A 53,913-nucleotide genomic window follows, 5' to 3' on the forward strand; every position below is an offset into this window, starting at 1 on the left:
GGCGGGGAGGGATGCCCTCCTGCGGCTTGCCCGGATCGAGCTCCAGGCGTGCGATGCCGAAGAGTGCCGCCAGCTGATCCAGATCGCTGCCCACCGCGTAGGCGAGCATGACACCGCGCGCGGCATCGTTGACGCGCTGTCGATCGAGCAGACGCAGGTAGGTGCAGACTTCGAGAATCTTGAAGGCGGGGTCCGACGGCAGCAGCGCGTCGAACGTGGGGTCCAGGGCCTGCAATGCCGTGAGCGACTCATCGAACATGGCTTCGAAATCGAGCACTTCGATGACCGCCGGGGCCGGCAGCTGGGAGAGATTGACACTGGTGAACGAGCCGGATGCCACGGTTAGCGAACCTCGATTCCTTCGATGGTGATGGCCTCGCCGTCCGGCAGGTGGATCCCGGTTACTGCCAGGATCATCACACCGGGGGCGGGGAGGGAGACGTCGACGTTCTCGACGTGAAGCCGCGGTTCCCATCGCGCGAGTGCGTCGACGGTGGCCGCGATCAGGTCCATGCGCAGCGAGCGGTTGGTCGGCGCATCGATCAGTTCGAAGATGCGCGAGCCGTACTCGCGACGCAGGACGCGGGAGCCAAGGGGCGTGGTGAGAACGTCACGCACGGACTGGTGCAGATGGGCCAGCCCATCCAGGGATTTGCCGGTGTTGGCGTCGATTCCTCGCATGGTCTCTATCGTCGTGGAGTACGGGTTTTCAGGGCATTGCAGCGATGGCCCATCACGGCTGTGCAGGCGTGGTGGGTGCGGTCGCGCCCTGGGCGGTGTGTTTGTGTGACTTCAGGCTGATGGCGCCGGCCTTGACGTCGGCCGATGTGCTGATGTCCTTGCCCGCTGTGATCGCACCGGTGACGTCCAGATCGCCGGTGGCCTTGAGCGCCGGCGTGTCGAGCAACACCGATTCGCTGGCATGCACTTCCGCGTTTGCGCAGTTGACGATGACCTTGCCGCTGCCGACGGTGAGGGTCAGCGTGGTGGTCTGGCGGTCGTACTCGACGAGGCTGCCGTCGGCGTACTGCGTGCGCTGCAGCTGGCGTGTATCCGCCGGTGCGGGAAAGCGGTCCTGGTACAGGCTGCCGAGCACCAGGGCCTGGCCGGGGTCGCCATACGGGCATGCCAGCACCACCTGTTCACCCGGCTCCGGCGCGCACCAGCTGCGCACGCCGGGTCCCGCACGGCGTTCCAGCCAGGGAATCCAATCGGTGAGCATGCCGTCGGCATCAACGCGCACGCGGCCGCCGGCTTCATCGAGTTCGCGCACGACGCCGATCATCAACAGATTGCCGATCAGCCGGGCGTGTTCGGCGCTCATGGCGTGTCCTCCGCGAGTGGCTGGTAGCGCCGCTCATGGGCGCGGCCGATCTCCGGTGCGAAGCTGTAGGACGCGTGCGGTACCACGCCATCGCCGTCCTCCCAGGCATTGCCGCCCAGCGCGATGGGCACTGACCATTCCACGATCCACGTGCGCAGGTCGGGCTGCGCCGCTGCGGCATCCTCTGGAAGCGCTGCGATCACCTCGATCGCGCCACTGGGCGCACCCGGGAAGCGGCCGAGCTGATGCAGCCAGGTGGCGAGGTTTACAGCGATCCGGCGCAGCTGCAGGGCAGAATCGGCTGCCGCGGACTGCACGCAGATGCGTGCTTCAAAGCGCAGCACGGCCTGCAGTTGGCCGCTGCCATCATCGCTGTCCTTGCCACGATCACAGCGGGTCATCGCCAGCAGGCAGGCGGGCGTGGGCAGCGCACCATTGTTGGCATCGCGATAGAACTCGACGGTCGCCAAGTCCGCAAAGCGCGCTCGGATCGCCGCTTCGATGGCGGCGTGCAGCGCGTCGAGGGTGGAGGAAGGGGTATCGGTTGCCATGTCAGCTCATGCGATGAATGGAAGGAAGAACGCGACTGGCCGCAGCACGCGCTTTCTGCAGGCAGTGTTGCCATTGCCCGGGGCGCGGGACATTGCATGCGTGGCCGTGACGGGCCCGCTCAGTGCGGGTGTGGGTCGTGTCGGCTGGTGTTGCGCTCGGGGATGCAGCCGGCAGGCGTCAGCGGTGCTGCACCATTGATGGTGAAGCCGTGCTGGCTGCCGAGGCTGCACAGCAGGGCGCGCATCTGGTCGGCCAGTTCGTGGTACTGGCGCGCCACGGCGACGTGGTTGCGCAGCAACGCGTCGTCGTCGGCAGCCTGCAGATCGGGCAGTTCCTGCGGCGCGCGCAGCTGTGCCGGTGCGATGCTGAGGTCAGGGAGGAAGAGGGCGGCCGGCATTGGCTTCGCGCCAGATGCGCACGAACTCAGCATCAGCATCGCCGCGGTCGCGGCCAGGAGTCTTGGCATGGGTATCGATGTCCTGTTGCAGGATGGTGAACTGCTGGGTGCGCCCGGACTGCATGGCCAGGCGCTGCGATTCAGCCTGTACACCGGCCTGTGCGTTGGCGTGGTCCTGCTGGCGCGCGGCGAGTGCGGTGTCGGCACGGCCGGTCTCCTGCGCGGCCTGTACGCGGACGGCAGCGAGATCCGCGCTGCCGTCGCGCAGCTCCCAGCCCAGCCAGGCACAGCACGCGTGGCTGGCAACCAGGCCCAGCAGGGCGATGCGCAGTCTCAGCGGCATCGGCATCACTGCAGAAGTCCTCCAGCGGCGCGATAGGCGGCGCGCAGCGTTTCCAGTGCATGCTCCTTCTGCCCGTAGCCGGCGCCCGGCAGCGACGCCCAGATGCGCCGGGCGGCGGCGACCGCAGCGTCAAAGCGGCCCAGGCGGATCAGGTCGTAGGCGCCGCACTGCTTGAGCAGCGCCACGGCCGCGCGGTCCTGCGAGACCGGGCCGAAGTCCGGCAGGTCCAGGCGTGCACGCAGGTCGTCCCAGGTGCTGCGCAGGAACTGGTAGCGGCCGGCGGCGCTGGATTTGATGCCGTAGCGCGGCAGCGACACCAGTACGCGTGGGTGGTCGCTATGGTCATTGAACAGCTGGCCGCCGACGATCACGTCGTAACCGCGATCGCGGGAGCGCTGGCCGGGAATGTCGGTGCCTTCGGATACGGCCAGCATGTCCAGGAACGCGGCCACGTTGGCGCCGCCGAGGGCGCTTGCTGTTGCGGCGGTCATGCGGCTGCTCCCGACCGTTTGCGCACCAGGTCCAGCAGCGCATCGATCTGCACGCTCTGCTGGGCGATCTGTGCGCGCAGGGCGCTGACTTCACCACGCAGCTGGCCGATCTCCTGGGCCATGGCCTCGCGTTCGTGCATCAGCCCATCGGCGCGTGTGCGCTCGGCAGCCAGCTGTTCCTGCAGGGTGCGCAGGGTATTGCTGGTGGCTTCATCGGCGGTGCGGTCGACCTTGGCCGATGACAGCCATTGCCGCAGCCACAACGAAACTGCGATCAATACCCCGGAGGTGCCGCCGAGGTACTTGGCCCAGTCCGGCACGCCGGCCAGCAGGTCGGTCTCGTTCATGCGCGCGCGTATCCCTTCAGCAGGGCCGGATGGACGGCCGGGACCGGCGCGGAGCGGGCACCGCGCACGGCGCGCTTGATGGTGGTCTGCGATACACCGAACTCCTGCGCGACGTGCTCACGGGGCATGCCGCTGGCCACCGCCTGGGCGATCTGCTCGCGGCGCTCATGCGCACTGGCGGCGTAGCAGGACGCCAGGAACAGCAGCTCACCGCCGAAGTGCGCGACCAGACGCTGTGCCACCTCCAGGCCAAGAATGTCGATCAGTCGATGCTGATCGGGCAGGGTGGAGGGTACGTAGACGATGACGCGGTGGCGTCCGGTGGTGCTGGAGGTGGTCGGCGGCCATGCACGCACCAGCGTGAGGGCTGCGGATTCGCCGATGACCTCGGCAAGGGTCTGGATGCTGTCGGGCAAGGCGTTCATGGAAAGGTTGGTCAGTGGCATTGGTATCCACTGTTGCCATCCCGTCGATCACGTCAACACCTTTCATCTACTTTCGGATCTTGCGACTGAAGGCATTCAGATGCGTGCGTGAGGACCGGCGAGTACCTGCATGCGCAGGTTTGCAATGCGGCCCTGCCATGCCATCCGGACTTGCCTGTGGTTTCGCTGGTTCTCCCGTACTCCTTGTCCTCACCTGCTGGAAACGGAGACAGGGCAATAGGGCACGGCAGGTACAGGGTGAGGACGGCCACGCTGTTGATGCTCGTGCCGGAAGCTTGCGTGCCTTAAACGAAAAAGCCCCGGACGATGCCGGGGCTTCAGGACTGCAGGTGGTGCTGGGTCAAAGGTCGAACACCAGGTTGCCGCCGGTCTTGCGCGGGATGTAGCCGGCATCACGCAGCCAGCGGGCTGCATTGACCTGGTCCATGCGCTTGACCGGGAAACGGTTGGCGAACATCAGGAAGCGTGCCACGGTGATCGACTCGCCCTTGCCCTTGAGCGCGGCCAGCGTCTCGATGAACCACGGAGCGGGGGGCTGCTGGCTGCCGGGGCGGGCATTGGTACGTGCCTGCCTGGCGGCAGTTGCCTCGGGCTGGGCGCTGGCCAGCGAGCACAGCGAAATGAAGATCGCATCCAGACTCACGATGTCCTTGCCACCCTTGGGCTGCGACTTGAACAACGCGATGGCCTTCTGGCGTGTCGACGTGAACTGTTCGACCTCCATGACATTTCCTCTTTGCGAAAGCGGTTGGGGATGCAGGGTGACGGCAGGTGCCGTCATTGTTGGGGGACGACCTTACATCATTTTCGCCGGTGATGGGCCGGAACCTGCGTTATGGATGAGGAAGCAACGGTCCAGCCCGCCGCACGGTGGCGGCTCCGGCAGGCCGTTCAGATCACGCCACGGCACATCAACTGGTCCAGTGCCATGCGCACCAGATCGGCCACGCTGCGGTCGTTGTGCAGCTCGAAATCGATCAGCGCGGCGGGCAGCGGCTGGCCGCGGGCATGCAGGTCCACGCTGTCGTGGCCGGGGCGGGTGATGCGGATCACAACGCCGCCCTGGCGTCGGATGGCGCGCGCCTCGTCAGCGGAATGGACATCGGGAACCAGGCCACCTTCGGGCAGGCGCGAGAACAACGAGCGTACCCAGAGCTCCGGATGGACATGCTCGCGACGACATCCGGCGCTGGCACGTGGCCGTACCGGGGCCGCGAAGGTGTCGCAGCGCAGGGCCAGCGCGGAGGCCAGGCCGTTGGCGAGGGTGTCTTTGCCTACGCCCCTGCCACCGGCGATGCCGATGTACAGCGGTGGCCGCGTCAGAGGGGCGGGGCGCAGCGGCACGCTGCCAAAGGCGGAACCGCAGCGGAATGCGGCCAGTGTGTCGGCAATCATGCGCTGGCTGCTGTCGAGCGAGGCGGGGATCATGCGGTAAGTACTCCTGGGGGAAGACGCAGGCGCGTCGGCAGTCAGCACTCGCTGCCGGTGGTATTGCGGGCGCGCAGGATGCGCTGGGTGATGCGGCCACCGCGTGCTGCGGCGGCGATCGGGTCGAAGCACAGCATGGCCGTGGACGTGCGGCGCCCGGCGGCGAGGTGGGCGCGGATGGTCCGTTGCGATAGAACCGGTACGCGTTGATGGATCTGCTGCACGGTCAGCTGTTCGCCTTCGAAGGCGTGCAGGCGGGCGCGAGGCATGGCTGGGCTCCTGGAAGGTGGCGTGGCCGTTGCCGGTATCTTGCCTTTGCCGTATTTCTTAGTCAACACCTTTCATCTACTGTCGCCCCTCGCCGGCGCTGCGGCTGCGCGGTGGCATCAGCCACACTTTCGCCCGTTCCTTGCCGATCAGCCTGGTGCGTACGTCATGGCGCTTGACCACGTAGGCTGCTGCCTCGTTGACGTCACGGCGGTTGGGTTTGTCGATGCCCACGGCAATGGCGATCTCGGTGGCGCGATAGGGCACGTTCCGCTGCTCGGCAGGCAGCGACCAGTCGAAGTGACGGTCGATCAGTTCGGCAATCGGCGAGATCGGCTCGTGTTCGCTGTTGGTGGCGTTCAGCGCGTCCAGCTCATCACTCGCCAGATGCCAGGTTTCGCCGTTGCAATAGAGCGCGTGCGCTTCGGCCCAGACCTGTTGCATGTCGATCCGGGCGGGCTCGCCCAGCGCCACTGCATGCACGGTCCACCAGCGCGTATTGCCGGTGGCATCGCGCAGGAAGCGTTCGTCGTTGACACTGGCAAACAGGATCGTACGCCGCGCATAGCGCGACTCGGTACGCGCGTAGGGCCGCCGGATTTCATCATGGCTGCGGGAGATGAATGATTTCAATGCCGCGATATCGGTACGGCGGAACGTGGCATCGACCTCGCCCAGCTCGACGATCCACTTGGAAATGACCTGCTTGACGCTGTCCTTGTTGGCGGGGTCGAGCACCACGCCATCGGCGATCAGCTGCAGCTCGGCCGGTGCCAGCTGCCGCGCCCAGCGCGTCTTGCCCAGGTTCTGCTTCGACACGAAGGTCAGTACGCCGCGGGCAACCACGCCATCGGGCTCGAATGCGGCGGCAACGCCGGAGATCAACCAGCGTCGCATCAGGATCTCCTTCAGTACGCGGCCGTCGGCCATGCGTTTGGGCTGGGCTTCCTGCACTGTGTCGAAGAACGCCTGCAGGCGTGATTGCCCATCCCATGGCCGTGAGGTGACCCAGCTGGCGACCGGATTGTACGGATTGGCCTCGGCCACCTGGCACAGGTTGGTCTCGAAGCTGGCGACGGCCATGCCGGCGCGGTGCATGCAGTCCATCACTTCGCCGGCGGCGACCTCCTTGGCGTTGTCCACGGTGGTCTGCAGGCCGGGAACGAGGATTTCCAGATCCTTGCGGATGACGTTGTAGCGCACGATCACGCCGGTTCGCCGGCACAGTTCGGCCAGGTTGCGCGCGGTCGGCAACGGCCGGCCACGTGCGCTGCAGTCGGGGAACGGGGTGAAGGTGTCGAAGGCGGAGAGGTTGCCAGGCACCAGATAGCGCGCGGAAGCCGCTGCCGGAGCATCATCCTCCGTGGCCGCTTCATCCCCGGTGGCGGGAGGGGCGGGCATCAGCTGCGCACGCAGTGCCTCCAGGCCTTCGCGCAGATGCAGGTCGTTGAAGTCGGTGGGGCGGTCATCCTCGCCATGCAGAACGGCGAACTCCGGCCATACCACGCGTGCGTCGATGTCCGCAGCGGCATGCGTTGCCTGGGTGACGCCGGGGTTGTCCAGCGGTTGCCGGGTCCATTGGTCGTTGTCGGCGCAGATCACCAGGTCTGCGTCCGGCATGGCGGTGCGCCATGCGCGTGCAACCGCGGCCAGGTTGCCGGCGTCCCAGGCGACCACCACGCACCAACCGGTCGCCTGATGGATGGATTCCGCCGTGGCGTAGCCCTCAGCGATGGCGATGGGCTGGCCGGACAGCGGCTTGCCGATGACATGGAAGCAGCCTTGTTTGCGGCCGCCCGCCAGGAAGTCCTTGTCGCGACCGAGCGCCAGGTCCATGCGTGGAAAGATCGCCTGCAGCGAGACGATTCGGCCCGCGGTATTGGTCACCGGGACCAGCAGTGCGTTGTCGACGTGCCGGAAGACCAGACCATCGCTGTTGCGCACCGGCCACGCCGCTACGCGCAGCCCGTGCGCCTGGATGCCCTTGCGCACAAGATACGGGTGGCTGGCATCGGCAGGCACTGCACGGTTCCACAGGACATTGGCCGCCTTGGCCGCCGCGTCCTCGCGTTCGCGCTGCTGTCTTTCCCGCTCCGCGCGGGCGGCATCCTGGCGCTGCCGGATCGCGCGTTGTTCGGCGGCGGTCAGGGAGGTCGGCGACTTCGCGCACCAGCCCTGGCGCAGGCCGGTACGCCAGCTGCCGAACTCGCCGGCAGGCACGTTGTCGCCGAACAGCACGGCCCAGCCATTACGGGTGCCGCGGCGATCCCCTTCGACATGGAAGCGTACCAGCGTGCCATCCGCATTGAGTGCATCTCGGCCACGCGCATCAGGCACGATGCCGTGTGCGTGCATGGCCTGCAGGAATGCGGGAACGATGTCCTGCACTGGGTGCGGTGTATGCATTCGGCGGGGTCCCCTTGAAGCGTGGTTCGGTTCACAGCGGCCGGTTGTGGCCAACGTGCTGTGTGCTGCCCGCTGTACGCGGGACATGCGGCGGCTGCCCGGCGCGACGTGGCCAGTGGGTGATGGAAGGTGGTGACGTCATCATGGTGTCGGAGCGGGCTTGTTTTTGCAACACCTTTTGACACCTTGCATCCCTGGCTTCGCATGGCGTCCTTGTCCGCGAGGGATCTGGAATGACAGTCGCAGATCGTTCTCATCGCAACGATGCGTCGCAGCCAGCGAGAACGCATTTTCCGATGATGCCGGTGCCGTTCGATACGGCCCTCCGCCCTCTCTCAACGCCCGGCCCGGGCCCCATGCACAAGGAGTCCGCATGTCTGAAAACGAACCCTATGAAGTACGCCGGTCCAATGCCGTGCTGATGCCGCGCACGACGGTCGCGACGTTCTCAATCGGTGCGACCACCCCCCGATAAAATACGACTGGCATGACGGACACCATCGACGAAGCGCAGGAACTGGAAGCGCGCCACCTGCAACGCGCCTTGGCCCAGCACGCAGTGCGGGCCGGCAACGTTGTTTCTCTCATACCTACTGGGGAGTGCCAAAACCCGGACTGCAGCGAAGACTTCGAAAACGATCCGGCCAGACTGTTCTGTGGGCCTGCCTGTGCCGAGCGTTTTGAAGCCATCCATCAACACCGCAACGCATAGGAACAGGGGACATGTCTCTGAACAGCAACGACGCTGGCTTCACCGAACGCATCGCCGGGGTATCGGCCGAGCTCGCTGTATTGATGAGCCTGGTGGAGCACCATATCCATCTGCAGTTGGCCGACCTGGCTGACTCCGGGGATGTGGATGCACAGGAGCGGTTCGCGGTAGCCGATCCGGAGCGCTGGTTGGAGAACGCCCGCAACAGCCTGCAGGCGGGCGTCATGTTCCTGGAACGCGCTGTGCAGCAACCGGCGCGGTTCTAGCGTTGCCGCCAGGGGACGGAAGGGGGCGGTCACACCAGGCGTCCTTCCGTCCCTCTCCGGCGATATCGGTACAGGGCAAGGATCAGCATGCAGTCGCCTGCGACACGATGTCGCAGGACGGGGGTGGCAACCCTGAACGTGGTCCAAGGTTGGCCCCGGGCTCGTAGAATGGCCGGGTGCGCCGTTCCGTTCTCCACCGCCGGTTCCAGACCCTGGCATGGCTTGCCATGCTGTTGGTGCTGTTTGCGCCTCTGGTGAGCCGCTGGCTGGTACATGGGCACATGGTTGCGTCTGCCGCACCGGTGGCGGCCATGGACCACGCCGCACACACCCAGCACGCGATGGAAGGGCATCACGACCACCACGCGATGGCAATGCAGCATGGCGAAGCGAGACCGAAGCCGCCGGCCGATCCACACGCCGACCACGAGATGGGCGTGGACTGCGATTACTGCCTGATTGCCGCACGACTGATCACCCTGCTGGTGGCGGCGCTGCTGTTGATGATTCCGCTGGCACCAGTGTGCCGTGCGCTGCGCGGTGCGGTGCAGACGTTGCCGCAGCGGATCTGCGGCACGTTGGGAGCGCGCGGGCCACCGCTGCTGCTGGCCGTCTGAGCGCTCTGCGCACGCGCTGATTGATTTTCCCGGGTTGCCAGGCGTGGCCTGGCACTACCGCGTGCGCCCTTCTTTCTGCTGCCTCGCAGTGCGGGGCGGCCCAGCATGCCGTGAACAAATGAAAACAATCCCCAACCCTGCGCGTCTGCGCAGGGCCGCGCTGCCTGCGTTGTGTATGTCCCTGCTGTACACCGTGCCCGCCCTTGCCGACGATGCGGTACCTCCAACGACCCTGGATACCGTCCGCGTGGTCGATACCCGCAGCGGCTCGCTGTCCTCCGCCGCCAGTACCGGTTCGGTGCTCGGGCTGAGCGTGCTGCAGACGCCGGCCAGCCTGACGGTGATTTCACGCGAGCAGCTGGAACAGCGCGGCGATTCCAATCTCAACGACGCGATCATCCGCGCCGGCGCGATCAGTGCCATGCCCCATCCCGGCAACGGCCTGAGTGCGCTGTCCAGCCGTGGCTTCACCGATGGCGCCTCGGTGATGCGCCTGTACGACGGCCTGCGCCAGTACGGTGGTGTGGGCATCACCTTTCCGTTCGATACCTGGTCGGTCGAGCGCATCGAGGTGCTGCGCGGGCCGGCCTCGGTCATCCGCGGCGATGGCGCCATCGGCGGCGTGGTCAACATCGTGCCGAAGAAGCCTTCGCGCGGCGCCATCGAGAATGAGGTCAGCGTGACCGTGGGCAGCGAAGATACTGCGCGGCTTGGATTCGGAAGTGGCGGTGCGCTCACGCCGGCGCTGGCCTACCGCGTGGATGTCAGCGGCAACTACAGCAGCGGGTGGGTCGATCGCGGCCAGAACGGCGATGCCACGTTCTCTGCTGCGCTGCTATGGCAGCCACGAACGGATCTGCAGTTCACGCTGACCCATGCGCAGGGCTACCAGAAGCCGATGCGCTACTTCGGTACGCCATTGATCGATGGGCGGCAGCTGGGAGCGCTGCGCCACGAGAACTACAACGTGGCCGACAGCGTGATCCGCTTCCGCGACCGCTGGACCCAGCTCGATGCGGCCTGGACGCCGAACGACAACGTGGAGTGGCGCACACGCGTCTACCAGATCGACAGCCAGCGCGACTGGCGCAATGCCGAGGCCTATGTCCACAACGGGCGCACCGGCCTGATCGACCGCTCTGGCAACACCCAGATCACCCACAACCAGGACCAGACCGGACTGACCTCCACGCTGCGCTTGCTGGGCAATGCAGGTGGTCTGCCGAACAGTTTCGCCGTCGGCTTCGATGCCAACCGTGCGCATTTCAAGCACACCAACAACACCTATGCGGGCAGCTCGGGGCCGGTGGATCCTTTCAACCCGGTGCCCGGTGGGTTCAGCAGCGATGCCCCCAACCTTCCGCGCTACCGCAACAGCGCCAAACAGGTCGCGTTGTTCGTGGAAGACCGGCTGGAACTGGGCGAGCGCTGGTCGGTGCTCGCTGGCCTGCGTCACGACCGCACCACGATCGACCGCAATGACCTGGTCAGTGGCCAGCGTGCGTTCTCCAGGACCTACAACAGCACCGGCTGGCGTGCGGGCACGGTCTTCGCGCTGCAACCATCATTGACCCTCTATGCGCAGTACTCGCAGGCGGCCGACCCGGTCAGTGGCCTGTTGATGATTAGCCCGGCCAATGGCGTGTTTGATCTGGCCACGGGCAAGCAGGTCGAGGTTGGCATGAAGCAGGCCTTTGACGGAGGCGAGTGGACGCTGGCGGCCTATCGCATCCGCAAGACCGGCCTGCTCAGCCGTGACCCGTTGCAGCCCGACCGGCGGGTGCAGGTGGGGGCACAGACCTCAAAGGGAATCGAAGCTTCGTTGAACTGGAACTTCGCTCCACAGTGGTCGCTGGATGCCAACGCGACCGTGCTCAATGCCGGGTTCGAGGATTTCCTGGAAGCCACCGGCACGCCGGCGGTGATCGTCTCGCGCGATGGCAACGTGCCGCCGAACGTGGCCGAGCGCCTGGCCAACGTCTGGTTGAGCTGGCAGTTCCAGCCCGACTGGAGCGTGGCCAGTGGCGTGCGTTACGTGGGCAAGCGCTATGCCGACAACGCCAACACGCTGCAGCTTCCGGGTTACGCCACCACCGACCTGGCCCTGACCTGGCAGGCCGCGCCGCGCACACGGCTGACCGCGCGCGTGTTCAACATGTTCGACAAGGCGTACTACGCCACGGCGTACTACACCAGCACGCAGTGGTTGCTGGGCGCGGACCGGCGCGTCGAGTTCAGCCTCGACCATCGCTTCTGAGGACGCAGGCCATGTCGTTGCGATCCACCGCCAAACGCTGGACCTACCTGACGCATCGCTGGCTGGGCATCGGCGGGTGCCTGCTGATGCTGCTGTGGTTCGTCAGCGGCATGGTGATGCTGTTCGTCGGCTACCCGAAGCTGACGCCAGCGGAGCGGTTGGCCGCGCTGCCCGCATTGGCCGACGCGCGCGGTTGGCAGGCACTTTCCGTGTTGCCGGAAGCCGTTCGACAGGCGCCCGAGCGGGTCGTGTTGACGACGCTGCGTGGCGAGCCCGCCTACGTGGTGCGCTCCGGCGCGAACATGGGCGCGTGGTCGGCGCTTACCGGACAGGCATTGCCGCCGGTATCGGCGCAGTTGGCCGAGGTTTCCGCCGCGCAATTCGCCGGCGGCCCTGCCTTCGTTGGCGCCATGCCGCTGGACGAAGACCGCTGGACGCATTCGCGCGCGCTGGATCCGCATCGACCGCTGTACCGCGTCGGCGTCGGTGGTGCGCAGCCCGATGATGTCTACGTATCCTCGCGGACCGGCGAAGTCGTGCTGGATGCACCGCGCCTGCAGCAGCGCTGGAACTATGTGGGTGCGTGGTTGCACTGGCTGTACTTCCTGCGCATGCAGTCGGTGGACCCGGTTTGGACCTGGACGGTGATCGTGCTGTCGGCGCTGTGCACGGTGGCCGCGATCAGCGGGGTCGTGGTCGGCATCTGGCGCTGGCGGTTTCGCGGACAGTACCGGTCAGGGTCGAAGACGCCGTACCAGGAGCCGTGGATGCGCTGGCATCACCTGATCGGCTTGATGGCGAGCGCATTCGTGTTCACCTGGATCTTCAGTGGATTGATGTCGATGAATCCGCTGGGGGTGTTCAGCAGCTCTCGCGCCTCGCTTGACGTGGGGCGCTATCAGGGTGAGGTGCCGATGGATACAGGTGCCATTGCCCAGCCGGCTGCAGTATTGGCCGCAGTGCACACGCCGCGGTTCGTGCCGGTCGAGATCCAGTGGCGACGCATTGGTGGCGAATTGTTCGCGGTGGTGCTGGATGGCAATGCCGGTTCGCGCATGGTCAGAGAGCGGGGCGGCGCACTGCTGGTGTCCACTGCGTTCGGTGCAGAATGGTTGCGGGGCAGGGTCGCGGCGATGTCCGACGCGGGGCTGCGCGGATTCACCATTCTGCAGGCGCCCGATGCCTACTTCTACCCACGCGCTGCAGAGGCGATGAACGGCGCCGCGGTACGCCGCTTTCCGGTGGCGATGGCTGATTTCGATGACGCTGAGGCAACCCGCGTCTATGTCGACCTGGCCACCGGCGATCCGCTGTTGACGCTGGGCAAGCGCGAGCGCGCAGGTCGCTGGCTGTTCTCCTTCCTGCACAGCTGGGACTTGCCGGCAATGCTGCAGCAGCACAGTGCGCGGCTGGTCGTGCTGCTCCTGCTCAGCCTGGCAGGCACCGCGTTATGTGCAACGGCAACCGTCATCGGTTACCGGCGGTTGCGCATGACATTCCGGCGCAAGCGCCGCCATGCGCATCACGCCCGCAGCCAGCGCGTCGACACTGCCACCAGCAACAGCGCCATCGCCACGCCTACAAAGGCGGCAATGAGGCCGAAATGATTGGCGGCGAAACCGATCAGCGCCGGGCCGGCAAGAATGCCGGCAAAGCCGAGGGTGGACACGGCGGTGATGGCGATCGCCCGCGGCATCCGGTTCTGGCTGCCAGCCAGCGAGAACAGCGCCGGTGCGATGGTGGCGCAGCCCGGGCCGACCAGCACGTAGCCGACCAACGACGCCTGCCATGGCGTGACCAGGGTGAGCACCAGCACGCCGGCGCAGGCGAGCAGCGCACCGACCACGATCGCCTTCTGCCGGCCGATGCGCTCCACCAGGTTGTCTGTGCATTGATGTGCAGGAGCGGGAGTTGGTGGCGACTCGTAGGGACGCCTGTACACACTGCGGCTGCAGCGCTGGTGAATCGCGCGCGAGTTGGTGCTGTCCATCGCCTTTCCAGCGCGGCATCATGGCAAGGCACCCGGCACGGAACCCTGCATGCCCTCCACTGTTCACCATAAGCTGCGCATCGGCGCCGATCAGTTCACCGGCCAGAAGGTGGTCGACCAGCAGTTCCTCGAATGCGATTTCTCCGGCGCTGACCTCACCGCCACCGAGTTCGTGAACTGCGTTTTCTACGATGCCGACACGCGCACCGGGTGCCGTTTCAGTGGTGCCACGTTGAAGGAAGCCAGCTTCCGCCAGTGCGACCTCAGCATGTGCAACTTCAACTTCATCAAGGCGCTGGGGCTGGAAATCAGCGAATGCCGCGCACAGGGTGCCGATTTCAGCAACGCCAGTTTCATGAACCAGATCACCACGCGCAGCTGGTTCTGCAGTGCCTTCATCAAGAAGAGCAACCTGCGCTATGCCAACTTTTCGCGGGTGACGCTGGAGAAGTGCGAGCTGTGGGAGAACCGCTGGGACGGTGCCAACGTGAGCGGCGCCAGTTTTGCAGGGTCGGACCTGTCCGGCGGCCAGTTCGATGGCGTCGACTGGAATTCCGCCAACTTCACCGATTGCGACCTGACCAACTCCGAACTGGGCGAACTGGACCTGCGCAGCACCAACCTGCGTGGCGCCACGCTGGATGTGCAGCAGGTGGCGCTGCTGATGCAGCGGATCGGCATCACCGTGGTGCCATGAGCGTGCGTCGCGGCGCTATGCCGGTGTGGCCGGCGCATGTGCCACCCAGCCCCTGAAGCTGAAGCCGGCGTAGAACAGTTCCACGTTCTCGAAGCCGGCCTCCTGCAGCAGCGCCACTTCCTGTTCGGCTGAGAGCAGCGGCAGGCGTTCGGCGATCGCCTCGGCCGCGCGCTGTGTATCGGCACGTGGAATGCCGGAAGCCTCGGCGAACGCGGCGTAGCGCTGCAGCCAGCGATGCTTGCCGGCCGCGTCCTGCGGCACGCTGTGGTGCGCTACCACCAAAGGCGCACCTGCACGCAGCCGTTGCCGCAGTTCGCGCAGGGTGCGCAGGCGCTGTTCAATGGTGAGGAAGTGCAGGGTCAGCAGGCAGGTGGCGCCGTCGAAGACGCTCTGCGGGGCATCGTCGATGTAGCCTTCCAGCAGCGTCACCTGGGCCATCAACGGCCCCAGGGTCTGTTCGGCCAGCGCCAGCATTGGCGCGGCAGGATCGACGCCGAGCATCCGCCATTGCGGGTGCGCTTCTGCGAAGGCCTTGAGTTCCAGGCCGCCGCCTGCGCCGAGCACCAGCACCTGGCCATCATCGGGTACGTGTTCGGCCAGCAGCAGGTGGCTCATCTGCTGCAGTCCGAGGAAACCGGGTACCTGCCGTAGCGGGCCCTCCGCGTAGCGGGCCACGGCGTGGGGATCGGAGAAGGACATCGGAAGGACTCCTGCGGCAATGGCGAACATCCACTTTACCGTGCCCGGCAAGTGTCGATTGCACAGTGGCCCGCCTTTGCTTGAGGTCTGCGCCTGCATGCATTGAAGAGATCGGGAATGGACCCTCGCAGCCCTTCGATGCCATCGGCGGAAGTCTTCGAACTGGCGCTGACAATGCTGGGACGGGAGGGCGTGGATGAGGAGCAGGCCGAGCGGGCGCTGCTCGCGCTCGGCAGCGAACACTGGCAGATGCGACGCCTGCTGGTGTGGTTGCCTGAAGCCTTTGCCATGGCCCTGATCGGTCATATGGAGCTGGGCGTGCAGCTGCCCGGTACCTTCACCGCCTCCGACGCACAAGGCGAGCTGCATGAACTACCGCTCGACCGTGAGCCTGTATTCGCTGCCGGTCTCCAGCGCGCCCTGGCCATGTGCCACGAAGGGCCACGCGCCGCGTTCCGGGCGATCTGCCAGCGCAGTTCGTCGCTCAATGCGATCGACAACGCCTTGAATACCGGCGCCGATCTGCAGGGCGCCGCGCTTTCGGGTCCGGAGCTTCTGGACATCCCGGCAGAGACCTACCTCGCCCATTGAGCCCGGGGTTTTCAGAGCGCGGGCTTCATCCCGTCTGCTTCCAGGCGATACAGGCCGGTCAATCGCCAGTCATCGTGTACGCGTCTGCAACGCCTTCCCAAGCACCTGCCAGATCTTCGGGTCCTGGCACTGCGATACATTGAAACGCACGTAGTCGGCAGCCCGCTGCGACTGGCTGAAGGCATTGCCCGGCGCCACCACGACGCCTTCGCGCAGGCACTGCCTGGCCACCGCCGATGCATCACGACCATCGGGCAGCTGGCACCACAGGAACAGCCCTGCATCGGGTTGCAGCCATGGCGTGATGCCCAGCTTCTGCACCTGCCGCAGCGTGTGCTTGCGCGCATCGGCCAGGCGCGTGCGCACCGCCTGCATGTGGCGGCGGTAGCCACTGTCGGTCAGTGCAATCTGCATCAGGTGCGCCGCCAGGTGCCCACCGCCGAAGCTGGTGGCCAGCTTCAGATCGGTCAGTGCCTCGATCCAGTCCGGGCGCGCGGCGATGTAGCCGCAGCGCGATGCCGCGGAAATGGTCTTGGAGAAGCTGCCGACATGGATCACCCGCGACAATCCATCCAGCGCCGCCAGCCGCGGCGCCGGGCGCAGCTCGAAGTCGGCGAAGATGTCATCTTCGATGATGATCAGTTCGCTGTGTTCGGCCAGGCCCAGCAGGCGGTGTGCCGTGGTCGCCGACAGCACCGCGCCGGTCGGGTTGTGCAGCCCGGCGTTGGTGATGTACAGGCGTGGCGCGTGTTCCTGCAGCGCGCTGGCAAACACCTGCAGGTCCGGCCCGGTGTGCGTGTACGGTATGCCGATGGCCTGCACCTGATGGGCCTTCAACATCGCGTGGTAATTGAAATAGCTCGGGTCGTCGACCAGCACGCAGTCACCGGGCTTCAGCAGGAAGCGGCAGATCAGGTCGACCGCGTGCGTCCCCGATTCGGCCAGCAGCAACTGCTCCATCGACGCGTCGATGCCCAGCGTGGCCGCGCGTCGCTGCAGCGTCTGCCGCAATGCCGGCAGGCCCAGCGGTCCTGCATAGTCCACCAGCTGCGCGGAGTCGGCGCGGGCCATGCGGCGCAGGCCACGGCGCAGGCCATCGTGGTACAGCCAGTCGCTGGGCATCCAGCCACAGCCGGGCTTGAGGTGTCCCGGCGGGGTTTCCAGCGATTGCCGTGATACCCACAGCGGGTCCACCGCGCGATCCAGCCGCGGTTCCATTTCGGCCAGCGCCAGTGGTGCCGCCGGGCCAGCCACGTAGAAGCCGGAGCCGGCGCGCGCGGTGATCACGCCTTCGGCGGCCAAACGTTCGTAGGCCTCGACCACGGTGGACACCGAAACGCCCATCGCCGTGGCCTGCGCGCGCACCGAGGGCAGGCGGCTGCCCGGGCCATCCAGGCGCGAACTGATGCGGGAGCGGACGGCGTGGATGACGCTGTCGATGCGGCTGGGCGGTCGGGACATGCGCGTGACTGTAGGGGGATTGTGGGCAATACAGTTACTTGTGACTGTACTGGATTGTAGCTGTGTATCGCCCGTGCCCGGTGGCCCAATGACGGGCACGGCCGGCCATTGCCCGGCATTTCTGGAGCAGGGTGTGGAACGGTCGGCAAGCGGGTGGATCAATGGCTTCATCGGTGTGGTGATCTTCGCCGGCTCGTTGCCGGCCACCCGCCTGGCAGTGATGGAGCTGGACGCCAGCTTCGTCACCGCCGCACGCGCCAGCATCGCCGCGTTGCTGGGGCTGGTGCTGCTGCTGGCATTGCGCCAGCCGCGCCCGGTCAGAAGCGATCTGCCCGGTCTGGTGCTGGTCAGCCTGGGCGTGGTGGTGGGCTTCCCGTTGCTGACCGCGCTTGCCCTGCGCCACGCCTCCTCGGCACACACCATCGTGTTCCTGGGCCTGTTGCCGCTGAGCACGGCGGTATTCGGCGTCCTGCGCGGCGGTGACCGGCCACGTCCGGCGTTCTGGGTGTTCTCGCTGTTGGGCAGTGCCTGTGTGGTCGGCTACGCCGCGCGCAACGGCATCGAAGCCTCTCTGCAGGCCGACCTGTTGATGCTGGCAGCGATCGTGGTGTGCGGACTCGGCTATGCCGAGGGCGGCCGCCTGGCCCGGCATCTGGGTGGCTGGCAGGTAATCAGTTGGGCACTGCTGCTGGCATTGCCGGTGATGCTGCCGCTGATGGTGGCGATGCGCCCGTCCTCGTTCACGGCGGTCGCCGCGTCGGCCTGGTGGGCGCTGGGGTACGTGGCGGTGTTCAGCATGCTGGTCGGTTTCCTGTTCTGGTATCGCGGCCTGGCCCAGGGCGGTATCGCTGCGGTCGGCCAGCTGCAGCTGCTGCAGCCGTTCTTCGGCCTGGCGCTGGCGGCGCTGCTGCTGCACGAGACCGTCAGCGCCGGCATGTTGCTGGTGACCGTGGCAGCGGTGATCTGCGTGGCCGGCGCCCGCCGCTTCAGCCGATGACGCGCGATAGCGCCGGCGTATCGTGGCGTGCCGCCAACAGTATTGGCCGGGGCCGGCGCGCTTGGTTGAAGCTGTGCCGATGAAACCCGATTCCAGTATCTCGTTCGAAGGCCAGGTGGGCTTGGTGACCGGTGCCGCCGGCGGCCTCGGCCTGGCCTACAGCCGCCTGCTGGCCCAGCGTGGCGCGCACGTGGTGATGCATGACGTGGGCGCCGCGACGGACGGCACGGGTACCGATCCGCAGCGCATCGCCCAGGCGGTGGCAGCACTGCATGCCCAGGGCCTGCCGGTCGAAGCCGCCAGCGGCCCCATCAACCAGCGCAGCGCTTGCCACGCGCTCGTGCAGGACATCCTGCAGCGGCATGGTCGCCTGGACTTCATCGTCCACAACGCCGGCTGGGTGGCCTACGCCGGCATTGAAGTGGTGGAAGACGATGCGCTGGAGCAGATGCTGTGCCTGGCGGCGAAGACACCGCTGTGGCTGGCACAGGCGGCATGGCCTGCGATGCGTGCTGCCGGCGGCGGCCGCATCGTGCTGACCACCTCCGATCGCGCGCTGTACCCGCAGTATGCGCAGCGCGGCCTGTGCGGCTACGCGATGGCCAAGCTGGCTGCGCAGGGGCTGGTCAATGTGCTGGCCCTGGAAGGCGCCGAGCATGGCATCGTGGTCAACGCGGTGTCGCCGGTGGCCAAGACCCGCATGTGGGGCATCGACGGGGAGCCGGATGAACTGCATCCAGAGGCGGTGGCACCCGGGGTCGCCTTCCTTGCCTCTACGCGGTGCCGGCAGGGGGGCTGGACCCTGCGGGCCAGCAACGGCCAGTTCCATGCATTGCGATTGCAGGAAGCCGAACACGTGGCCTATCCGCGCGACCTGCGTGCGGTGGCAGCGGACAGCATCGAATCGGTGGCCCTGCAGTGGCCGGTCATTGCACGGCCGAGTGTCGACGCGCGCGGTTGAACGCGTACCCTAGGCAGGTCTCCCCCTGCCTGCGATGAAATGATCGATCTGCGCCTGCTCCGCCAGTTCGTGGCGGTGGCCGAAGAACTGCACTTCCATCGCGCTGCTGCACGCCTGCACATGTCGCAGCCACCATTGACGGCGGCGATGCGGCGCCTGGAAGACGAGGTGGGTACCGGGCTGATCGTACGCGGCAACCGCACGCTGGGCCTGACCGCAGCGGGGCAGACGCTGCTGGTGGAGGCGCGTGCAACCCTGCAGCACGCCGAACAGGCGCTGCAGCGCACGCGGGAAGCGGCGGCAGGGCAGACCGGCAGCCTGCGTGTCGGCTACGTCGGCAGCGCACTCTATGGGCGACTGCCGGCACTGATCCGCCAGTTCCGCCATGCGTTTGCGCAGGTGCAGCTGCATCTGCACGAAGCCACCTCGCGGCAGCAGCAACAGTGGCTGCGCGAGGGCCGCATCGACCTGGGCATCCTGATTCCGCCGATCATTTGCGCAGAGCTGCATCTGCAGGCGTTCGACCATGATCGACTGGCCATTGCCCTGCCGCGCGCGCATCGGTTGGCCGCACGGCCACGGCTGGATGTCGCCGCGCTGGTGGACGAGCCGTTCGTTTCATGGCCGTCGGCCGAAGGCATCGGCTTCCACGCGCAGGTGCTGGGCCTGTGTACTGCTGCCGGCTTCACGCCACGGGTCGTGCAGGAAGCGCAGGGCATGCACGCAGTGCTGTCGCTGGTGGCCGTGGAAGCGGGCGTGGCGATCGTGCCGGCCAGCATGGCCGGGTTCCGTCCCGAAGAAATCGTCTATCGACCACTGGATGGCGGCAACGCTGCGTTCGAGTTGCAGTTCTGCATGCGCCCGGAATCGCCTGCGCCGGTGCTGCAGAATTTCCTGGCGATGGCAGCGCAACCGGTAGTGTCGTGATTGCCAGCTGAGCATCTGTGCTGCGTGCAGTGGTGCGACGCTGATCGGCGTCGTGCATGCCTGCGGAGTGTGACTCGTCCTGCAGTTCTGCCCTTGGAAATCGCACCTGCGGCAAGCCTGAGGCGCGGGCGCGGACAACCCCTACATACCGCCTCGGCGACAGCACTCAGCATGTCCCCGTCGGCCATCATCGGCCGACTGGGATTGGCGTCCCACAATCAACTCTGGCACGTGATCGGCAGGCGCACGGATGGCGCCTGCGGATCTCGTGACCCGCTGTCCGTGGTGGGCGATGTGTGGGGATCACAATGATCCGCCGGTCAGTCCCAGAGTTGTCCGGTACGCCAACCCGCATCGCCCGCCGCCTGTTCGTGGTCAGCCACGAATGCGCTGATGGCGCTTGCCTCGGGGGTGGCAATGCGCGTCGTGCATGGGGAGTGGCGGCGGGCGGTGCATCTATCTGCTCAACGGGGACGGGTGAACGGATGTTCGGCCATGCAATCGATGATGCCCCCGGGCCACGCCCATGGCACCGATCGCAACAACCAGCAGCGCTTCCATGTTGTTGCAGGTCATTGCCGTAGCCAGGGCGGCACCGGCGTCGCGATCCACGCCGGGAAGGCTCCAGGGCTGCGCCGTGCCGGTGGTCGGAACGCGCAAATGCAGCGCCTGCAGTGAACGCAGTTCCACTAGCGACCGGCGCCAGCGGTGTGTTTGCAGGTGGCCGGCGCTGCGCACAGCTCGAAGTGGAAACTGCCGAGGCGACGCGACATCAGGCTGGAATCGGCCAGTTCACTGCTGTGTATCACCGCAGACAACCCTTTGCTGACTACATCCACGAGGCGGTCATTGAAATCAAGTTCCAACTGCACCTGAGGGTAGCGCTGCTGGAGGCCTGGCAGCACCGGCGGCAGAAAACGGTAGCCGATGGTGTGCAGGCCAATCGGCAGCAGGCCGCGGCGTCGCCAGCTCGGCCTGCGGATGCTGGCGCTGTCCGCGCCGACGCAGGTGCTGCCACTGCTCGCCGCGCGCTGTGCCGGCCGGATGGCAAGCACCCGCTGTGTGTGGAGGGGGTGCTGCTCCGTGCGCTGGGGCTGTCAGCACTGACCGCAGGCGGTGCTCTGCTGCATATGCTGCTGCGGCGGTCGTCGGCCGTTGCCGTGCTCGGAACCGGCAGCTGATGGTACCGGGGCTCCGCTCAGGGCAGACCATCTGCGGCGCCGCGGATGCTCATCCAGGCGCCGCCGCCGGGCGCGCTGCCGGCGCGGACACGGAAACCGTGCAGCCCGGCAATGGCGGCCACGATCGACAGCCCCAGGCCAAAGCCGGGCCCTTGCCCGGCACTGCTGCTGCCGCGGAAGAAGCGCTGGTAGATCAAGGTGCGGTCCTGCGGCGGGATGCCCGGCCCGTTGTCGATCACATCGATCCGGGGCGCGCCGTGGTCGTCCATCGCGCGCAGCAGGATGCGTCCGTGCGCAGGCGTGAACTGCAGGGCGTTGGACAGCAGGTTGGCCACCGCTTCGAACAGCAGTTCGCGGTCGCCGCGCAGCATGCCGATCTGCGGCGCCACCTGCAGCTGCAGATCCTGTTGCTTCTCTTCGGCCAACGGCAGGTAGAACTGGTGCAGCTCCTGCAGCAGGTCGGCGATGTCGACCTCGTCGAAGGCCGAACGGCGCTGGTGGCTTTCCAGCTCGGACACGCGCAGCAGGGCGGCGAAGCGCGCCATCAGCATGTCGGTCTCCGCCAGCGCCTTGTCCAGCGTGTCCGCATGCGGGTCGTGTTCGTCCAGACCCACGCGCATGCGGTAGAGGTGTGCACGCAGGCGCGTGAGCGGTGTACGCAGGTCATGCGCGATGCTGTCGCACACGCCTTTGACCTCGGTCATCAGCTGTTCGATGCGTTCCAGCATGGCATTGACGATGCTCGACAGCCGATCGATCTCATCGCGTCGGTTGGATACCGGCAGGCGTTGCCCGAGGTCGCCGGCAATGATGCGGTTGGTAGCCGCTTCGATCTGCTGGATCCGCTTCAATGGGCGCCGACGCAGCAGATGCCAGCCCACCAGCCCGGGGATGACGGTCAGTGACACGCCCCACAGCAGTGCATCGAGGATGATGCTGTTGACCGCCATCAGCTTGCCGTTCTGGCGCACGAACACCAGTGTCCGGCCATCCCGGGTCACCACGCCGAGCGCGCTGCCACCGCTCTCGTGGCGGCCATCGACCAGCGTCCAACCCGCTACCTGATGCGAGTTGCCATCCAGCGGCAGTCCTTCGGGGATGGCCGTCAGCGGGCCCGCCATCGCCACGCCGGCCTTGTCGAACAGCCCGTACGTATACACCTGGTGCAGGTCGAAGCGCTGGCTGTCGCGCAGCGCGTCATCCAGCGCCGGGCCATCGAAACTCATGAACAGATGGGCGCGCTGCTGCAGGCCCGATTCGGTCAGATCGTTCAGGTAGTCCGAGATGCGCCAGTACATCACGCCCAGCAGCAGGCTGGACCAGGCCACGAACAGGATGCAGTACAGGCCCAGCAGGCGGCTGCTGGATGAGCGCCAATGGTCAGGATTGCGCGTCGAAGACATAACCGGTTCCACGTACGGTCAAGATCGGCTGCGGCCGGCCGGGTTGTTCGATGCGTTTGCGCACCCGGCCGATATGCACGTCGATCAGGTTGGTGCCCGGGTCGAAGTGGTAGCCCCAGACTTCCTGGAACAACATGGTGCGGGTGACCACCTGGCCGGCATTGCGGACCAGGAATTCCAGCAGCTTGAACTCGGTCGGCAGCAGGTTGATCTCCTGGCCGCCACGGCGCACCGACCGGCTCATCAGGTCCAGTTCCAGGTCGCCGGCGCGCAGCACCTTGTCGCTGGCAGCAGCCTGGCCCTGGCGCCGGATCAGCACTTCCACGCGCGCGGCCATTTCATCGGAGGCGAACGGCTTGGTCAGGTAGTCGTCGCCACCTGCACGCAGGCCACGCACACGTTCATCCACGTCCGACAGCGCACTGATCATCAACACCGGCGTGGCGATGCCTTCATTGCGCAGCGTGGTGACCAGGGCAAGCCCGTCGATGCCGGGCAGCATGCGGTCCAGGGTGATCACCGCGTAGCCGCCTGAACGTGCCAGCGCCAGGCCACTGCTGCCGTCGCTGGCCAGGTCCACCTCGAAGCCGTGGCTGCGCAGTTCGGTGGCGATTTCCTCCGCGGTGACAAGGTCGTCCTCGATGGTGAGTACGCGCGGCATGGGCCACTTTGCAGATTGGGACCTGCGCATCCTCGCAACCACGGGCGTGCACTGCAAATGAAAAATGTTTCATGCGTTTTTCGCTGGATCGCAGCGCGCTGTCTTCTATATTCGGCGCCGAACGCTCCCCCCGCGCGTGGAACCTGCTGCCGATGACCCTTCCGTACTTCTCCGTGCCTGCCGCCAACTGGTGCCGGTCGCTGCTGGTGCTTGCCCTGGCCAGCCTGCTGGCCGGCTGCGGCAGGGACGCACCCAAACCAGGCAAGACGACGCCGGAAGTGACCGTGCTGACGCTGCAGAACCAGACGCTGGCGCTGGAGCAGGAACTGCCGGGACGCACCATTGCCTCGCAGGAATCGGATGTGCGCCCGCAGGTGGACGGGGTGCTGGTGAAGCGCCTGTTCGAGCAGGGGCAGCTGGTGAAGGCCGGGCAGCCCCTGTTCCAGATCGAGCCGGCGCTGTACCAGGCCGCCTTGAACGAGGCGCAGGCCAACCTGAAGACCGCCGAAGCGGCCGCCGTGACCGCTCGCCTGCGGGCGCAGCGGATGCAGGCGCTGGGCAAGGACCAGCTGGCCGCGCGCCAGGACGTGGACGATGCCATCGCCAGTGGCCAGCAGGCGGCTGCGGCCGTGCAGGCTGCGCAGGCAGCGCGCGATACCGCCAGCACGCGGCTGGGTTTTGCCACGGTCACCGCACCGATTGCCGGTCGCATCGGGCGCGCGCTGTTCACCCCGGGGGCACTGGTGACATCCGCCCAGGCCGACCCGCTGGCGCGGATCCAGCAGGTCGACCCGATGAACGTGGACATCACCCAGTCCAGCAACGAGTACCTGGCGCTGCGTCGCGCCATTGCCGAGGGGGGCGTGCAGGCCAACAGCGCGCCGGTGCGGCTGCGCCTGTCCGATGGCACCGACTACCCGCTGCCGGGCACGCTGGAATTTGCCGACATCGATGTGCAGCAGGAGACCGGCAGCATCACCCTGCGCGCGCAGTTCCCCAACCCCGAGGGACAGCTGTTGCCGGGCATGTACGTGCGTGCGCAGGTGGGCCAGGGCACGCAGCAGCAGGCGCTGCTGGTACCGCAGTCGGCGGTGGACCGCAGTGCCAAGGGCGAGGCGCAGGCGTGGCTGGTCGACAAGGAGGGCAAGGCGCGGCTGCGTACATTCCGCACCGCCCGCGCGGTGGGCAACCAGTGGCTGGTGCTTGATGGCATCAGCGCAGGCGAGCAGGTGGTGGTGGCGGGGGCGCAGGGCCTTGCCGACGGCATGCCGGTGCGGATGAAGCCCGCATCCGTGGCTGCGCCGGCCGGAAAGGACTGAGCGCATGCTGCCGCGCTTCTTCATCCACCGCCCTGTATTCGCCTGGGTACTGGCGATCTGCATCATGGCGTTCGGCACGATTGCGGTGACCCAGCTGCCGGTCGAGCAGTACCCGGACATCGCACCGCCGCAGGTCAACATCACCGCCAACTACACCGGCGCGTCTGCACAGACGGTGGAAGACAGCGTCACCCAGGTGATCGAACAGCAGATCAAGGGCATCGACCACCTGCTGTATTTTTCCTCCACCAGTTCGTCTTCGGGGCAGGCGCGGATCACGGTCACCTTCGACCAGAGCGCCAACCCCGATATCGCCCAGGTACAGGTGCAGAACAGCGTCAACCAGGCCATCAACCGCCTGCCGCAGGAAGTGCAGCAGCAGGGCGTGACCGTGGCCAAGTCGCAGGGCGACTCGCTGATGGTGGTTTCGCTGTACGACACCAGCCGGCGCATGGAGCGGGTGGACGTTTCCGATTTCCTGGTCAGCAACGTGCAGGATCCGATCAGCCGCATTGCCGGCGTCGGCGAGATCAATGTGTTCGGCTCGGCCTATGCGATGCGGGTGTGGCTGGATCCGCACAAGCTGCGTGCCTACGACCTGATGCCGTCGGATGTGCGCAGCGCGATCCAGGCACAGAACACCCAGGTCACTGCCGGCGAGCTGGGGGCGTTGCCGTCCAGTGCGACGCAGAGCCTCAATGCCACCGTCACCGCGCAGTCGCGCCTGCAGACTCCGGAACAGTTCCGCGCGATCATCCTGCGCACGCTGCCCAGCGGCGCGGCGGTGCACCTGGGCGACGTGGCGCGGGTCGAGATCGGCGCGGAGAATTACCAGACCAGCAGCTTCCTCAACGGCTATCCGGCTGCGGGTTTCTCGGTGACCCTGGCCTCCGGCGCCAACGCGCTGGCCACTGCCGATGCAGTACGCGCGGAGCTTGAACGGCTGCGGCCTACGTTCCCGCCCGGGCTGCAGGTGGCCTATCCACGCGACAGCACGCCGTTCGTACGGGTCTCCATCGAAGGGGTCATCCACACCCTGATCGAGGCGATCGTACTGGTCGTGGTGGTGATGTTCCTGTTCCTGCAGAACCTGCGCGCCACCCTGATACCTGCGATCACGGTGCCGGTGGTGCTGCTGGGTACCTTCGGCGTCCTCGCGGTGGCCGGTTTCACCATCAACACCCTGACGCTGTTTGCGATGGTGCTGGCCATCGGCTTGCTGGTCGATGACGCGATCGTGGTGGTGGAGAACGTGGAACGCATCATCCACGAAGAGCATCTGCCGCCACGCGAGGCAACCGAGAAGTCGATGGGCGAGATCACCGGTGCGCTGATCGGCATCACCGTGGTGCTCGGTGCGGTGTTCCTGCCGATGGCGCTGTTCGGTGGCTCCACCGGCATCATCTACCGGCAGTTCTCGATCACGATTGCATCGGCCATGGCGTTGTCGGCGCTGGTCGCGCTGACCCTGACTCCAGCGCTGTGCGCGACCCTGCTCAAGCCCTCGTCGGCGCAGAAGCCGCCGGGGCGCTTCTTCGCCGCGTTCAACCGCGGCGTCGAACGCAGCCAGTCGGCCTACCAGGGCAAGCTCGGTGGCGTGGTGTCACGTCCGCGGCGCTGGATGGCGTTCTACCTGTTGCTGGTGATCGCCATGATTGCCTTGTACGCGCGCATGCCCACCGGCTTCCTGCCGGTGGAGGACCAGGGCCAGGTGACCTTCCAGTTCTCCACGCCGGAAGGCACGCCGATGGCGCGCACCGAGGCGCTGGGCGAGCAGATCAGCCGTTACTTCATGGAGCACGAGAAGCAGAACCTGGACGTGGTGTTCGTGGTGGTCGGTCGCAACAACGCCGGTACCGGCCAGAATGCGGGGCAGGGCTTCCTGGCACTCAAGCCCTGGGACGAGCGCAAGGGCGACAACACCGCAGCGGCGATCATCGCGCGCGCCAATGCCTATTTCCGCAAGCTGCCCGATGCCAAGGTCAACGTGCTGGCGCCGCCGGCAGTGCGCGGCCTCGGGCAGTCAAGCGGTTTCGAACTGTGGCTGCAGGACACCAGCGCGGCCGGACGCGTAGCGTTGCAGGCCGCGCAGGAGCAGGTGGTACGCGCGGCCGGCGAAGACGACGGGCTGACCTCCGTGCGCTTGAACGGGCTGGGCGACAAGGCCGAGCTGCGGCTGGACATCGACCACGCCCAGGCCAGCGCGCTGGGCCTGGCACAGGCCGACATCAATTCCACGCTGTCTGCCGCCTGGGGTGGCAGTTACATCAATGATTTCCTGGATCGCGGCCGGGTCAAGCGTGTCTACATGCAGGGCGACCAGCCCTACCGCAGCGTGCCCGACGACATCGGCCAGTGGTACGTGCGTGGCGGCAATGGTCAGATGGCCTCGTTCGCCAGCTTTGCCAGCAGCCATTGGGCACGTGGGCCGCAGCTGCAGCAGCGTTTCAACGGCCTGCCGGCGATGCAGATCCAGGGCAGCGCGGCCGAGGGGCGCAGCTCGGGTGAAGCGATGCAGCGCATGCAGGCGCTGGTGGCTGATCAACCCGGGTTCGACCTGCAATGGAGCGGGCTGTCCTATCAGGAACAACTGGCCAGCAACCAGACGCTGTACCTGTACGCCGCTTCGATTGCCTTCATCTTCCTGTGCCTGGCCGCGCTCTACGAGAGCTGGACGGTCCCGGTGGCGGTGGTGCTGGTGATTCCGCTGGGCGTGATCGGTACGGTGCTGGCGACCACGGCTGCGGGCTTCGTCAATGACATCTACTTCCAGGTGGGGTTGCTGACCACGATTGGATTGTCGGCAAAGAACGCGATCCTGATCGTGGAGTTCGCCGAAGCACGCTACCGCGCCGGCAGTTCAGCGGTGGAAGCGGCACTGCAGGGCGCGCGCCTGCGCCTGCGGCCGATCGTGATGACCTCGCTGGCCTTCGTGGCAGGCGTCATCCCGCTGGCGTTGGCCACCGGCGCCGGCGCGGTCAGCCGGCGTGAAATCGGCATGAGCGTGATCGGCGGCATGCTCTCCGGAACGGTGCTGGCGGTGGTGCTGGTGCCGCTGTTCTTCGTGCTGGTACGGCGGGTGGGCAGGGCGCGGCCGGTGCACTGAGGGCAGGGGCGTCGGCTGTCACCTTCCTGCCGCAGCGCCATCACCCGGTCTTGGCCCGGGCATCGGTAGGGTTGATCGTCCCCGTCCCCCCACGGAGACCTGCCATGTGGTTGCTTGACCGACTCTGGCCCTCGCGCCCTGCGCTGCCCGCCGCGACGCTGCCGCCTGCAGCGGACCTGCCCGCGCGTCGAACGCCGTTGAAGCGTCCGTTGCGCGTCGGCCGGGCCAGCATGGCCCCCTGGCAGAAGATCGCGCCGCCACCCCGGCGCAGCCGCCACTAACCGGTGCGATCAGAGGGGTGGTTGACCCCGTCGCTGACCGGAACGGTTCCCAGCGCGAACGGATCGATGCCTTCCAGGCAGGCTACGTTGTAGCCGTACTGGTCCGGGTTGGAGCGGCGGCGGTGGTGCGTGTAGATGCCACAGACGTCGCAGAAGTAGTGCTCGGCCACGTGCGTGTTGAACTGGTACAGGCGTAGATGGGCCTGGCCACGCACGATATGCAGCCCGTCTTCGGCCACGCTGGCGGCGATGGCGCCGCGGCGCCGGCACATCGAACAGTCGCAGCGGCGCGGGTCGACGATGCCCTCGGGCAGGTCCAGCAGCAGCTCGACGGTGCCGCAATGACAGCTGGCCCGGTGCTGCGCTTGTACGGCGACGCCGGCCACGGTGGTAATGCCCATCCTCGCTCCCTGTATACCCTTGGTGGACGCCAGTATGCGCCCGCCGGCGCCAGCCTGAACCGTCGTGGATGTCGCCGTGAGGCGGCTTGTGGCTAACTATGCCGCCCCGGGACCCCGACAGGATGCCAGTGAAAGCCGCAGGACGATGGATGACAGGATGTGTGATGGTGCTGCTGGCGCTGTGGGTGGCCGGTCTGCTGACCTACCAGATGCCCGGGCCGGGCTGGCTGGGCGTGACCGCAGCGACGCTGTGGCTGCTGGCCGCCGCCTGGGCGGCGTGGCAGGTGGCGCGCGGCCGTGGCACACGCCGGCTATGGGCGGCTTTTGCCGGCGCTCTGGCGCTGGCGGGGTTGTGGTGGCTGCTGCTGACCCCACGCCAGGACCGCGACTGGGCCGATGACGTGGCGCAGCGCCTGCACGTGGAATCCTTCGATGGCCGCCACGTGGTGCTGGACAACGTGCGCGATTTCACCTGGCGCAGCGAGACCGACTACGACGCGCGCTGGGTGCGCCGCAGCTACGACCTGGACCAGCTGCGTTCGGCCGACCTGGTGCTGTCGTACTGGATGGGCCCGGCGATCGCCCACACCCTGGTCTCGTTCGGATTCGAGGACGGGCGCCACCTGGTGTTCTCGCTGGAAATCCGCAAGGAGCGCGGTGAATCGTTCTCGGCACTGGGCGGCTTCTTCCGCAAGTTCGAGATGACGCTGGTCGCGTCCGAAGAAACCGACATCATCCGCACCCGCACCAACGCGCGCGGCGAGGATGTCTACCTGTACCGCCTGCACGGCCTGGACCGCAACCAGCTCAAGACCCTGTTTGCTGCCTACATCGACCAGGCACGCCAGCTTGATGCCACCCCCGGCTTCTACAACACGCTGACCAGCAACTGCACCACGATCGTCTTCGACCTGGCGCGGCATATCGCCCCGCGCCTGCCACTGGACTACCGGTTGCTGGCCTCGGGCTACCTGGCCGAGTACGCGCAGGAGGTGGGCGCGCTCACGCCTGGCGTGCCGTACGCCGAACTGCATGCCAAGGGCCGCATCACCGAGCGCGCGCTGAAGATGGCACCCGACGATGATTTCTCCACCGTGATCCGCCAGGGCATTCCCGGCACCGAGCAGGACCCGCAGCAATGACCCCGATGATCCTGTTCCGCTGGCAGCGCGTGCTGCCGGCGTTGTTGGCTGCTTTCCTGCTGCTGGGCGGCAGCGGCTGCGCGATGGTCACCGTCAAGCAGGTGGCGTCCAGCGATTACCTGGTCAACAAGCGTGCCGATGTGCTCAACACCGGCAAGCTCAGCCCCGCCTCGCGCGAGACGCTGAGTGCGGCCGGGCTGGACGAATCGCAGTGCGAGAAGGACTTCCTGGTCTGCCGCAGCACGCTGTTGATGACCGATGACCTCAACGTCGAGCAACGGTTGTCGACGCTGTCCGAGCTGTGGGTGAAGGCCGCTCTGGCATTGACGCCGAAGAAGCAGGCGGCCAACGAACCGCCGATGAGCGATGCAGCGCTGGATGCGTGGCTGGAGGCGGCGCGCTATGGCTACGCCTATCTGTTCTACAGCGGGCGCTCGCCCTCCGATCGCGCGTTCGAAGACCGGCAGACGCAGGTGCGCGATTACTACAACTATGCTGCCGAGAAGGCCGCCGTGGTGTTGTTCGCGCGCGCCCGTGCCGCAGCGCTGGCCGGCGAGGACTACACCAGGCCGGTATCGGCGGGCAGCTGGACGCTGGCTTCCGATTTCCAGCGCCTTTCATTGAAGAGCATCCCCAAGCAGCTGGTGCCGGCCGGTACCGTCAGCTTCGTCGGCATGCGCAGCACCTATCGCCGCGATGGTTTCGGCGCCGAGCTGGTGATGGTGATGGACCCGCCGAAGCTGGTGGTGCCGGCCGTCGCCGCCGAAGGGGCCAAGGCCGAAACGGCGCAGGCGCAGGCCAGCAAGGACGAGCAGGAGGAGGGCGTCCGCCGCGGACGACGCCACCAGCACGATGATTCGGTGCCCGAGTACAGCGAGATGTCCTCGATCAACGTCACGGCATTGCTGCGTTTTGAAGGCAACACGCTGGAAGACGTGATGCGCACCCGCCAGGTGCTGCTGGATGGCTATTCGCCCGAGGCCACCGAGCGCATCACCCTGCATGGCGAAGAGGTGCCGCTGGCGGGCAACTTCACCGCCGCCTACGGCCTGTGGCTGGCGCAGAGCGGGTTCGCCACGCAGTCGCTGCGTACCCTGTTCGGCATGAGCGAGGGCATCGGCGAGCCGCACATCTACCTGATGCAGCCGTGGGACCCGAACCGCCGCATCATCTTCATGCTGCATGGCCTGGGCAGCAGCCCGGAAGCGTGGGTGAACCTGGCCAACGAGATCATGGGTGACCCCGAGCTGCGCCAGCAGTTCCAGGTGTGGCAGGTGTACTATCCGACCAATGCGCCGATCGCGCTGAACCGCTATGAGATCGCCAACGCATTCAACGACACGTTGAAGCACTTCGACCCCAACGGCAGCACGCGCGCCTCGAAGGACATGGTCTACATCGGCCACAGCATGGGTGGCGTGCTGGCGCGCCTGCTGGTCAGCGACTCGGGCGACGTGCTGTGGAACGATCTGCTGGCCAACTACAACCTGAAGGGCGAACGCCTGAAGCGGGTGCAGTCCAAGCTGGGTCCGCTGCTGCACTTCAGGGCCGAACCGAACGTGGAGCGTGCGATCTTCATCGCCGCCCCGCACCAGGGCACGGACATCGCCGGCAACAAGGTCGGCCGCCTGATCGGCCGCCTGGTGCGCCTGCCGCTGACCATCCTCGGCAAGTTCGAGGATGTGTTCCTGGCACTGGCACAGGCCGAGCAGCAGGCCGATGGCACGGCCAAGCCGAAGATTCCCAACAGCATCGACAACCTCAAGGCCAGCGACCCGTTCGTGAAGGCCGCTGCGCAGCTGCCGATCACGCCGGGCCTGAAGTACCACTCGATCATCGCCCAGCGCAAACCGGAACTGCCGGTGGAGAAATCCGACGATGGGCTGGTGCCTTACTGGAGCTCGCACCTGCCGGGCGCGCTGTCGGAGAAGGTGATCATCTCCGGCCACAGCGTGCAGGAGACGCCGCAGGCGGTGCTGGAAGTGCGCCGCATCCTGCACCAGGACATCGATGAAGTGGGTACGGTGGCGAGGCCATGACGTAACGCTCTCCAGGCGTCTACACGCGACGTGCGATCACCGTGGCGAACACCGCCAGGCCCAGGGTGATGGCCAGGCACAGGATGTAACCGGTATGCGGGGCGCTTTCCACGAACAGTGCGAACAGCGCGCCGGATACCGCCAGTGCGGTGGTCACCGACAATGCTTCGCTCAACTGCAGGGCCGAGGTGTTCGCGCCCTGTTCGTGCGGCGGTGACAGTGACAACGTCAGTACCGACAGGCTGGCGTAGATCATGCCCATGCCGAAGCCGGTCAACGTCCAGCCGACCAGGGCGACCGGCAGTGGCACCGCAGTGAACAGCACCGCCAGCGTCGCGGCGATGCCCACGGTCATCAGCGGTGCGCCCACGCGCAGCAGTTGCTGCCGCGACCAGCCGCGCTGCTGGTGACCCTGCAGCCACGAGCCGGTGAACCAGCCCAGCGCACCCAGGCTCAGCACGGCACCGGCCCAACTGGGTGACAGCCCACGCTCGCGCTGCAGCAGCAGGGGCAGGTAGGCCTCGCAGGCGAAGAACGCGGCAGCGGCCACACCACGCAATGCGATCACGCTGGGCAGGCCACGGCGCAGGCGCAGGGTGCCGGCGGGCAACAGGCGATGCACGCAGAACAGCAGCGCCAGCATCGCCACGCCGATGCACAGCAGTGCCGGTACGCCCTGTTGTTGCCCGCCCAGATACAGCAGCAGGGCAGCCAGGGAGGCGCCGCTGGCCCAGCGCACGATGTTGCCGCGGGCATCATCGACAACATCCGTGGCTGCAGCCTGCATGCGCGCCAGCGCCGGACGCAGCAGCAGGCCGGCCGGTATCGCCAGCAGCGGCACCGCCAGGAACACCCAGCGCCAGCCAAGATGCTGCACGATCACACCACTCAGCGCCGGGCCGATCATCGACGGCACCACCCAACCGGCAGAGAACGCGGCGAAGACCTTCGGCCGCAGATGCTCGGGATAGGTCCGGCCGACCATCACATACAGCGACACCGAAATGGCGCCTGCGCCCAGGCCCTGCAGCAGGCGTCCGGCCACCAGCATGCCCATGCGCAGGGCGAAGCCCGCCAGCAGCAGGCCCAGCACGAAGCAGGCCAGGCCCCACCATAGCGGGCGTGCGGGGCCGTGGCGGTCGGCCCAGCGGCCGGCCAGGGTCATGCCGATCACGCTGGTGGCCAAGGTGCCGCCGAAGGCCAACGCAAACAGGCGCAGGCCGTCCAGGGCCTGGGCCACGGTCGGCATTGCTGCGGCCACCGCCAGTGCCTCGAAGGCATGCAGGGAGACCAGGGCGACCATGCCCAGGGTGGTGGCGCGGTAGCGCGCGGACAGGATGGAGGAATCGACCGGATCGGCCGTGGCAGCGGGGGAGGGCATCGGGTTCCTGCGGGGGCGGACGGGCCGCGCTTGTCATCTGGCGGCGATGGTAGCAGCATGCCACCTCAACCAAAGTTGAGGTCAATCGATGCTGGCACAGGACATGAGCGTCGGCGATGTCGCCCGCCGCAGTGGGGTGGCCGTCTCTGCGCTGCATTTCTACGAGCGCAAGGGGTTGATCAGCAGCCTGCGCACGTCGGGTAACCAGCGTCGCTACGCCCGCGATGTACTGCGCCGGTTGGCGGTGATCCGTGTGGCGCAACGCGTGGGCATGCCGCTGGAAGCGGTGGCACGTGCGTTCGAGAGCCTGCCGCAGGGGCGGGCGCCGACCAAGGCCGACTGGGCCAAGCTGTCGGCACGCTGGCAGGTGGAGCTGGAGGAACGTATCCACATGTTGCAGCTGCTGCGCGACGAGCTGACCGGCTGCATCGGCTGCGGTTGCCTGTCACTGAAGCGCTGCCGCCTGGCCAACCCGGATGACGTGCTCGGCGAGCGCGGCGACGGCCCGATGCGCTGGGGCTGACCGTGCGGGTGGGTGCCGACCGTGGTCGGCACGCTCGTTACCAGACGGTGATGGTTTCGCCGCTCTGGATGCCTTCTACCGCGCGCTGGAAGGCCAGTGCCGCGCGCTGTGCGGTCACCGCTTCGAAGCCGGGGAAGTAGGGGCCGTAGGCTTCCATCGATTCCACCAGCACGTTCGGGCTGACCACGTTGATGCGCAGCCCGCGCGGCAGCAGTTCCAGCGCCGCCGCCCGCACGAAACCTTCCAGCGCATGATTGACGGCAGTGGCGTTGGCGCCATCGCGGATCGGCTGCGCGCTGACGATGCCACTTGTCAGGGTGATCGAGCCGCCAGCGTTGAGATGGTGCTGCGCGGCCAGTGCAAGGCGTACCTGGCCGAGCAGCTTGTCCTGCAGGCCGACGTTGAACTGTTCGGGTGTCATCTGCTGCAACGGGCCGAAATGCAGCTTGCCGGTGGTGGAGATCACCGCATCGACCGGGCCGGTCTGCGCGAACAGCTCGCGCACGCTGGCGTCGTCGGTGAGGTCCACGCGCAGGCTGCCGCTGTGGCGGCCGGCAGCGAGGATGTCGTGCTGCTGGCCCAGGTGGCGGGCGACCGCCTGGCCGAGGGTGCCGCTGGCACCGACGAGAAGAATCTTCATGACAGCTCCTTGCGAGAGGGGATGGATGCAGTCTGCGCCGTCACCGGCTGGTTTGGTAAGCGGCGTATGATTCGCATATTCCGAACCATGGGTTTGCAATGGATACCTTGCGCTGCATGCAGGCCTTCGTCGCCGTGGCCGAGCACGGTAGTTTTTCCGCCGCCGCCAGCCGCCTGCAGGTCTCGGCGGTGATGGTCGGCAAGTACATCCAGCAGCTGGAAGCGCACCTGGGCACCGCGCTGCTGCAGCGGAACACCCGGCGCCAACGCCTGACCGAAGCCGGCACTGCCTACCTGGCCGGTTGCCGGCAGGTGCTGGAACAGGTGCAGCAGGCCGAGGCGGACGTGGCCGGGCTGCAGGTGCAGCCACGCGGGCTGTTGCGGGTCAGTGCGCCGACCACCTGGGGCAGCTGCGTGCTGGCTCCCGTGTTGAGCGAGCTGCTGCGGGCACAGCCGCTGCTGAACATCGAGCTGGACCTGAGCAATCGCCGCATCGACCTGATCGAGGATGGCTTCGATGCAGCCATCCGCGTCGGTCCGCTGCCGTCGCAGGAACTGGTGGCGCGGCCGCTGCCGCCGTATGCGATGAGTCTGTGTGCATCACCGTCGTACCTGCGCCGCCGTGGTACGCCGCGCACGCCCGCCGATCTTGAAGGACATGATTGCCTGAGCCACCTGGCCTGGCGCGGCGGTCACGGTTGGCAGCTGGCCAATGGCGAACAGGTCGATTGGGAAGCGCGGTTGACCAGCAATGACGGCTACGTGCTCCGCGAAGCAGCCGTGGCGGGCGCAGGCCTGGTGCTGCAGCCGACCGCGCTGCTTGCCGGCGAAATCGCAGCGGGACGATTGAAGCCGCTGCTGCGCGACCATCTGCCCGAGCCACGGCCGATGCACCTGATCTACCTGCCCGACCGTCGCCCACGACCCCGGCTGCAGTGTTTCGTTGATTTCGTCATGGCCAGGCTGGGCGCGTAGATCCACGCATGCGTGGATGGCGGTGGGTGCCGACCGTTGGTCGGCACACCTGTTTCAATCATTGGCCGCAGACAGTTCCTGCCCACGCACCTGCGCCGCACGCAGTGCCTTTTCCACCAACGCTTCAAACCCGCCGGCCTGGAAGCTCTCGATCGCCGCCTGGGTGGTGCCGTTGGGGGAGGTCACCCGGCGCCGCAGTTCGGCTGGGCTTTCACCGGCTTCGTCCAGCATGCGCGAGGCGCCCAGCAGTGTCTGCACCACCAGCGTGCGCGCCGCTTCTGCAGGCAGGCCTTGTGCGATGCCGGCCGCTTCCATTGCTTCGGCCAGCAGGAACACATAGGCCGGGCCACTGCCGGATACGGCGGTGACCGAATCCATCTGCGCTTCGTCGTCGATCCACACCGTGCGTCCCGCGCTGGCCAGCACGCGTTCGGCCTGCGCATGCTGCTGCGCATCCACCGCTGGCGTGGCATACAGGCCGGTGACCCCGGCGCCGAGCAGGGCCGGGGTGTTGGGCATCGCGCGCACCACCGGCAGCGTGCCACCCAACCAGCGCTGCAGCTGCGGGCTGGTGATGCCGGCGGCGATCGAGATCACCAACGGCTCCTGTGCCTGCGCCAACACCTGCAGTGACTGGCAGACCTCGCGCAGCACCTGCGGTTTCACCGCCAGCAGCCACGTGTTGCCCTGCGCCGCCGCAGCGGCCGCGTTGTCGTAGGTCTGCACGCCGAAATCGGCAGCCAGTTTTTCGCGCAGTTCGGCCACTGGCTCGGCCACGTGGATGTGGGTGGCCGGCACGCCCTGCCGGATCAGGCCGGCAATCAGGCTGCGGGCCATGTTACCGCCGCCGATGAAGGTGATGGGATCAGCTGCCATGGGAATCTCCTTGGAATCAGGCCGGGCGCGGACGCGCGCCGAACAGGGCGGTACCGATGCGCACCAGGGTGGCACCTTCGGCGATCGCTTCAGCGTAGTCGCTGCTCATGCCCATCGACAGGGTGTCCACCTGGGCATGAGCGGCAGCCAGCGCCTCGAAAAGTGTGCGCATGCGCACGAACGCGTCGCGCCGGCGCTCGGTGTCGGGCCATGGCGCGGGAATCGCCATCAGGCCGCGCAGGCGCAGGTTCGGCTCGGCGGCGATGGTTGTCGCCAGCGCGTCCACGTCGTCCGGCGCGCAGCCGTGCTTGCTCGACTCGTCATCGATGTTGACCTGGATGAGTACGTTCAGCGGGCCGCGTTCAGCGGGGCGGTAGCGGGCCAGCGCGCCGACCAGCTTGGGCCGGTCCACGCTCTGCACCCAATCGAAGTGCGTGGCCACCGGTTCGGCCTTGTTCGACTGCAGGTGGCCGATCAGGTGCCATTCCAGGCCCAGCGGCTGCAGTTCCTGCATCTTGGCCAGCGCTTCCTGCACGTAGTTCTCGCCGAACGCGGTCTGGCCCTGCGCGGCAAGCGCAGCCACGGCCTCGGCCGGCTGGGTCTTGGACACCGCCAGCAGGCGCGGCGGTGGCCGCCCGGCGGCAGCGGCGGCGTTGTGCAGGTTGCTCAGGATCTGGGGCAGGGGAGTGGCCACGTAACGCGTTCCGTTCAATCAGGAGGCTATACTGCCGCCCGGGGAAAGATCCTTCCAGTCGAAGCCGTTATTGGGGAGTAGCCGCTCATGGATATCGCCGAGCTGTTGGCGTTTTCCGTAAAGAACAAAGCGTCCGACCTGCATCTGTCCGCAGGCCTGCCGCCGATGATCCGCGTGGACGGCGATGTTCGCCGGATCAACATTCCAGCCCTGGACCACAAGCAGGTCCACGCGCTGGTGTACGACATCATGTCCGACAAGCAGCGCCGCGATTACGAGGAGTTCCTCGAAGTCGATTTCTCCTTCGAGATCCCGTCGCTGGCGCGCTTCCGTGTCAATGCGTTCAACCAGAACCGTGGCGCCGGTGCGGTGTTCCGTACCATTCCGTCCGAAGTGCTGACCCTGGAAGACCTGGCCTGCCCGCCGCTGTTCCGCGAGGTGATCCAGCAGCCGCAGGGCCTGATCCTGGTGACCGGCCCGACCGGTTCGGGCAAGTCGACCACGCTGGCGGCGATGATCGACTACATCAACAAGAACGAGTACGGCCACATCCTCACCGTCGAGGATCCGATCGAATTCGTGCACACCTCGCAGAAGTGCCTGATCAACCAGCGCGAAGTGCACCGCGATACGCACGGCTTCAATGAAGCGCTGCGTTCGGCACTGCGTGAGGACCCGGACATCATCCTGGTCGGCGAACTGCGTGACCTGGAAACCATCCGCCTGGCGCTGACCGCCGCGGAAACCGGCCACCTGGTATTCGGCACCCTGCACACCAGTTCGGCGGCCAAGACCATCGACCGCATCATCGACGTGTTCCCGGCCGGCGAAAAGCCGATGGTGCGCTCGATGCTGTCCGAATCGCTGCGCGCGGTCATTTCGCAGGCGCTGCTGAAGAAGGTCGGTGGCGGTCGTACCGCCGCCTGGGAAATCATGGTCGGCACCCCAGCCATCCGCAACCTGATCCGCGAGGACAAGGTGGCGCAGATGTATTCGGCCATCCAGACCGGCCAGCAGTACGGCATGATGACCCTGGACCAGCACCTGCAGGACCTGGTCAAGCGCAGCCTGATCACCCGCAACCAGGCCCGCGAATACGCCAAGGACAAGCGTCTGTTCGAGTAAGGCGAGGCAATGGCGGGGCAGGGCGCGCGAATACGTGGCCGGCCCCGCGCTGTTTCCTCCACCGACCGATTCCTGGTACATGCCCCATTGGGAGCCCGCCGTGAACACCACCGCGACCACCATCGATTTCACCTCGTTCCTCAAGCTGATGGCGCACCAGCGCGCCTCGGACCTGTTCATCACTGCCGGCATGCCGCCGGCGATCAAGGTCAACGGCAAGATTTCGCCAATCACCCAGACGCCACTGACGCCGCAGCAGAGCCGCGATCTGGTGCTGAACGTGATGACGCCGGCGCAGCGCGAAGAATTCGAAAAGACCCACGAATGCAACTTCGCCATCGGCCTGTCCGGCGTCGGCCGCTTCCGCGTGAGCTGCTTCTACCAGCGCAACCAGGTCGGCATGGTGCTACGTCGCATCGAGACGCGCATCCCGACCGTGGAAGAGCTGAGCCTGCCGCCGATCATCAAGACGCTGGCGATGACCAAGCGCGGCATCATCCTGTTCGTCGGCGCTACCGGTACCGGTAAATCAACCTCGCTGGCAGCGATGATCGGTTACCGCAACCAGAATTCGACCGGGCACATCATCACCATCGAAGATCCGATCGAGTTCGTGCACAAGCACGAGGGCTGCATCATCACCCAGCGCGAAGTCGGCATCGATACCGACAGCTGGGAAGCCGCGCTGAAGAACACCCTGCGCCAGGCGCCGGATGTGATCATGATCGGCGAAGTGCGTACCCGCGAGGGCATGGACCATGCCATCGCCTTCGCCGAAACCGGCCATCTGGTGCTGTGCACGCTGCACGCCAACAACGCCAACCAGGCGATGGACCGCATCGTCAACTTCTTCCCGGAAGATCGCCGCAACCAGCTGTTGATGGATCTGTCGCTGAACCTCAAGGGCGTGGTCGCGCAGCAGTTGATTCCTTCGCCGGATGGCCGCTCGCGCAAGGTGGCGATGGAGATCCTGCTGGGCACGCCGCTGGTGCAGGACTACATCCGCGACGGCGAGATCCACAAGCTGAAGGAGCTGATGAAGGAATCGGTCCAGCTGGGCATGAAGACCTTCGACCAGAGCCTGTTCGAACTGTACCAGGCCGGTGAGATCAGCTACGAGGACGCACTGCGCTACGCCGATTCGCAGAACGAGGTGCGCCTGCGCATCAAGCTCAGCCAGGGCGGCGATGCCCGCACCCTGTCGCAGGGGCTGGATGGCGTGGAGATTTCAGAGGTCCGTTGATCACCGCGTACATGGCGGTCCCCGGCATGCGGGGGCCTGTGCCATGGCGAGCACTACAGGGGAGTGCATATGGATATGCCGTTGGCCCGCAACGTGGTATTGATTGATTTCGAGAACGTCCAGCCGCCTTCCCTGAAGGAGCTGGCCGCGCCGGGGTTCACGGTTCTGGTATTCGTCGGTGCATCGCAGGCACGCATCAGCATGGATGTGGCTGAGGCCATGCAGGCATTGGGCAGCCAGGGTCGTTACATACGCTGCCATGGCAGCGGCCCCAACGCGCTGGATTTCCACATCGCGTTCTATATCGGCGAGATGGCGGCCAGCGATCCCAAGGTGTTCTTTCACATCATTTCCAAGGACACCGGTTTCGATCCGTTGGTGGCACACCTGAGGTCGCGTGGCCTGCAGGCAGGCCGCTGTACCTCCGTGGCCGATCTGCCGATGTTCCGCTCCGCGCGGCAGAAGGCTGCTGCAGCTGCATCGCCTGCAACGAAAACCATGCCGCCGGATACCCGGTTGGTGCATCTGCGCGACTGGCTGGTGCGGCAGGACAAGGCGCGACCCGGTTCAAAGGCGGCACTGCACAACTCCATCAACAACCTGTTCCAGAAGGCTTTGCCTGCGGGTGAAGTCAACGCGCTGGTGCAGCAGCTGCAGCAGAAGAAGTGGATCGTGCTGGAGGGCAACAAGGTCTGTTACCAGGTAGCCGCCATGCGCGCCTGAGCGGCACTGGCGTCGCCCCTGCAGGCTCTGCGATAGTCGCGCGGTCACCGCGCTCGCGGGACAGGGGGAGCCGGCACCCTGCCGGCGTGACAACACGAGGTTCGCATATGGAAATGCACGATCCGTACCGTGCGCCGGCGGCAACGCCTGCGCGTCCACCGGTGCTGCAGTCCGCGCAGGACAGCTTCGCCACATCCAACCAAGCGGTGTATTACTCGCCGCCGACGATGAAGATCGCCGCGCTGTCGCTGGCCACGCTGGGCCTGTATCCGCTTTACTGGTTCTGGCAGAACTGGCGCGCCATCAAGCGCGAAACCGACGGCAACCAGTGGCCATGGGCGCGCGCGCTGTTCTCACCGATCTGGGCATTTTTCTGCTTCAGCGATCTGCGTGATATCGCGCAGTCGCGCCGCCGGCAGCTGGCCTTTGCGCCAGGTCTGCTGGGGGCGCTGTTCTTCCTGCTCAATTTCGCCGGTCGGCTGCCCCATGGCGGCGCGCTGCTTTCGTTGTGCACCTTTGTGCCGCTGCTGCCGGTCAACAGCCTGCTGCGCCGCTACCATCTGGACGAGAAGGTGGACATGCGGCGCATGGACCGCTTCGGCGTCTGGCACGTCCTCATGCTGCTGCCTGGCGTCGCGCTGCTGTTGCTGGCGATCCTGGCGATTGTGGCGGGCGAACTGCATTCATGAAATCCAGTCATGACCGACTGCCATCCAGGTCGTTCAATCCGCTGCCCCCGCAGGCGTATCGTCATCGCTCCCCTACTGGAGCACGACGATGCAGACACGTGAACTCGGCCGCAGCGGCCTGAAAGTCTCCGCCTTGGGCCTGGGCTGCATGGGCCTGAGCCACGGCTACGGTCCCGCCGTCGAGCAGAGCCAGGGCATCGCTCTGCTGCACGCGGCGGTCGAGCGCGGCGTGACCTTCTTCGACACCGCCGAGGTCTATGGACCGCATACCAACGAAGACCTGCTCGGCAGGGCGCTGGCACCGCACCGCGACAAGCTGGTGATCGCCACCAAGTTCGGCTTCAAGGACGCACAGGTCGACACCGGCCTGGACAGTCGTCCGCAGAACATCCGTGCGGTGGCCGAAGCCAGCCTCAAGCGCCTGCGCACCGAGTACATCGACCTGTTCTACCAGCACCGCGTGGATCCGAACGTGCCGATCGAGGATGTGGCCGGCACCGTGCGTGACCTGATCGCCGAGGGCAAGGTGCGCCACTTCGGCTTGTCCGAAGCCAGTGCCGCCACGGTGCGTCGCGCGCATGCCGTGCAACCGGTGGCTGCAGTGCAGAGCGAGTACTCGCTGTGGTGGCGCGAACCGGAACGCGAACTGCTGCCGGCGCTGCAGGAACTCGGCATCGGCTTCGTGCCGTTCAGCCCGCTCGGTCGCGGCTTCCTGACCGGCGCGATCAATGCCGACACCACCTTCGCCGACAACGATTTCCGCAACACCGTGCCACGCTTCGAAGTGGAAGCGCGTCGCGCCAATCAGGCGCTGGTTGACCGCATCACCACGATCGCGGCGGCGCGGGGCGCCACCCCGGCACAGGTCGCGCTGGCCTGGCTGCTGGCGCAGGCACCGTGGATCGTGCCGATTCCGGGTACGACCAGGATCCATCGCCTGGAAGAGAACCTTGCCGCCGCCGACCTGCCGCTGTCTCCCGCGGAGCTGGAGCGCATCGCGCAGACGCTGCAGGAGATCGCCATCGTCGGCGAGCGCTACAACGCGCAGCGCGCAGCGCAGGCCAAGGGCTGATCGCAGTGGGTGCGGACTTTCGTCCTGTGCTGGGTGCGGACCGTTGGTCCGCACGCCTCACCCCACCATCGGCCCGCGCAGCGCATCAAGCACCGTACGCATCGCCACGGTGATGTGCCGGCGTGACGGGTAATACGCGTAGTAGCCATCGAAGTGCGGGCACCAGTCATCCAGTGTTGATTGCAGGCGGCCTTCCAGCAGGGCCGCCTGCACCTGGTCTTCGGGCAACCAGGCCAGTCCGCTGCCGGCCAGCGCTGCAGCCCGTGTCATGCCCATGGTGTTGAAGGTCCATTGGCCGGAGACACGGATGCTGAGTTCGTTGCCGTCCTGGCCGAAATCCCACGGCATCAGGCCGCCATGGGTGGGCAGGCGTAGGGTGATGCAGTTGTGCGCGGCCAGATCGTGCGGATGCACCGGCGCCACGTGCTGGCGGAAGTACGACGGTGCGCCCACCACGCGCATGCGCAGCGGCGGACTGATCGGCAGCGCCACCATGTCGCGTGCCAGGCGCTCACCGAGACGGATGCCGATGTCGTAGCGCTCGGCGACGATGTCGGCCAAGCCGTAATCGGTGGTCAGCTCGACCTTCAGGTCCGGGTACTGCTGCAGCAGCGGTGCCAGCCTGGGCCAGGCCAGGTATTCGGCGGCGTGGCCGGTGGCGTTGATGCGGATGGTGCCTGCGGGGCGCTCGCGGTACTCGGCCAGCGCGGCCAGTTCGTCTTCGATCTCGGCCAGGCGCGGGGCCAGGGTTTCCAGCAGGCGGGCACCGGCCTCGGTGGTGGCGACGCTGCGGGTGGTGCGGGTCAGCAGGCGCACGCCCAGTCGCTCTTCCAGCCCGCGCATGGCGTGACTGAGGGCGGATTGCGAGACGCCTAGCTGGGCAGCGGCCTTGGTGAAGCTGCCTTCGCGGGCAACGTGGACGAAGGCTTGCAGGTCGTTGAAGTTTTCACGCGGCATGAGGGGATGATACGGCCGGGCTGCGCCCGGCGCCCGCGGTAGTGCCGGCCGCTGGCCGGCAACCTCAACAGCAACAGCCGAAGCAAGAGCAAAAGCTGGTTCCTGTGGGATGGCGGGGTGGGTCCGGTTGCAGGGGACGCTGCAAGTACGTCCCTGTAAGCTCGGTCGCGCCATCCATGGCGCTCACGCCCCTGCAACCGGACCCACCCCGCCTTCGACAGTTTCCCGGTGCTGTTGGTAGATGCTGTTGGTAGGTGTCGACCTTGGTCGACACGTAGATCCACGCCATGCGTGGATGCGTACCCGGTGGTACCGGCGCTGGTCGGTAAATGCCGATGTCGATTTGTGGTTCCGTGGTTCGTCGAATGGGTACTTTCCAGACAACAGGGAGCAGCACATGAGCACCGACAGCAAACCCAAGGGCCCGGCGTCCTATTTTCCTTCCATCGAAAAGACCTACGGGCAGCCGGTGACGCATTGGCTGGGGCTGCTGGCCAAACGGCCGGGCTTGAAGCATATGGAGCTGGTCAGCTTCCTGAAATCCGAGCACGGGCTGGGCCATGGCCACGCAAACGCCCTGGTCGCCCACCACCTGGCCACCCGGCGCTGAGACAACCGCTCCACCGAGCGCAGCGACCCGCTTCTGCTCTTCTTTTCTCTCTACGTGGCTGGACGCGCACGGAACCTGTCCGGGGGCCGGGTGGGTGGGCTGTGCAGGGGCGTGAGCCGCATGGGCCCGAGGCATGCCTCGGGCGGGTTGGGCAGGACGCTCAACCCCGGTCTTGCCGTGCGCGCGGGATAGCGCGCACGAGCAAGCGGCGACCGAGCTTACATGGACGTACTTGCAGCGCCCCCTGCACAGGCCACCCCCCCCGCCCCCGGGCCGAATAGGCGGGCCGGAGCCCACCCGCCCGGCCCACTGCCAGATTCGGAGGCAGTATGCCGCCCAGCCACGAGCGGCTGCGCCGTTCGCCGCAACTCCCAACTGAACGATTTCATCTGCAACTGTCATGCAGATCGTGTCTAATACCGCTCCCCACCCGTAGTGCCCCCACCTGTATGTCCCTCCAATCCCATGGCCCGGCGCCGTGCGACGACGCTGACGGCCACCTGGTCACCGCTGGCCCGCTGACCCCGCCGCCCGATGTTGCCGGCACCCCCGCCGATGAGAAGGCGCTGCGCCACTCGGTCGCCGAGGACGTGCAGGGCATGGTGCTGGCCATGCTCGTGGCCTCACTGGGCCTGGCGATCTTCGCCAAGGGCGGGCTGATGATCGGCGGCATGGCCGGCATGGCCTTCCTGCTGCACTATTCGATGGGCTGGAACTTCGGCCTGGTGTTCGTGCTGGTCAACCTGCCGTTCTACTGGGTGGCCGTGCGCCGCATGGGCTGGGAATTCACCCTGAAGACGTTCGCAGCGGTCACCGCCTGCGGCCTGCTCACCGACATCCTGCCGCGCTGGGCGGACTTTTCGCATATCGCGCCGCTGTACTCGGCGCTGGTCGGTGGCGCGCTGTCCGGCCTGGGCATCCTGTTCTTCATCCGCCACCGCGCCAGCCTCGGCGGCATCGGCATCCTGGCGGTGTACCTGCAGCGCACCCGCGGCTGGAGCGCCGGCAAGGTGCAGATGTCCTTCGATGCGTGCCTGATGGTGGCCGCGTTCTTCGTGCTGTCGCCGTCGAAGGTGATGTACTCGGCCATCGGTGCGGTGGTGCTCAGCCTGGTGCTGATGTTCAACCACCGCCCGGGCCGCTACATGGGCGTCTGATTCCGCATTCGGCGGATCGCCTGCCCAGGCGCCACGCGCCCCGGTAGCGCCGGGCCATGCCCGGCGGATGCGCATCAGCCGCGCGCTGCCTGTACCCACGGCGGTGCCAGCTTCAGCAGCGTTGCATGCACCGGGCAGTCCTCGGCATGCGCGCCCGGCAGGTAGCCCAGGCTCATCAGGAACTCGCCGGTGATCTCGCCGCCGGTGAAGCGGAACGTCTTCTTGAACAGCTTGACCCAGTCGGCCTTGCTGCGCGGATGGTGTGCGTCCAGCCAGGCGGCGAAACTGCCGTGGCTCTGGCGCAGCTGCTGGATCACCTGCGCGTTGTGGATCGCCGCCAGCACCTTCAAGCGGTTGCGGATGATGCCCGGGTCCGATAGCAGGCGCTCGATGTCCTGCTCGGCGTAGGCGGCGACGCGATCAACGTCGAACGCGTCATAGGCCGCGCGGAATCCCTCGCGCTTCTTCAGGATGGTCTCCCAGCTCAGGCCGGCCTGGTTGATCTCCAGCAGCAGGCGCTCGAACAGTTCACGCTCATCGCGCTGCGGGAAGCCATATTCATTGGCGTGGTAGTACTCGTGCACCGGATGGCCCGGGGCGATGCGGCAGTATCCGCTCATGGTGTGGCCGCCTCCGCGCGGTCGTTGCTGCGGTCAATCTCCAGCTGGCCTGCCGCGCCGTCAAGCAGCAGCGTCGGCCAGCGCGGCGGCTGCATGGTCAGGCGGCCGTCGCGCAGGGCCTGTGCGGCCCCGTCCGAGGTGCGCTGGTCAACGTCCTGGAAGGAAACCTCACCCTCCTTTCTCCAGCCAGCCGGTTCACGCACGTGCAGCTGGCAGCGCGGACCGCTGTACACACTGGTCAGGCACAGCAGCACGTCGTCTTGGCCATCGCCATCCAGGTCACGGCGCAGGGTGACGCAGCGGTTGTCGCCGGTCTTGTCGTCGTCCAGGCAATCGCCCGCATCCAAGCGACGGTCCAGTACCGCCTGCCACCAGTCATCGGCTGGCGATGCGGTGCCCTTGGCCTGCACGATCCGGGACTTCAGGCTCGCCAGGTCGCGCACGCCATCGTCGATGTCGTTGTCCCAGCGTGACTCACGCTTCTGCCGGGCCAGGGCCTGCACGATGATGCTGGAGGCGCGGGTGTCGGCCGCCAATGACGGTGCTTTCTGCAGCGTGCGCAGCGCCTGCACACCGCGGCGGCCCAGCTCGAAACGCAGCTGGTCTGCAGCGTCCGCGGTCATCAACGCCGGATCGGCGCGCAGGCGCTTCATCTGGCTGGCCAGGGTGATGCGCACCGGATCGATCACCGGCGAGATCGCCAGCAGGGCGGTTGCCAGCACGGCCCAGCACATCCAGCGGTTGACCGGCTCAAGCCGATGCAGCCAACGCCCGTGCCGACGCAGTGCGGCGAAGGCGTAGCCGATGGCATAGCCGGCAATCAGCACGGCGACCGCCACGCCCCAGAAGCGCGAGAGGGTCCAGCCGTACTGGCTGACCCGCAGGGACATCGCATACAGCGCCAGGCCGGCGTAGATCGGCAGTGCCAGCAGGCTGGCCTCGACCAGCCGGCGCAGCCATGCCGGGTAGGGCGGGGTGCCGTCGTCGTGCTGGTAGACCGCGTTGGCCAGGCTGATCAGCAGCACCGCCAGCACCAGCAACAGGCTGGCGGCCGAGCGCGTGGCCCACAGCGGCGCCAGCCCGGTGAACGGCAGCGACAGCATGAACAGCACCGCGATGAACGAAAGCAATGGCAGCAGGCCGCGGCAGATCGCGAAGAGCACCTGGCGGGTGATCTGCATCGCGCGATGCTGGGTGCGCCCGATCAGCACGCCGAAGCCTGCCAGCATGCCGGTGGCCAAGGCGATGAAGGCATCGCTGCCGAACAGGACGTGGAAAAAGTCGACCTTGACCATCCGGAACAGCGCCGCCCACAGCCACAGCAGCAGCCAGGTCAAGCCGGTGAACACCGCCGCCAGCACCAGGGTCAGCCCGTTCTGCCAGGCGCGTTCGAACAACGCGCCATAGTCGGCCCGCCAATGTCCGCCATGCAAGCGGAACTGCCACCACGGCAGGGCAATGAACGTGGCAACGGCCAGGCAGATCGAGAGCGGAACCTGCAGCACGGCCGCATACAGCGCGGTTTCTCCGCTCAGGTTCCAAGCGGTCCAGGCGGCCAGCGCGAGGACCAGCAACGAGGCCAACCCGGCGTGCAGCCACAGGCGCCATGCCTTCAGATCGACCAGCGTCAAGGCCACTGCGGTGGGCACGGTCAATACCCAGGCATACCAGCAGTAGCGCCAGCCGATGTCCCGGAACGGCCATTGATCCGCCAGTTCCTGGGCCGCGAAAAGCATCAATCCCTGCAGCAGTGCGATCAACACGATCATGCTGCGGGTGGGCCATGACAGCGTTGCATCCTGCTGCATCGGGTCGTCCTCCTTGCAAGAGCGCCATCCTAGCCCATCCCTTCGCGCCCGCATCCGGTCGCAGCGGTTAGAATGGCGCCCATGCCAGTAACGCCGACTTCCCTCGCCAATCACCTGCTCGTGGCGCTGCCGTCGCTGATCGACGCTACCTTCGCCCGCACCGTCGCGCTGATCTGCCAGCACGACGAGAACGGGGCAATGGGGGTGCTGGTCAACCAGCCGTCCGAGTACACCCTGGGCGAAGTGCTTGCGCAGATGGATATCGCTACCGGCGATGGCGTCCTGCAGGCGCGTCCGGTGCTCAATGGCGGACCGGTGCATCCCGAGCGTGGCTTCGTCATCCATGACGACGCGCGCGCGTGGGATTCCAGCCTCGTCGTCGGTGACGGCCTGTACCTGACCACCTCGCGTGACATCCTTGAGGCGATGGCGCGCGGCGAAGGCCCGGCCAATGCCGTGGTCACCCTGGGCTGCGCGGGCTGGAGTGCCGGCCAGCTGGAAAGCGAACTGTCCGAAAACAGCTGGCTGACCGTGCCGGCCGATGCCGAACTGGTGTTCCAGCTGCCGCTGGAACAGCGCTGGCAGGGCGCCGCGTCGCGCATTGGCGTCGATCTGTTCCGGCTGACCGATTACAGCGGCCATGTCTGAGCCGGCCCTCATCCGTCGCGATGGCACCGTACTCGGTTTCGATGTCGGCTCGCGCCGGATCGGCGTGGCGATCGGCAGTGCCTTCGCCGCGCATGCACGCGCGGTGGCCGTGGTCGATGTGCACGGCAATGGCCCCGACTGGGCGGCGATCGAACGCCTGCTCAAGGAATGGAAGCCCGATGGCCTGGTGGTCGGCGATCCGCTGACCCTGGACGGCCAGGACCAGCCCAACCGCAAGCGCGCGCAGGGCTTTGCCCGCCAGCTGCGGGAACGTTTCAAGCTGCCGGTGGAGATGATCGACGAGCGTTCCAGCTCGGTCGAGGCCGCCCGCCGCTTCGCCGTCGAGCGCGCCGAAGGGCGCAAGCGTCGTCGCGACGCGGCTGCGCTCGATGCCGTGGCTGCGGCGGTGATCATCGACCGCTGGTTGTCGTCGCCGGACGACGCCATTCCCATTCCCTGACGATACGAACCCCGCCATGACCGCCCAGCAACTCGATGACTCCGGCCGCCTGCGCCACCTGTTGACGCTTGAAGGTCTTCCCCGCGACACCCTGGTGCAACTGCTCGACCGCGCTGGCCAGATCCGCGATGCCGCGGTCGGCCGTGTCGGCAACAAGCGCCACGTGCTGGGCGGATCGGCGGTGTGCACGTTGTTCTTCGAACCCTCCACCCGTACCCGCAGCTCGTTCCATCTGGCGGCGCAGCGGCTGGGGGCGGACGTGCTGAACTTCGACGCCTCCACCTCGTCCACGCGCAAGGGCGAAACCGCCTGCGACACGCTGAAGAACCTGGAAGCGATGGGCGTGCGTGGTTTCGTGGTGCGCCACCCCGATGACGGCGCCGTGGCGGCACTGGCTGCCGTGGCGGGCGAGGGCACCGCGCTGGTCAATGCCGGCGACGGCCGCAGCTCGCACCCGACCCAGGGCCTGCTGGACATGCTGACCCTGCGCCAGGCCAAGGGCCCGGACTTCTCGAAGATGAAGGTGGTGATCGTCGGTGACGTCAAGCACTCACGCGTTGCCCGCACCGACCTGCATGCCCTGCGCACGCTGGGCGTGGGCGAGATCCGCGTATGCGGCCCGCAATCGCTGTTGCCCGACGACGACACCCTCAAGGGCTGCGTGGTCGGTGATGATTTCGACGCGATGCTGGAAGGCGTCGACGCGCTGATGATGTTGCGCCTGCAGCGCGAGCGCATGGAAGAAGGCCTGGTGCCGTCGCTGGAGCAGTACCACGCACAGTACGGCCTGAACACCGCACGCTTGGCCCGCGCCGGCAAGGACGCCGCCGTGCTGCACCCGGGCCCGATCAACCGCGGCGTGGAAGTGACCGATGACGTGGCCGACGGCCCGCAGTCGTGGGTGCTGCGCCAGGTCGCCAACGGCGTCGCCGTACGCATGGCCGTGCTGGAAACCCTGCTGGGTTGATACCCCGAGACCCGGTTGGGTGGGAATTTGCCTTGAACTACCTTGGTGGGTGCCGACCGTCGGTCGGCACATAGGGGATCACCTTGAACTGCCTCGGTAGGTGCCGACCGTTGGTCGGCACAGAGCAATCAGTCCCATGAAGCGCTGGGCGCAACCATTGATTGGCTACAGGCCTACCTGCATCGGAGTAGTTGCCCGATAGAAGGGCACTGCCGGCAGGCACACGCTTGTGCCCATGAACCGTGCACGTCTATGCCTTGGCCGCCATTCCCGGATCGGGCAATCCTACATCCTGACCACCGTCACTCAGGGGCGTCGACGCTACTTCGACGATGCCACTGCCGCGAAGGTGGTGATGGACGTGGTCCGCCGCATTGATGCTGACGGCCTGACACACTCACTTGCCTATGTGGTCATGCCGGACCACATCCATTGCCTTGTGGAACTCCGCGCATTCTCGCTGGATTACATCATGCAACGCTTCAAATCGAGCAGTGCATTGCGGATCAACCGCATGTTCGGCCGATCAGGGCGATTCTGGCAATCGAGCTATCACGACCACGCGATCCGCTCCGATGAATCACTGTACCGGCATGCGATGTACGTGTTGGGGAATCCGATCAGGGCAGGGCTGACCGCACAGCTTGGTGAATATCCCCATGCGTGGTGTCGATGGCAGATCGAAGGGAGGTTCCAGGCAATTGAACACATTGGATTGGAGAGATAGTGCCGACCAACGGTCGGCACCCACCGACATACGTTTTCCAGCAGGGGCCGTGGTTCAGCGCTTCTGGGCGAACAACCACGCCCACATCGCTGCGTCGGCGTAGGTGGCATCCCAGGCATTGTGGTTGCCCTCCGCGTACTCGGTATAGCGCACGTCACGCGCGCCGGCGGTCTGGAACGCGGCATGCAGCCGGCGATCATCATCCGGTGGCACCACATCATCCAGCGCGCCGTGGAAGATCCAGATCGGGGTGCGCTGCAACCGTTGCGCGATCACCGCATGAGGGTCCGCTACGTTCGCCACCTGCTCAACGAACAGGGTAGGGCGTACCGCACGTGGTGCCAGCACCGCACCGCAGACCGGCACGATCGCGGCAAAGCGCTTCGGATCGTCCAGCGCGATGTTCCAGCTGCCATAGCCACCCATCGACATTCCGGTCAGGTACTGCCTTGCCGGGTCAGCGCCGAATTCAGCGATTGTGGCGTCCAGTGCCGCGATCGCCACCCGGTTGTTGCGGCCGCTCCATTCCTCGGCGCCGGGGACCTGCGGAAACACCGCCAGCGCGGGGAAGTCGGCCGCGTGCCGGCGCAGGTACGGGCCCAGGCCTGCGTGGGTCTGCTTCACGCCATCGCCGCCGCGCTCGCCGGAGCCGTGCAGGAAAAGCACCACCGGCAGCGGACCGGCCGCGCGCGCGGCAGCGGCCGGGATGAACACCTGGTAGTAGGCGGTGTCGCCGTCCACCTTCACCGCGCGTGCCTCGAAGTGGCCGCGCGCACCGGGCGGCGTACTGGCACACCCGGTCAACATCAGCAGGACCAGCAGCGGCAGCCAGCGCAGAAGCGATCGAAGCATGGCGGTTCCCATGAGGGCGATGTCGCCTCGATGGTAGTGCGCCGCGACCGGCCCGGCATCGTGCGCCGCATCACTGCGGGCGCGGGAAGCTGGCGATGATCTCCAGCTGCTCCTGTGCTTCGGCATTGCCGCCTGCGGCCGCGGCCTGCACCTGCGCCATGTCCGGGTGCAGCACCACCAGCAACGGGTTCTCGCACACCGGGCACACGTACTCGGTGGCGTCCTCGTCCAGTTCCATCACCATTGCCCGCGAACTACCTTTCCACTCGCAGGCGGCACAGGTGTGCAGCTGGTCGCGCCAACCCGGCGCAAAGTAGTTTTCGATCGTCGTTGCCATGGCAGTTCCAGTCAGTGCAGCAGGACCATGGTGGCCAGGCCGAGGAAGGTGAAGAAGCCCATCGAGTCGGTCACCGCTGTCAGGAAGATGCCGCTGGCCAGCGCCGGATCGAAGCCGAAGCGCTTCAGGCCCAGGGGCACCAGCACGCCGGCAAGCGCCGCGAACAACAGGTTGCAGGTCAACGCGATGGCGATCACGGCCGAGAGCCCGGGTGAGTGGAACCAGGCGAGCACGATCAGGCCCAGCACAGAACCGAGCACCACGCCATTGAGCAGGGCCACCCGCACTTCCTTCCACAGCAGCGTGCGTGCGTTGGAACTGCCGACCTGGCCCAGTGCCAGGCCGCGCACCATCAGCGCCAGCACCTGGGTGCCGGCGTTACCGCCGAGGCCGGCGACGATCGGCATCAACACCGCCAGGGCGACCAGCTTGTCGATGGTGCCCTCGAAGTGGCCGACCACGCTGGAGGCCAGGAACGCCGTGCACAGATTCACCGACAGCCACATCAAGCGGCGGCGCATCGCGCGCCAGACCGGGCTGAACAGATCTTCATCCTCGTCCAGGCCGGCGGCGCCCAGCGCCTGGTGCTCGGCCTGGCCACGGATGATGTCGACCACGTCATCGATGGTGATGCGGCCGATCAGGATGTTGTTGTCATCCACCACCGGCGCGGAGATCCAGTCATGGTCGGAGAACTGCCGCGCCACTTCCTGGTCGCTCTCGCCGACATCGATGGCAGGCTGCTCATCGTCGATCAGGCGGTTGATCGGGGTGGTGTCTTCATGGGTCACCAGTGAGGCCAGCGACACCCGACCCAGGTACTGGTGGCGGCGGCTGACCACGAACAGGTGATCGGTGTGGTCCGGCAGTTCGCCGCGCAGGCGCAGGTAGCGCAACACCACATCGACGTTGACGTCGGCGCGTACCGTCACCACGTCCGGGTTCATCAGGCGGCCGGCGCTGTCCTCGGGGTAGGACAGCACCTGCTCCAGGCGCTCGCGGTTCTCGCGGTCCATCGACTTGAGGACTTCGTCGATGACCGTATCCGGCAGGTCTTCAACCAGGTCGGCCAGATCGTCGATGTCGAGGTCTTCGACCGCGGCGATGATTTCGTCCGGGTCCATGTCCGCGAGCAGGCTTTCGCGCACGTCGTCGCCGACGTGGACCAGCACCTCGCCGTCATCTTCCGGATCGACCAGGCCCCAGACGATCTCGCGCTTGCCCGGCGGCAGCGATTCGAGCAGGTTGCCGATCTCGGCCGGCGCCAGGGTATTGACCAGACGGCGTACCGGGCCCAGCCGGCCGCTGTCCAGTGCATCGGACAGCATCCGCAGTTGGCGCGCAGTCTTGTCGTGGCGTACGGCCTCAGCCATCGCAGCTCCCGCGGGATAAGAAAAGCCGCGATCCCAGCAAGGATGCGGCAACAGGGGTGTTCAGCGCGTCATTATCGCAAGGGGATGTTTCAGCGCATACCCCGCGGCCTGCGGCCATCGGGGTCCACGCATTCAACCTTATCCCCCGCCTGTCGGCGCGCCCCTTGAACAACAAGGGGCTGTTGCTGCGGATCGAATCTGCCTGGGGCCGGCGGCCAGCGGCGCCACACACTCCGCCGGGCATGGCCCGGCGCTACCAAAGGTGGCACGCGGCGGTAGCGCCGGGCCGTGCCCGGCGAGCGCGTAGCGCGGGGTCAGGACGCGTCCGCCACCAGCGCCAGCCAGCGCTCGATGCCGCGGCGGTCACGCATGCCCAGCAGCTTCGGTGCGCGTGCGCGCAGGGCCCCCAGGTCGGCATCACGGACGGCCCGGCGTACTTCCAGCAGGGTGCCCGGGTGCAGGCTGAACTCGGTCAGGCCCAGTGCCAGCAGCAGCGGGGTCATCCGTGCGTCGCCGGCGATTTCGCCGCATACCGCTACCGGAATGCGATGGCGTGCGCCGGTCTCGATCACCATCTGCAGCAGGCGCAGCACGGCCGGATGCAGCGGCGAATACAGTTCGCCCAGTGCTTCGTTGTTGCGGTCGGCGGCCAGCAGGTACTGCACCAGATCGTTGGTGCCGATCGACAGGAAGTCGACCAGGTCGATGAAGCTCTCCAGCGCCAGCGCGGCGGCGGGTACTTCGATCATCGCGCCCAGTGGTACGTGCTCGGCCACCATGTGGCCCTCGGCGCGCAGTTGCTCGCCCAGTTTCAGCATGCGCCGGCGTACCGCCAGCAGTTCGTCGCGGGTGCTGACCATGGGCACCAGCACGCGCAGCTTGCCGTAGGCCGAGGCGCGCAGGATCGCGCGCATCTGGGTATCGGCCACCTTGGGCCGGGCCAGCGACAGGCGCACGCCGCGCAGGCCCAGCGCCGGGTTTTCCTCGTTGCTCAGGGTCAGGCCGGTGCGGTCGGCCTTGTCAGCACCCAGGTCGAGGGTGCGGATGGTCACCGGCCGGCCGCTCATGCCCAGCGCCGCATCGCGGTAGGTCTGGAACTGTTCTTCTTCGTCCGGCAGCTCGTTGCGCTGCAGGAACAGGAATTCGGTGCGGTACAGGCCCAGGCCATGGGCGCCCAGCGCATGCGCTTGGGTCACATCTTCCAGCGATTCGGCGTTGGCCAGCAGTGCGATGTCGACCTGGTCGCGGGTGCGGCTGGGCTTGCTGCGCAGGCGGCCAAGCTCGCGCTGCTCGCGTGCGTGCTCCTTCAGGCGCGCGCGGTAATCACGCAGGTTGTCGGCCTGCGGGTTGACGGTGACGCTGCCGTCGGCGCCATCGATGATCAGCACGTCGCCGTCGATCACCTTGTTCAGCAGCTGCGGCACGCTGACGATCAACGGCAGGTGCAGGCTGCGGGCGAGGATCGCACTGTGTGAAAGCGCGCTGCCAGCGCTGGTGACGATGCCGACCACACCGTGCGATTGCAGCTGGGCCAGCTCGGAGGGGGCGATGTTGTCGCAGACCAGGATTTCGCCGGCCAGGCCCTTCACCGCTGCGGGCCGCTCGGGCTGCAGGAACGCATGGATGCGCCCGATCACATGGTCGAGGTCGTCCATGCGGCTCTTCAGGTAGGCATCGTCCATGCCATCGAAGACTTTGGCCAGGCGGTCGCGCTGCAGGCGCAGCGCGTAGCCGGCACTGTAGGGACC

At 66.7% G+C, this 53,913-nt stretch carries 56 protein-coding genes and 2 pseudogenes (2 of these 58 cut by a window edge); 27 read left to right on the forward strand and 31 right to left on the reverse strand.

Annotation, left to right across the window (positions count from 1 at the left end; translation table 11 throughout):
• From ACUXVE_RS12190 to ACUXVE_RS12250, 13 genes are all read right to left on the reverse strand, one after another.
• Nucleotides 1–340, reverse strand: the 5' portion of a protein-coding gene (locus ACUXVE_RS12190) for a baseplate assembly protein (RefSeq protein WP_445514480.1). The gene continues 557 nt to the left of window position 1, outside the view; the window shows 340 of its 897 coding nt (coding positions 1–340); its start codon is at nt 338–340; the stop codon falls past the left edge of the window.
• A 2-nt stretch (nt 341–342) separates the two neighbouring features.
• On the reverse strand, nt 343–681 hold the full coding sequence (locus tag ACUXVE_RS12195; RefSeq protein ID WP_089239202.1) for a GPW/gp25 family protein: 339 nt from the start codon (nt 679–681) through the stop codon (nt 343–345).
• 52 nt (nt 682–733) lie between these two features.
• The gene (locus tag ACUXVE_RS12200; RefSeq protein ID WP_445514481.1) at nt 734–1,324 is read right to left on the reverse strand and encodes a phage baseplate assembly protein V; all 591 of its coding nucleotides are present in this window, start codon (nt 1,322–1,324) and stop codon (nt 734–736) included.
• Complete coding sequence (locus ACUXVE_RS12205; protein WP_445514482.1) at nt 1,321–1,875, reverse strand: hypothetical protein; 555 nt, start codon at nt 1,873–1,875, stop codon at nt 1,321–1,323. Before ACUXVE_RS12205 ends, ACUXVE_RS12200 begins: the two co-directional genes overlap by 4 nt.
• A 119-nt stretch (nt 1,876–1,994) precedes the next feature.
• Entirely contained in the window at nt 1,995–2,273 is a 279-nt protein-coding gene (locus ACUXVE_RS12210; RefSeq protein WP_177176977.1) for a hypothetical protein, read from the reverse strand.
• Nucleotides 2,248–2,616 (reverse strand): hypothetical protein, encoded by a 369-nt coding sequence (locus ACUXVE_RS12215; RefSeq protein ID WP_445514483.1) that lies wholly within the window; start codon nt 2,614–2,616, stop codon nt 2,248–2,250. The genes ACUXVE_RS12210 and ACUXVE_RS12215 overlap by 26 nt, the downstream gene beginning before the upstream one ends.
• A gap of 5 nt (nt 2,617–2,621) precedes the next feature.
• Nucleotides 2,622–3,107 (reverse strand): glycoside hydrolase family 24 protein, encoded by a 486-nt coding sequence (locus ACUXVE_RS12220; protein ID WP_445514484.1) that lies wholly within the window; start codon nt 3,105–3,107, stop codon nt 2,622–2,624.
• Nucleotides 3,104–3,454: a hypothetical protein gene (locus ACUXVE_RS12225; RefSeq protein WP_176021570.1), complete on the reverse strand. Its 351-nt coding sequence runs from the start codon at nt 3,452–3,454 to the stop codon at nt 3,104–3,106. The genes ACUXVE_RS12220 and ACUXVE_RS12225 overlap by 4 nt, the downstream gene beginning before the upstream one ends.
• The gene (locus ACUXVE_RS12230; RefSeq protein WP_445514485.1) at nt 3,451–3,879 is read right to left on the reverse strand and encodes a Mor transcription activator family protein; all 429 of its coding nucleotides are present in this window, start codon (nt 3,877–3,879) and stop codon (nt 3,451–3,453) included. The genes ACUXVE_RS12225 and ACUXVE_RS12230 overlap by 4 nt, the downstream gene beginning before the upstream one ends.
• A gap of 361 nt (nt 3,880–4,240) precedes the next feature.
• Complete coding sequence (locus ACUXVE_RS12235; protein ID WP_093817513.1) at nt 4,241–4,624, reverse strand: hypothetical protein; 384 nt, start codon at nt 4,622–4,624, stop codon at nt 4,241–4,243.
• A 167-nt stretch (nt 4,625–4,791) separates the two neighbouring features.
• Nucleotides 4,792–5,328 carry a hypothetical protein gene (locus tag ACUXVE_RS12240; protein ID WP_445514486.1) on the reverse strand — a complete coding sequence of 179 codons (537 nt, stop codon included), beginning with the start codon at nt 5,326–5,328 and terminating at the stop codon, nt 4,792–4,794.
• A 41-nt stretch (nt 5,329–5,369) separates the two neighbouring features.
• A complete protein-coding gene (locus tag ACUXVE_RS12245) occupies nt 5,370–5,597 on the reverse strand; it encodes a hypothetical protein (RefSeq protein WP_093817515.1) in 228 nt (75 codons plus the stop codon).
• Nucleotides 5,598–5,673: 76 nt separating this feature from the next.
• Nucleotides 5,674–8,001, reverse strand: a complete 2,328-nt coding sequence (locus ACUXVE_RS12250; RefSeq protein ID WP_445514487.1) for a VapE domain-containing protein — start codon at nt 7,999–8,001, stop codon at nt 5,674–5,676.
• Nucleotides 8,002–8,488: 487 nt separating this feature from the next.
• Here ACUXVE_RS12250 and ACUXVE_RS12255 point away from each other — a divergent pair, with 487 nt between their 5' ends.
• The 5 genes from ACUXVE_RS12255 (at nt 8,489) to ACUXVE_RS12275 (ending at nt 13,460) form a co-directional block, all read left to right on the forward strand.
• The gene (locus ACUXVE_RS12255; protein WP_222390492.1) at nt 8,489–8,713 is read left to right on the forward strand and encodes a hypothetical protein; all 225 of its coding nucleotides are present in this window, start codon (nt 8,489–8,491) and stop codon (nt 8,711–8,713) included.
• 11 nt (nt 8,714–8,724) lie between these two features.
• Nucleotides 8,725–8,979: a hypothetical protein gene (locus ACUXVE_RS12260; RefSeq protein WP_089239227.1), complete on the forward strand. Its 255-nt coding sequence runs from the start codon at nt 8,725–8,727 to the stop codon at nt 8,977–8,979.
• A gap of 227 nt (nt 8,980–9,206) precedes the next feature.
• Nucleotides 9,207–9,596, forward strand: coding sequence for a DUF2946 family protein (locus ACUXVE_RS12265; protein WP_445514500.1), 390 nt, complete (start codon nt 9,207–9,209; stop codon nt 9,594–9,596).
• Between the two features lie 118 nt (nt 9,597–9,714).
• Nucleotides 9,715–11,853: a TonB-dependent receptor gene (locus tag ACUXVE_RS12270; protein ID WP_445514488.1), complete on the forward strand. Its 2,139-nt coding sequence runs from the start codon at nt 9,715–9,717 to the stop codon at nt 11,851–11,853.
• Nucleotides 11,854–11,864: 11 nt separating this feature from the next.
• Nucleotides 11,865–13,460 carry a PepSY-associated TM helix domain-containing protein gene (locus ACUXVE_RS12275; protein ID WP_222390488.1) on the forward strand — a complete coding sequence of 532 codons (1,596 nt, stop codon included), beginning with the start codon at nt 11,865–11,867 and terminating at the stop codon, nt 13,458–13,460.
• Here the strand turns inward: ACUXVE_RS12275 and ACUXVE_RS12280 are convergent.
• A pseudogene (locus ACUXVE_RS12280) lies at nt 13,376–13,738 on the reverse strand (MFS transporter); the annotation flags it as partial. The gene ACUXVE_RS12275 and the pseudogene ACUXVE_RS12280 sit on opposite strands and share 85 nt — an antisense overlap.
• Before the next feature lie 154 nt (nt 13,739–13,892).
• Here ACUXVE_RS12280 and smqnr point away from each other — a divergent pair.
• On the forward strand, nt 13,893–14,540 hold the full coding sequence (gene smqnr / locus ACUXVE_RS12285) for a SmQnr family pentapeptide repeat protein (protein WP_222390487.1): 648 nt from the start codon (nt 13,893–13,895) through the stop codon (nt 14,538–14,540).
• 15 nt (nt 14,541–14,555) lie between these two features.
• On the opposite strand, the gene ACUXVE_RS12290 is transcribed toward smqnr, so the two are convergent.
• Complete coding sequence (locus ACUXVE_RS12290) at nt 14,556–15,239, reverse strand: class I SAM-dependent methyltransferase (RefSeq protein WP_222390485.1); 684 nt, start codon at nt 15,237–15,239, stop codon at nt 14,556–14,558.
• A gap of 117 nt (nt 15,240–15,356) precedes the next feature.
• On the opposite strand from ACUXVE_RS12290, the gene ACUXVE_RS12295 reads away from it, so the two are divergent.
• Nucleotides 15,357–15,830, forward strand: a complete 474-nt coding sequence (locus tag ACUXVE_RS12295) for a hypothetical protein (protein ID WP_445514489.1) — start codon at nt 15,357–15,359, stop codon at nt 15,828–15,830.
• 69 nt (nt 15,831–15,899) lie between these two features.
• On the opposite strand, the gene ACUXVE_RS12300 is transcribed toward ACUXVE_RS12295, so the two are convergent.
• Nucleotides 15,900–17,291 carry an aminotransferase-like domain-containing protein gene (locus tag ACUXVE_RS12300; RefSeq protein WP_445514490.1) on the reverse strand — a complete coding sequence of 464 codons (1,392 nt, stop codon included), beginning with the start codon at nt 17,289–17,291 and terminating at the stop codon, nt 15,900–15,902.
• 133 nt (nt 17,292–17,424) lie between these two features.
• Between ACUXVE_RS12300 and ACUXVE_RS12305 the strand changes: the two genes are divergently transcribed.
• The 3 genes from ACUXVE_RS12305 to ACUXVE_RS12315 all read left to right on the forward strand — a co-directional run bounded on the left by ACUXVE_RS12305 (nt 17,425) and on the right by ACUXVE_RS12315 (nt 20,176).
• Nucleotides 17,425–18,288 carry a DMT family transporter gene (locus tag ACUXVE_RS12305; protein ID WP_025874055.1) on the forward strand — a complete coding sequence of 288 codons (864 nt, stop codon included), beginning with the start codon at nt 17,425–17,427 and terminating at the stop codon, nt 18,286–18,288.
• A gap of 79 nt (nt 18,289–18,367) precedes the next feature.
• Nucleotides 18,368–19,249, forward strand: coding sequence for an SDR family NAD(P)-dependent oxidoreductase (locus tag ACUXVE_RS12310; RefSeq protein WP_445514491.1), 882 nt, complete (start codon nt 18,368–18,370; stop codon nt 19,247–19,249).
• 39 nt (nt 19,250–19,288) lie between these two features.
• On the forward strand, nt 19,289–20,176 hold the full coding sequence (locus ACUXVE_RS12315; protein WP_445514492.1) for a LysR substrate-binding domain-containing protein: 888 nt from the start codon (nt 19,289–19,291) through the stop codon (nt 20,174–20,176).
• A 516-nt stretch (nt 20,177–20,692) separates the two neighbouring features.
• Here ACUXVE_RS12315 and ACUXVE_RS12320 read toward each other — a convergent pair.
• From ACUXVE_RS12320 to ACUXVE_RS12330, 3 genes and pseudogenes are all read right to left on the reverse strand, one after another.
• Nucleotides 20,693–21,132, reverse strand: a pseudogene (locus tag ACUXVE_RS12320) (LysR substrate-binding domain-containing protein); the annotation flags it as partial.
• Between the two features lie 242 nt (nt 21,133–21,374).
• On the reverse strand, nt 21,375–22,760 hold the full coding sequence (locus ACUXVE_RS12325; RefSeq protein ID WP_445514493.1) for a sensor histidine kinase: 1,386 nt from the start codon (nt 22,758–22,760) through the stop codon (nt 21,375–21,377).
• On the reverse strand, nt 22,738–23,421 hold the full coding sequence (locus tag ACUXVE_RS12330) for a response regulator transcription factor (RefSeq protein ID WP_222390476.1): 684 nt from the start codon (nt 23,419–23,421) through the stop codon (nt 22,738–22,740). Before ACUXVE_RS12330 ends, ACUXVE_RS12325 begins: the two co-directional genes overlap by 23 nt.
• A gap of 152 nt (nt 23,422–23,573) precedes the next feature.
• Between ACUXVE_RS12330 and ACUXVE_RS12335 the strand changes: the two genes are divergently transcribed.
• Together ACUXVE_RS12335 and ACUXVE_RS12340 are read left to right on the forward strand one after the other, a co-directional pair.
• Nucleotides 23,574–24,740, forward strand: a complete 1,167-nt coding sequence (locus ACUXVE_RS12335; RefSeq protein ID WP_445514501.1) for an efflux RND transporter periplasmic adaptor subunit — start codon at nt 23,574–23,576, stop codon at nt 24,738–24,740.
• 4 nt (nt 24,741–24,744) lie between these two features.
• Complete coding sequence (locus ACUXVE_RS12340) at nt 24,745–27,846, forward strand: efflux RND transporter permease subunit (protein ID WP_025874048.1); 3,102 nt, start codon at nt 24,745–24,747, stop codon at nt 27,844–27,846.
• Nucleotides 27,847–28,123: 277 nt separating this feature from the next.
• Here ACUXVE_RS12340 and ACUXVE_RS12345 read toward each other — a convergent pair whose 3' ends face one another.
• Nucleotides 28,124–28,528 carry a GFA family protein gene (locus tag ACUXVE_RS12345; protein ID WP_025874047.1) on the reverse strand — a complete coding sequence of 135 codons (405 nt, stop codon included), beginning with the start codon at nt 28,526–28,528 and terminating at the stop codon, nt 28,124–28,126.
• Between the two features lie 164 nt (nt 28,529–28,692).
• On the opposite strand from ACUXVE_RS12345, the gene ACUXVE_RS12350 reads away from it, so the two are divergent.
• Complete coding sequence (locus tag ACUXVE_RS12350) at nt 28,693–29,670, forward strand: Lnb N-terminal periplasmic domain-containing protein (RefSeq protein WP_445514502.1); 978 nt, start codon at nt 28,693–28,695, stop codon at nt 29,668–29,670.
• Complete coding sequence (locus tag ACUXVE_RS12355) at nt 29,667–31,709, forward strand: esterase/lipase family protein (RefSeq protein ID WP_445514494.1); 2,043 nt, start codon at nt 29,667–29,669, stop codon at nt 31,707–31,709. The genes ACUXVE_RS12350 and ACUXVE_RS12355 overlap by 4 nt, the downstream gene beginning before the upstream one ends.
• A 19-nt stretch (nt 31,710–31,728) precedes the next feature.
• Here ACUXVE_RS12355 and ACUXVE_RS12360 read toward each other — a convergent pair whose 3' ends face one another.
• Nucleotides 31,729–33,090: an MFS transporter gene (locus tag ACUXVE_RS12360; RefSeq protein ID WP_445514495.1), complete on the reverse strand. Its 1,362-nt coding sequence runs from the start codon at nt 33,088–33,090 to the stop codon at nt 31,729–31,731.
• A gap of 88 nt (nt 33,091–33,178) precedes the next feature.
• Here ACUXVE_RS12360 and soxR point away from each other — a divergent pair, with 88 nt between their 5' ends.
• Entirely contained in the window at nt 33,179–33,613 is a 435-nt protein-coding gene (soxR, locus tag ACUXVE_RS12365; protein WP_032951587.1) for a redox-sensitive transcriptional activator SoxR, read from the forward strand.
• 37 nt (nt 33,614–33,650) lie between these two features.
• Here the strand turns inward: soxR and ACUXVE_RS12370 are convergent, their stop codons facing one another.
• Nucleotides 33,651–34,253 (reverse strand): short chain dehydrogenase, encoded by a 603-nt coding sequence (locus ACUXVE_RS12370; protein ID WP_025874043.1) that lies wholly within the window; start codon nt 34,251–34,253, stop codon nt 33,651–33,653.
• Between the two features lie 98 nt (nt 34,254–34,351).
• Between ACUXVE_RS12370 and ACUXVE_RS12375 the strand changes: the two genes are divergently transcribed.
• Complete coding sequence (locus tag ACUXVE_RS12375) at nt 34,352–35,227, forward strand: LysR family transcriptional regulator (RefSeq protein WP_222390461.1); 876 nt, start codon at nt 34,352–34,354, stop codon at nt 35,225–35,227.
• A 54-nt stretch (nt 35,228–35,281) separates the two neighbouring features.
• On the opposite strand, the gene proC is transcribed toward ACUXVE_RS12375, so the two are convergent.
• Nucleotides 35,282–36,103, reverse strand: coding sequence for a pyrroline-5-carboxylate reductase (gene proC, locus ACUXVE_RS12380; RefSeq protein ID WP_222390459.1), 822 nt, complete (start codon nt 36,101–36,103; stop codon nt 35,282–35,284).
• A gap of 16 nt (nt 36,104–36,119) precedes the next feature.
• Nucleotides 36,120–36,797, reverse strand: a complete 678-nt coding sequence (locus tag ACUXVE_RS12385; protein WP_222390456.1) for a YggS family pyridoxal phosphate-dependent enzyme — start codon at nt 36,795–36,797, stop codon at nt 36,120–36,122.
• Between the two features lie 87 nt (nt 36,798–36,884).
• Here ACUXVE_RS12385 and ACUXVE_RS12390 point away from each other — a divergent pair, with 87 nt between their 5' ends.
• From ACUXVE_RS12390 to ACUXVE_RS12410, 5 genes are all read left to right on the forward strand, one after another.
• Nucleotides 36,885–37,922, forward strand: coding sequence for a type IV pilus twitching motility protein PilT (locus ACUXVE_RS12390; RefSeq protein WP_004147099.1), 1,038 nt, complete (start codon nt 36,885–36,887; stop codon nt 37,920–37,922).
• A 79-nt stretch (nt 37,923–38,001) separates the two neighbouring features.
• Nucleotides 38,002–39,165 carry a PilT/PilU family type 4a pilus ATPase gene (locus ACUXVE_RS12395; RefSeq protein ID WP_049467229.1) on the forward strand — a complete coding sequence of 388 codons (1,164 nt, stop codon included), beginning with the start codon at nt 38,002–38,004 and terminating at the stop codon, nt 39,163–39,165.
• A 69-nt stretch (nt 39,166–39,234) separates the two neighbouring features.
• Nucleotides 39,235–39,888, forward strand: a complete 654-nt coding sequence (locus tag ACUXVE_RS12400) for a PIN domain-containing protein (RefSeq protein WP_222390454.1) — start codon at nt 39,235–39,237, stop codon at nt 39,886–39,888.
• Between the two features lie 107 nt (nt 39,889–39,995).
• Nucleotides 39,996–40,577, forward strand: coding sequence for a hypothetical protein (locus ACUXVE_RS12405; protein WP_445514496.1), 582 nt, complete (start codon nt 39,996–39,998; stop codon nt 40,575–40,577).
• A gap of 88 nt (nt 40,578–40,665) precedes the next feature.
• Nucleotides 40,666–41,649, forward strand: a complete 984-nt coding sequence (locus ACUXVE_RS12410; RefSeq protein ID WP_445514497.1) for an aldo/keto reductase — start codon at nt 40,666–40,668, stop codon at nt 41,647–41,649.
• A gap of 57 nt (nt 41,650–41,706) precedes the next feature.
• On the opposite strand, the gene ACUXVE_RS12415 is transcribed toward ACUXVE_RS12410, so the two are convergent.
• A complete protein-coding gene (locus ACUXVE_RS12415; RefSeq protein ID WP_445514498.1) occupies nt 41,707–42,606 on the reverse strand; it encodes a LysR substrate-binding domain-containing protein in 900 nt (299 codons plus the stop codon).
• 397 nt (nt 42,607–43,003) lie between these two features.
• On the opposite strand from ACUXVE_RS12415, the gene ACUXVE_RS12420 reads away from it, so the two are divergent.
• Together ACUXVE_RS12420 and ACUXVE_RS12425 are read left to right on the forward strand one after the other, a co-directional pair.
• Entirely contained in the window at nt 43,004–43,216 is a 213-nt protein-coding gene (locus ACUXVE_RS12420) for a DUF4287 domain-containing protein (protein WP_222390449.1), read from the forward strand.
• 449 nt (nt 43,217–43,665) lie between these two features.
• Complete coding sequence (locus ACUXVE_RS12425) at nt 43,666–44,373, forward strand: YitT family protein (protein ID WP_025874035.1); 708 nt, start codon at nt 43,666–43,668, stop codon at nt 44,371–44,373.
• 74 nt (nt 44,374–44,447) lie between these two features.
• On the opposite strand, the gene ACUXVE_RS12430 is transcribed toward ACUXVE_RS12425, so the two are convergent.
• Complete coding sequence (locus tag ACUXVE_RS12430) at nt 44,448–44,993, reverse strand: DNA-3-methyladenine glycosylase I (RefSeq protein ID WP_025874034.1); 546 nt, start codon at nt 44,991–44,993, stop codon at nt 44,448–44,450.
• Nucleotides 44,990–46,801 (reverse strand): DUF4153 domain-containing protein, encoded by a 1,812-nt coding sequence (locus ACUXVE_RS12435; protein WP_445514499.1) that lies wholly within the window; start codon nt 46,799–46,801, stop codon nt 44,990–44,992. The genes ACUXVE_RS12430 and ACUXVE_RS12435 overlap by 4 nt, the downstream gene beginning before the upstream one ends.
• Before the next feature lie 81 nt (nt 46,802–46,882).
• Here ACUXVE_RS12435 and ACUXVE_RS12440 point away from each other — a divergent pair, with 81 nt between their 5' ends.
• The 4 genes from ACUXVE_RS12440 to ACUXVE_RS12455 all read left to right on the forward strand — a co-directional run bounded on the left by ACUXVE_RS12440 (nt 46,883) and on the right by ACUXVE_RS12455 (nt 49,603).
• Nucleotides 46,883–47,449 carry a YqgE/AlgH family protein gene (locus ACUXVE_RS12440; protein WP_025874032.1) on the forward strand — a complete coding sequence of 189 codons (567 nt, stop codon included), beginning with the start codon at nt 46,883–46,885 and terminating at the stop codon, nt 47,447–47,449.
• The gene (ruvX, locus tag ACUXVE_RS12445) at nt 47,442–47,909 is read left to right on the forward strand and encodes a Holliday junction resolvase RuvX (RefSeq protein ID WP_093817540.1); all 468 of its coding nucleotides are present in this window, start codon (nt 47,442–47,444) and stop codon (nt 47,907–47,909) included. The genes ACUXVE_RS12440 and ruvX overlap by 8 nt, the downstream gene beginning before the upstream one ends.
• A gap of 16 nt (nt 47,910–47,925) precedes the next feature.
• The gene (locus tag ACUXVE_RS12450; RefSeq protein ID WP_089239291.1) at nt 47,926–48,876 is read left to right on the forward strand and encodes an aspartate carbamoyltransferase catalytic subunit; all 951 of its coding nucleotides are present in this window, start codon (nt 47,926–47,928) and stop codon (nt 48,874–48,876) included.
• A gap of 235 nt (nt 48,877–49,111) precedes the next feature.
• Entirely contained in the window at nt 49,112–49,603 is a 492-nt protein-coding gene (locus ACUXVE_RS12455) for an REP-associated tyrosine transposase (RefSeq protein ID WP_222390447.1), read from the forward strand.
• A 54-nt stretch (nt 49,604–49,657) separates the two neighbouring features.
• Here ACUXVE_RS12455 and ACUXVE_RS12460 read toward each other — a convergent pair whose 3' ends face one another.
• From ACUXVE_RS12460 to ptsP, 4 genes are all read right to left on the reverse strand, one after another.
• On the reverse strand, nt 49,658–50,455 hold the full coding sequence (locus ACUXVE_RS12460; protein ID WP_222390446.1) for a carboxylesterase family protein: 798 nt from the start codon (nt 50,453–50,455) through the stop codon (nt 49,658–49,660).
• A 70-nt stretch (nt 50,456–50,525) separates the two neighbouring features.
• Nucleotides 50,526–50,792 carry a hypothetical protein gene (locus ACUXVE_RS12465; RefSeq protein WP_025874027.1) on the reverse strand — a complete coding sequence of 89 codons (267 nt, stop codon included), beginning with the start codon at nt 50,790–50,792 and terminating at the stop codon, nt 50,526–50,528.
• 11 nt (nt 50,793–50,803) lie between these two features.
• The gene (mgtE, locus tag ACUXVE_RS12470) at nt 50,804–52,165 is read right to left on the reverse strand and encodes a magnesium transporter (RefSeq protein ID WP_025874026.1); all 1,362 of its coding nucleotides are present in this window, start codon (nt 52,163–52,165) and stop codon (nt 50,804–50,806) included.
• Between the two features lie 314 nt (nt 52,166–52,479).
• On the reverse strand, nt 52,480–53,913 hold the 3' portion of the coding sequence (gene ptsP / locus ACUXVE_RS12475) for a phosphoenolpyruvate--protein phosphotransferase (protein ID WP_093817543.1). Its footprint extends 336 nt past the window's final position; 1,434 of the gene's 1,770 nt are visible here — the last part of the coding sequence; the start codon falls outside the window, past its right edge; it ends in the stop codon at nt 52,480–52,482.

The sequence above is a fragment of the Stenotrophomonas sp. 3(2025) genome, from assembly GCF_052665395.1.

Coding starts and splice junctions, on each gene's coding strand:
- ACUXVE_RS12195 (WP_089239202.1), bottom strand. CDS start 681: ATGCGAGGAATCGACGCCAACACCGGCAAATCCCTGGATGGGCTGGCC.
- ACUXVE_RS12200 (WP_445514481.1), bottom strand. CDS start 1,324: ATGAGCGCCGAACACGCCCGGCTGATCGGCAATCTGTTGATGATCGGC.
- ACUXVE_RS12205 (WP_445514482.1), bottom strand. CDS start 1,875: ATGGCAACCGATACCCCTTCCTCCACCCTCGACGCGCTGCACGCCGCC.
- ACUXVE_RS12210 (WP_177176977.1), bottom strand. CDS start 2,273: ATGCCGGCCGCCCTCTTCCTCCCTGACCTCAGCATCGCACCGGCACAG.
- ACUXVE_RS12215 (WP_445514483.1), bottom strand. CDS start 2,616: ATGCCGCTGAGACTGCGCATCGCCCTGCTGGGCCTGGTTGCCAGCCAC.
- ACUXVE_RS12220 (WP_445514484.1), bottom strand. CDS start 3,107: ATGACCGCCGCAACAGCAAGCGCCCTCGGCGGCGCCAACGTGGCCGCG.
- ACUXVE_RS12225 (WP_176021570.1), bottom strand. CDS start 3,454: ATGAACGAGACCGACCTGCTGGCCGGCGTGCCGGACTGGGCCAAGTAC.
- ACUXVE_RS12230 (WP_445514485.1), bottom strand. CDS start 3,879: ATGAACGCCTTGCCCGACAGCATCCAGACCCTTGCCGAGGTCATCGGC.
- ACUXVE_RS12235 (WP_093817513.1), bottom strand. CDS start 4,624: ATGGAGGTCGAACAGTTCACGTCGACACGCCAGAAGGCCATCGCGTTG.
- ACUXVE_RS12240 (WP_445514486.1), bottom strand. CDS start 5,328: ATGATCCCCGCCTCGCTCGACAGCAGCCAGCGCATGATTGCCGACACA.
- ACUXVE_RS12245 (WP_093817515.1), bottom strand. CDS start 5,597: ATGCCTCGCGCCCGCCTGCACGCCTTCGAAGGCGAACAGCTGACCGTG.
- ACUXVE_RS12250 (WP_445514487.1), bottom strand. CDS start 8,001: ATGCATACACCGCACCCAGTGCAGGACATCGTTCCCGCATTCCTGCAG.
- ACUXVE_RS12255 (WP_222390492.1), top strand. CDS start 8,489: ATGACGGACACCATCGACGAAGCGCAGGAACTGGAAGCGCGCCACCTG.
- ACUXVE_RS12260 (WP_089239227.1), top strand. CDS start 8,725: ATGTCTCTGAACAGCAACGACGCTGGCTTCACCGAACGCATCGCCGGG.
- ACUXVE_RS12265 (WP_445514500.1), top strand. CDS start 9,207: ATGCTGTTGGTGCTGTTTGCGCCTCTGGTGAGCCGCTGGCTGGTACAT.
- ACUXVE_RS12270 (WP_445514488.1), top strand. CDS start 9,715: ATGAAAACAATCCCCAACCCTGCGCGTCTGCGCAGGGCCGCGCTGCCT.
- ACUXVE_RS12275 (WP_222390488.1), top strand. CDS start 11,865: ATGTCGTTGCGATCCACCGCCAAACGCTGGACCTACCTGACGCATCGC.
- smqnr (WP_222390487.1), top strand. CDS start 13,893: ATGCCCTCCACTGTTCACCATAAGCTGCGCATCGGCGCCGATCAGTTC.
- ACUXVE_RS12290 (WP_222390485.1), bottom strand. CDS start 15,239: ATGTCCTTCTCCGATCCCCACGCCGTGGCCCGCTACGCGGAGGGCCCG.
- ACUXVE_RS12295 (WP_445514489.1), top strand. CDS start 15,357: ATGGACCCTCGCAGCCCTTCGATGCCATCGGCGGAAGTCTTCGAACTG.
- ACUXVE_RS12300 (WP_445514490.1), bottom strand. CDS start 17,291: ATGTCCCGACCGCCCAGCCGCATCGACAGCGTCATCCACGCCGTCCGC.
- ACUXVE_RS12310 (WP_445514491.1), top strand. CDS start 18,368: ATGAAACCCGATTCCAGTATCTCGTTCGAAGGCCAGGTGGGCTTGGTG.
- ACUXVE_RS12315 (WP_445514492.1), top strand. CDS start 19,289: ATGATCGATCTGCGCCTGCTCCGCCAGTTCGTGGCGGTGGCCGAAGAA.
- ACUXVE_RS12325 (WP_445514493.1), bottom strand. CDS start 22,760: ATGTCTTCGACGCGCAATCCTGACCATTGGCGCTCATCCAGCAGCCGC.
- ACUXVE_RS12330 (WP_222390476.1), bottom strand. CDS start 23,421: ATGCCGCGCGTACTCACCATCGAGGACGACCTTGTCACCGCGGAGGAA.
- ACUXVE_RS12335 (WP_445514501.1), top strand. CDS start 23,574: ATGACCCTTCCGTACTTCTCCGTGCCTGCCGCCAACTGGTGCCGGTCG.
- ACUXVE_RS12340 (WP_025874048.1), top strand. CDS start 24,745: ATGCTGCCGCGCTTCTTCATCCACCGCCCTGTATTCGCCTGGGTACTG.
- ACUXVE_RS12345 (WP_025874047.1), bottom strand. CDS start 28,528: ATGGGCATTACCACCGTGGCCGGCGTCGCCGTACAAGCGCAGCACCGG.
- ACUXVE_RS12350 (WP_445514502.1), top strand. CDS start 28,693: ATGGTGCTGCTGGCGCTGTGGGTGGCCGGTCTGCTGACCTACCAGATG.
- ACUXVE_RS12355 (WP_445514494.1), top strand. CDS start 29,667: ATGACCCCGATGATCCTGTTCCGCTGGCAGCGCGTGCTGCCGGCGTTG.
- ACUXVE_RS12360 (WP_445514495.1), bottom strand. CDS start 33,090: ATGCCCTCCCCCGCTGCCACGGCCGATCCGGTCGATTCCTCCATCCTG.
- soxR (WP_032951587.1), top strand. CDS start 33,179: ATGCTGGCACAGGACATGAGCGTCGGCGATGTCGCCCGCCGCAGTGGG.
- ACUXVE_RS12370 (WP_025874043.1), bottom strand. CDS start 34,253: ATGAAGATTCTTCTCGTCGGTGCCAGCGGCACCCTCGGCCAGGCGGTC.
- ACUXVE_RS12375 (WP_222390461.1), top strand. CDS start 34,352: ATGGATACCTTGCGCTGCATGCAGGCCTTCGTCGCCGTGGCCGAGCAC.
- proC (WP_222390459.1), bottom strand. CDS start 36,103: ATGGCAGCTGATCCCATCACCTTCATCGGCGGCGGTAACATGGCCCGC.
- ACUXVE_RS12390 (WP_004147099.1), top strand. CDS start 36,885: ATGGATATCGCCGAGCTGTTGGCGTTTTCCGTAAAGAACAAAGCGTCC.
- ACUXVE_RS12395 (WP_049467229.1), top strand. CDS start 38,002: ATGCCCCATTGGGAGCCCGCCGTGAACACCACCGCGACCACCATCGAT.
- ACUXVE_RS12400 (WP_222390454.1), top strand. CDS start 39,235: ATGGATATGCCGTTGGCCCGCAACGTGGTATTGATTGATTTCGAGAAC.
- ACUXVE_RS12405 (WP_445514496.1), top strand. CDS start 39,996: ATGGAAATGCACGATCCGTACCGTGCGCCGGCGGCAACGCCTGCGCGT.
- ACUXVE_RS12410 (WP_445514497.1), top strand. CDS start 40,666: ATGCAGACACGTGAACTCGGCCGCAGCGGCCTGAAAGTCTCCGCCTTG.
- ACUXVE_RS12415 (WP_445514498.1), bottom strand. CDS start 42,606: ATGCCGCGTGAAAACTTCAACGACCTGCAAGCCTTCGTCCACGTTGCC.
- ACUXVE_RS12420 (WP_222390449.1), top strand. CDS start 43,004: ATGAGCACCGACAGCAAACCCAAGGGCCCGGCGTCCTATTTTCCTTCC.
- ACUXVE_RS12425 (WP_025874035.1), top strand. CDS start 43,666: ATGTCCCTCCAATCCCATGGCCCGGCGCCGTGCGACGACGCTGACGGC.
- ACUXVE_RS12430 (WP_025874034.1), bottom strand. CDS start 44,993: ATGAGCGGATACTGCCGCATCGCCCCGGGCCATCCGGTGCACGAGTAC.
- ACUXVE_RS12435 (WP_445514499.1), bottom strand. CDS start 46,801: ATGCAGCAGGATGCAACGCTGTCATGGCCCACCCGCAGCATGATCGTG.
- ACUXVE_RS12440 (WP_025874032.1), top strand. CDS start 46,883: ATGCCAGTAACGCCGACTTCCCTCGCCAATCACCTGCTCGTGGCGCTG.
- ruvX (WP_093817540.1), top strand. CDS start 47,442: ATGTCTGAGCCGGCCCTCATCCGTCGCGATGGCACCGTACTCGGTTTC.
- ACUXVE_RS12450 (WP_089239291.1), top strand. CDS start 47,926: ATGACCGCCCAGCAACTCGATGACTCCGGCCGCCTGCGCCACCTGTTG.
- ACUXVE_RS12455 (WP_222390447.1), top strand. CDS start 49,112: ATGAACCGTGCACGTCTATGCCTTGGCCGCCATTCCCGGATCGGGCAA.
- ACUXVE_RS12460 (WP_222390446.1), bottom strand. CDS start 50,455: ATGCTTCGATCGCTTCTGCGCTGGCTGCCGCTGCTGGTCCTGCTGATG.
- ACUXVE_RS12465 (WP_025874027.1), bottom strand. CDS start 50,792: ATGGCAACGACGATCGAAAACTACTTTGCGCCGGGTTGGCGCGACCAG.
- mgtE (WP_025874026.1), bottom strand. CDS start 52,165: ATGGCTGAGGCCGTACGCCACGACAAGACTGCGCGCCAACTGCGGATG.